At 54.8% G+C, this 42,461-nt stretch carries 50 protein-coding genes, 4 tRNA genes and 1 rRNA gene; 53 read left to right on the plus strand and 2 right to left on the minus strand.

All coding sequences use genetic code 11. The features are described from left to right. The first annotated feature begins 9 nt into the window (after positions 1-9). The 50 genes from rrf to bfr all read left to right on the plus strand — a co-directional run bounded on the left by rrf (position 10) and on the right by bfr (position 35,572). Positions 10-125 (plus strand): 5S ribosomal RNA (rrf, locus tag Q6A51_RS25470). Positions 126-259: 134 nt separating this feature from the next. Further along, complete coding sequence (gene birA, locus Q6A51_RS25475) at positions 260-1,219, plus strand: bifunctional biotin--[acetyl-CoA-carboxylase] ligase/biotin operon repressor BirA (protein ID WP_304576023.1); 960 nt, start codon at positions 260-262, stop codon at positions 1,217-1,219. Continuing rightward, positions 1,209-1,958 carry a pantothenate kinase gene (locus Q6A51_RS25480; RefSeq protein ID WP_304576020.1) on the plus strand — a complete coding sequence of 250 codons (750 nt, stop codon included), beginning with the start codon at positions 1,209-1,211 and terminating at the stop codon, positions 1,956-1,958. Before birA ends, Q6A51_RS25480 begins: the two co-directional genes overlap by 11 nt. A gap of 7 nt (positions 1,959-1,965) precedes the next feature. Further along, positions 1,966-2,394 (plus strand): hypothetical protein, encoded by a 429-nt coding sequence (locus Q6A51_RS25485; protein ID WP_201018609.1) that lies wholly within the window; start codon positions 1,966-1,968, stop codon positions 2,392-2,394. Positions 2,395-2,536: 142 nt separating this feature from the next. Continuing rightward, positions 2,537-2,621: transfer RNA gene (locus Q6A51_RS25490), tRNA-Tyr, on the plus strand. Between the two features lie 24 nt (positions 2,622-2,645). Beyond that, a tRNA-Gly gene (locus Q6A51_RS25495) sits at positions 2,646-2,719 on the plus strand. Between the two features lie 26 nt (positions 2,720-2,745). Then, positions 2,746-2,821, plus strand: a tRNA-Thr gene (locus tag Q6A51_RS25500). A 168-nt stretch (positions 2,822-2,989) separates the two neighbouring features. Further along, a tRNA-Trp gene (locus Q6A51_RS25505) sits at positions 2,990-3,065 on the plus strand. A gap of 46 nt (positions 3,066-3,111) precedes the next feature. Then, positions 3,112-3,480 (plus strand): preprotein translocase subunit SecE, encoded by a 369-nt coding sequence (gene secE, locus Q6A51_RS25510; RefSeq protein ID WP_201007052.1) that lies wholly within the window; start codon positions 3,112-3,114, stop codon positions 3,478-3,480. A 9-nt stretch (positions 3,481-3,489) separates the two neighbouring features. Further along, positions 3,490-4,023 carry a transcription termination/antitermination protein NusG gene (gene nusG, locus Q6A51_RS25515; protein ID WP_025262062.1) on the plus strand — a complete coding sequence of 178 codons (534 nt, stop codon included), beginning with the start codon at positions 3,490-3,492 and terminating at the stop codon, positions 4,021-4,023. 118 nt (positions 4,024-4,141) lie between these two features. Further along, positions 4,142-4,573 (plus strand): 50S ribosomal protein L11, encoded by a 432-nt coding sequence (gene rplK / locus Q6A51_RS25520; RefSeq protein WP_025262061.1) that lies wholly within the window; start codon positions 4,142-4,144, stop codon positions 4,571-4,573. Then, a complete protein-coding gene (rplA, locus tag Q6A51_RS25525; protein ID WP_122318492.1) occupies positions 4,573-5,268 on the plus strand; it encodes a 50S ribosomal protein L1 in 696 nt (231 codons plus the stop codon). The genes rplK and rplA overlap by 1 nt, the downstream gene beginning before the upstream one ends. Positions 5,269-5,461: 193 nt before the next feature. Then, positions 5,462-5,962: a 50S ribosomal protein L10 gene (gene rplJ / locus Q6A51_RS25530; protein WP_122318493.1), complete on the plus strand. Its 501-nt coding sequence runs from the start codon at positions 5,462-5,464 to the stop codon at positions 5,960-5,962. Between the two features lie 78 nt (positions 5,963-6,040). After that, complete coding sequence (gene rplL, locus Q6A51_RS25535) at positions 6,041-6,406, plus strand: 50S ribosomal protein L7/L12 (protein ID WP_201007050.1); 366 nt, start codon at positions 6,041-6,043, stop codon at positions 6,404-6,406. A gap of 220 nt (positions 6,407-6,626) precedes the next feature. Continuing rightward, positions 6,627-10,700 carry a DNA-directed RNA polymerase subunit beta gene (gene rpoB / locus Q6A51_RS25540; protein ID WP_201007048.1) on the plus strand — a complete coding sequence of 1,358 codons (4,074 nt, stop codon included), beginning with the start codon at positions 6,627-6,629 and terminating at the stop codon, positions 10,698-10,700. 64 nt (positions 10,701-10,764) lie between these two features. Continuing rightward, on the plus strand, positions 10,765-14,964 hold the full coding sequence (rpoC, locus tag Q6A51_RS25545) for a DNA-directed RNA polymerase subunit beta' (protein WP_122318495.1): 4,200 nt from the start codon (positions 10,765-10,767) through the stop codon (positions 14,962-14,964). A 197-nt stretch (positions 14,965-15,161) separates the two neighbouring features. Continuing rightward, entirely contained in the window at positions 15,162-15,533 is a 372-nt protein-coding gene (gene rpsL / locus Q6A51_RS25550) for a 30S ribosomal protein S12 (RefSeq protein ID WP_002555494.1), read from the plus strand. Positions 15,534-15,655: 122 nt separating this feature from the next. After that, positions 15,656-16,126 carry a 30S ribosomal protein S7 gene (gene rpsG / locus Q6A51_RS25555; protein ID WP_010490886.1) on the plus strand — a complete coding sequence of 157 codons (471 nt, stop codon included), beginning with the start codon at positions 15,656-15,658 and terminating at the stop codon, positions 16,124-16,126. A gap of 30 nt (positions 16,127-16,156) precedes the next feature. Continuing rightward, positions 16,157-18,259 (plus strand): elongation factor G, encoded by a 2,103-nt coding sequence (fusA, locus tag Q6A51_RS25560; protein WP_201007046.1) that lies wholly within the window; start codon positions 16,157-16,159, stop codon positions 18,257-18,259. Between the two features lie 31 nt (positions 18,260-18,290). Beyond that, the gene (tuf, locus tag Q6A51_RS25565) at positions 18,291-19,484 is read left to right on the plus strand and encodes an elongation factor Tu (RefSeq protein WP_025262054.1); all 1,194 of its coding nucleotides are present in this window, start codon (positions 18,291-18,293) and stop codon (positions 19,482-19,484) included. Positions 19,485-19,624: 140 nt separating this feature from the next. Then, positions 19,625-19,936, plus strand: coding sequence for a 30S ribosomal protein S10 (gene rpsJ / locus Q6A51_RS25570; protein WP_003186070.1), 312 nt, complete (start codon positions 19,625-19,627; stop codon positions 19,934-19,936). An 81-nt stretch (positions 19,937-20,017) separates the two neighbouring features. Next, on the plus strand, positions 20,018-20,653 hold the full coding sequence (rplC, locus tag Q6A51_RS25575) for a 50S ribosomal protein L3 (protein ID WP_025262053.1): 636 nt from the start codon (positions 20,018-20,020) through the stop codon (positions 20,651-20,653). Positions 20,654-20,665: 12 nt separating this feature from the next. After that, the gene (gene rplD / locus Q6A51_RS25580) at positions 20,666-21,268 is read left to right on the plus strand and encodes a 50S ribosomal protein L4 (protein WP_201018610.1); all 603 of its coding nucleotides are present in this window, start codon (positions 20,666-20,668) and stop codon (positions 21,266-21,268) included. After that, complete coding sequence (rplW, locus tag Q6A51_RS25585; RefSeq protein ID WP_002555488.1) at positions 21,265-21,564, plus strand: 50S ribosomal protein L23; 300 nt, start codon at positions 21,265-21,267, stop codon at positions 21,562-21,564. Before rplD ends, rplW begins: the two co-directional genes overlap by 4 nt. Before the next feature lie 14 nt (positions 21,565-21,578). Beyond that, entirely contained in the window at positions 21,579-22,403 is an 825-nt protein-coding gene (gene rplB, locus Q6A51_RS25590) for a 50S ribosomal protein L2 (protein WP_007924198.1), read from the plus strand. A 16-nt stretch (positions 22,404-22,419) separates the two neighbouring features. Beyond that, complete coding sequence (gene rpsS, locus Q6A51_RS25595; protein ID WP_002555486.1) at positions 22,420-22,695, plus strand: 30S ribosomal protein S19; 276 nt, start codon at positions 22,420-22,422, stop codon at positions 22,693-22,695. Between the two features lie 13 nt (positions 22,696-22,708). After that, on the plus strand, positions 22,709-23,041 hold the full coding sequence (gene rplV, locus Q6A51_RS25600) for a 50S ribosomal protein L22 (protein WP_002555485.1): 333 nt from the start codon (positions 22,709-22,711) through the stop codon (positions 23,039-23,041). A 13-nt stretch (positions 23,042-23,054) separates the two neighbouring features. Then, a complete protein-coding gene (rpsC, locus tag Q6A51_RS25605; protein WP_025262051.1) occupies positions 23,055-23,741 on the plus strand; it encodes a 30S ribosomal protein S3 in 687 nt (228 codons plus the stop codon). Between the two features lie 12 nt (positions 23,742-23,753). Next, positions 23,754-24,167 (plus strand): 50S ribosomal protein L16, encoded by a 414-nt coding sequence (rplP, locus tag Q6A51_RS25610; RefSeq protein WP_025262050.1) that lies wholly within the window; start codon positions 23,754-23,756, stop codon positions 24,165-24,167. Further along, on the plus strand, positions 24,167-24,358 hold the full coding sequence (gene rpmC, locus Q6A51_RS25615; RefSeq protein ID WP_002555481.1) for a 50S ribosomal protein L29: 192 nt from the start codon (positions 24,167-24,169) through the stop codon (positions 24,356-24,358). Before rplP ends, rpmC begins: the two co-directional genes overlap by 1 nt. Positions 24,359-24,360: 2 nt before the next feature. Continuing rightward, positions 24,361-24,627 (plus strand): 30S ribosomal protein S17, encoded by a 267-nt coding sequence (gene rpsQ / locus Q6A51_RS25620; protein WP_002555480.1) that lies wholly within the window; start codon positions 24,361-24,363, stop codon positions 24,625-24,627. Positions 24,628-24,650: 23 nt separating this feature from the next. Then, entirely contained in the window at positions 24,651-25,019 is a 369-nt protein-coding gene (gene rplN / locus Q6A51_RS25625) for a 50S ribosomal protein L14 (RefSeq protein ID WP_002555479.1), read from the plus strand. Between the two features lie 11 nt (positions 25,020-25,030). Further along, positions 25,031-25,345 carry a 50S ribosomal protein L24 gene (rplX, locus tag Q6A51_RS25630; protein WP_002555478.1) on the plus strand — a complete coding sequence of 105 codons (315 nt, stop codon included), beginning with the start codon at positions 25,031-25,033 and terminating at the stop codon, positions 25,343-25,345. A gap of 20 nt (positions 25,346-25,365) precedes the next feature. After that, complete coding sequence (gene rplE, locus Q6A51_RS25635; RefSeq protein ID WP_004883677.1) at positions 25,366-25,905, plus strand: 50S ribosomal protein L5; 540 nt, start codon at positions 25,366-25,368, stop codon at positions 25,903-25,905. A 13-nt stretch (positions 25,906-25,918) separates the two neighbouring features. Next, positions 25,919-26,224, plus strand: a complete 306-nt coding sequence (gene rpsN / locus Q6A51_RS25640; protein ID WP_025262049.1) for a 30S ribosomal protein S14 — start codon at positions 25,919-25,921, stop codon at positions 26,222-26,224. Positions 26,225-26,437: 213 nt separating this feature from the next. After that, positions 26,438-26,830, plus strand: a complete 393-nt coding sequence (rpsH, locus tag Q6A51_RS25645; RefSeq protein WP_025262048.1) for a 30S ribosomal protein S8 — start codon at positions 26,438-26,440, stop codon at positions 26,828-26,830. Between the two features lie 12 nt (positions 26,831-26,842). After that, positions 26,843-27,376, plus strand: coding sequence for a 50S ribosomal protein L6 (gene rplF, locus Q6A51_RS25650; RefSeq protein ID WP_201007041.1), 534 nt, complete (start codon positions 26,843-26,845; stop codon positions 27,374-27,376). Between the two features lie 10 nt (positions 27,377-27,386). Then, positions 27,387-27,737 (plus strand): 50S ribosomal protein L18, encoded by a 351-nt coding sequence (gene rplR / locus Q6A51_RS25655; RefSeq protein ID WP_002555473.1) that lies wholly within the window; start codon positions 27,387-27,389, stop codon positions 27,735-27,737. 3 nt (positions 27,738-27,740) lie between these two features. Beyond that, a complete protein-coding gene (gene rpsE, locus Q6A51_RS25660) occupies positions 27,741-28,241 on the plus strand; it encodes a 30S ribosomal protein S5 (RefSeq protein ID WP_024687031.1) in 501 nt (166 codons plus the stop codon). Positions 28,242-28,243: 2 nt separating this feature from the next. Next, entirely contained in the window at positions 28,244-28,420 is a 177-nt protein-coding gene (rpmD, locus tag Q6A51_RS25665; protein WP_009397493.1) for a 50S ribosomal protein L30, read from the plus strand. A gap of 3 nt (positions 28,421-28,423) precedes the next feature. Further along, positions 28,424-28,858, plus strand: a complete 435-nt coding sequence (rplO, locus tag Q6A51_RS25670) for a 50S ribosomal protein L15 (RefSeq protein WP_007924183.1) — start codon at positions 28,424-28,426, stop codon at positions 28,856-28,858. Continuing rightward, the gene (gene secY, locus Q6A51_RS25675; RefSeq protein ID WP_201007039.1) at positions 28,859-30,193 is read left to right on the plus strand and encodes a preprotein translocase subunit SecY; all 1,335 of its coding nucleotides are present in this window, start codon (positions 28,859-28,861) and stop codon (positions 30,191-30,193) included. Between the two features lie 28 nt (positions 30,194-30,221). Beyond that, positions 30,222-30,338, plus strand: coding sequence for a 50S ribosomal protein L36 (gene rpmJ, locus Q6A51_RS25680; RefSeq protein ID WP_002555468.1), 117 nt, complete (start codon positions 30,222-30,224; stop codon positions 30,336-30,338). Between the two features lie 130 nt (positions 30,339-30,468). Continuing rightward, on the plus strand, positions 30,469-30,825 hold the full coding sequence (gene rpsM / locus Q6A51_RS25685; protein WP_004883692.1) for a 30S ribosomal protein S13: 357 nt from the start codon (positions 30,469-30,471) through the stop codon (positions 30,823-30,825). 30 nt (positions 30,826-30,855) lie between these two features. Continuing rightward, on the plus strand, positions 30,856-31,245 hold the full coding sequence (gene rpsK, locus Q6A51_RS25690) for a 30S ribosomal protein S11 (protein ID WP_002555466.1): 390 nt from the start codon (positions 30,856-30,858) through the stop codon (positions 31,243-31,245). 18 nt (positions 31,246-31,263) lie between these two features. Continuing rightward, entirely contained in the window at positions 31,264-31,884 is a 621-nt protein-coding gene (gene rpsD / locus Q6A51_RS25695; RefSeq protein WP_122318502.1) for a 30S ribosomal protein S4, read from the plus strand. A 22-nt stretch (positions 31,885-31,906) separates the two neighbouring features. After that, complete coding sequence (locus Q6A51_RS25700) at positions 31,907-32,908, plus strand: DNA-directed RNA polymerase subunit alpha (protein WP_025262044.1); 1,002 nt, start codon at positions 31,907-31,909, stop codon at positions 32,906-32,908. A gap of 42 nt (positions 32,909-32,950) precedes the next feature. Next, positions 32,951-33,337, plus strand: coding sequence for a 50S ribosomal protein L17 (rplQ, locus tag Q6A51_RS25705; protein WP_025262043.1), 387 nt, complete (start codon positions 32,951-32,953; stop codon positions 33,335-33,337). Positions 33,338-33,503: 166 nt separating this feature from the next. After that, positions 33,504-34,952 (plus strand): catalase, encoded by a 1,449-nt coding sequence (locus tag Q6A51_RS25710; RefSeq protein WP_304576021.1) that lies wholly within the window; start codon positions 33,504-33,506, stop codon positions 34,950-34,952. A gap of 155 nt (positions 34,953-35,107) precedes the next feature. Next, a complete protein-coding gene (gene bfr / locus Q6A51_RS25715) occupies positions 35,108-35,572 on the plus strand; it encodes a bacterioferritin (protein WP_201007036.1) in 465 nt (154 codons plus the stop codon). An 82-nt stretch (positions 35,573-35,654) separates the two neighbouring features. On the opposite strand, the gene uvrA is transcribed toward bfr, so the two are convergent. Next, positions 35,655-38,489: an excinuclease ABC subunit UvrA gene (gene uvrA / locus Q6A51_RS25720; RefSeq protein ID WP_201018612.1), complete on the minus strand. Its 2,835-nt coding sequence runs from the start codon at positions 38,487-38,489 to the stop codon at positions 35,655-35,657. A 140-nt stretch (positions 38,490-38,629) separates the two neighbouring features. Between uvrA and Q6A51_RS25725 the strand changes: the two genes are divergently transcribed. The 3 genes from Q6A51_RS25725 to Q6A51_RS25735 all read left to right on the plus strand — a co-directional run bounded on the left by Q6A51_RS25725 (position 38,630) and on the right by Q6A51_RS25735 (position 41,998). Then, complete coding sequence (locus tag Q6A51_RS25725) at positions 38,630-40,024, plus strand: MFS transporter (protein WP_304576022.1); 1,395 nt, start codon at positions 38,630-38,632, stop codon at positions 40,022-40,024. Positions 40,025-40,033: 9 nt separating this feature from the next. Next, positions 40,034-40,579 carry a single-stranded DNA-binding protein gene (locus Q6A51_RS25730; RefSeq protein WP_201007019.1) on the plus strand — a complete coding sequence of 182 codons (546 nt, stop codon included), beginning with the start codon at positions 40,034-40,036 and terminating at the stop codon, positions 40,577-40,579. 132 nt (positions 40,580-40,711) lie between these two features. Continuing rightward, the gene (locus tag Q6A51_RS25735; RefSeq protein WP_122321389.1) at positions 40,712-41,998 is read left to right on the plus strand and encodes a tyrosine-type recombinase/integrase; all 1,287 of its coding nucleotides are present in this window, start codon (positions 40,712-40,714) and stop codon (positions 41,996-41,998) included. Positions 41,999-42,352: 354 nt separating this feature from the next. Here Q6A51_RS25735 and Q6A51_RS25740 read toward each other — a convergent pair. Next, positions 42,353-42,461, minus strand: a 109-nt coding sequence (locus Q6A51_RS25740; RefSeq protein WP_304574666.1) for an IS3 family transposase, incomplete at its 5' end; no start/stop codon positions are given.

The raw sequence follows: 42,461 nt of genomic DNA on the forward strand, positions 1-42,461 counted from the left end.
ACCGAATTTCTTGACGATCATAGAGCATTGGAACCACCTGATCCCATCCCGAACTCAGTAGTGAAACGATGCATCGCCGATGGTAGTGTGGGGTTTCCCCATGTGAGAGTAGGTCATCGTCAAGATTAAAATTCAGAACCCCCGTCTGCGAAAGCAGGTGGGGGTTTTGTCTTTTATGGATCGAAAAACGCCTTTTCGTTTCTATGCATCCCAGGCTTGCGTGGCTATTATGCGTGCCTCATTGCTAGGCGATATTTACATGATGACCTTGTTAAGGCTTCTTGCTGATGGCGAGTTTCACTCGGGGCAGGTTTTGGGTGATGTGCTCGGAGTCAGCAGAAGCGCCGTCTGGAAGCGGCTTCAACAGCTTGAGGCTGAGTTAGGTGTTGAGGTGCATAAAGTGCGTGGCCGTGGTTACCGGCTCGCCAACCCTATCTCTCTTCTGGACTCGTCTTCCATATCGCAAATGGGGCTTCCTGCTGGCTGGTCTGTTCATGTTGCCGGCTCAATCGACTCTACAAATGCCGAGGCGGTCCGCCTGATTGGTCAGGGAGCGGCTATGCCTATGCTTGTCCTGGCAGAGAGGCAGATAGCTGGAAGAGGACGGCGTGGTCGTAAATGGGTTAGCCCTTTTGGTGAAAACCTGTATTACAGCCTGGCGTTACGTATTGACGGCGGGATGCGCCAGCTTGAAGGTCTTAGCTTGCTTGTCGGGCTTGCTGTCATGCAGGTCTTGCGTGAGTCAGGGGTCAAGGGGGCGGGGCTTAAATGGCCAAATGATGTTCTTGTAGGTAAGCACAAGATCGCCGGTATTCTTCTTGAACTGATCGGAGATCCCGCGGATGTATGCCATGTGGTAATCGGGATCGGGGTCAATGTGAACATGCAGTCCTCTCCTGATGTGGATCAATCCTGGACATCTTTACGTCTGGAGACTGGTGCGCTTTCCGATCGCAACGGCCTGGCTGTCCGTTTAAGCCAGAAGCTTGATGCTTTGCTCGCATTGCACCGCGAGCAGGGATTTTCAGCGTTTCAGGCTGAGTGGGAGCAGGGGCATTTATGGCAGGGGTGCGCTGTTACGCTGCTCTCTGGTGTCGAGGTGGTCGAGGGTGTTGTCTTGGGTGTCGATGTGCTTGGTGCGTTGCGTCTCGATGTAGGAGGCGTGGAGAAAAGCTTTAGTGGTGGTGAGCTCAGCCTGAGGTTGCGTGATGATACTTGAACTCGACTGTGGGAATAGCTTCATCAAATGGCGTGTAATTGATGTGGGAGGTGTTGCGCGATTTGCTGGTGGTGTCGTGGATTCTGATAGCGCGCTGCTGGAGCACTTGCTTCACCTCCCTGGATTGAAACTGAGTGCCTGTCGCCTGGTCAGCGTTCGTAGCGCTGAAGAGACTGAGAAGCTGGTTTCTGCCCTTGTTCAGGGCTTTGCGATTCAGCCTGTCTGTGCTGCTCCCGCGAAGGAGCTGGCAGGTGTTGTGAATGGCTATGACGATTACGAGCGTTTGGGGCTCGATCGCTGGCTTGCCTTCGTCGGGGCTTATCATATTGTCCGAAAGGCGTGCCTGGTCATTGATCTTGGCACTGCTGTTACCTCCGACTTCGTGGATTCAGGCGGCCAGCACCTGGGCGGCTTCATATGTCCGGGTATGCCGTTGATGCGCAACCAGTTGCGCACTCACACGCGACGTATTCGATACGGTGATGCGGCGGCGGAGCGTGCGTTGGTCAGCTTTGTTCCAGGGCGCGCAACCTCTGAGGCGGTGGAGCGGGGCTGCTCCTTGATGTTGCGAGGCTTTGCCCTGACGCAGCTCGATCTGGCGCGGAGCTATTGGGGGGATGATTTTTGTGTCTTCGTAACTGGCGGCGACTCCGGGCTGGTTGAGGATGTGCTTGCTGATGTTCGAGTGGTGCCAGACCTGGTTTTCGTTGGCCTGGCTCTGGCCTGTCCGTTGCGCTGAGGTTTTTATGCGTTGGCTATTCCTTTTGCTGTTGATGCTGAATGCCTTTTACTACATCTGGCATCAGCAGGAGGCTCCCTTGCGTGCCAAGGAGGTTCTTCCTCTGTCGTTGTACCGTGCTCCCCAGCAGGATATTCGATTGCTCAGTGAGTCTGATCTGGGGCATGCCTCTCGTGAGGCAGAAACCAGCTGTCTTTATCTAGGGGGCTTCCCGCGTCAGGAGGAGGCGCGTGCTGTCGAGCAGCGTCTCAATAGCCTGGATATACAGTCGCAGTTTCAGGTCTTGCCGTCGGCTGGTGTAGCTGGCTATTGGCTCAGGATTTCACCGGAGAGCCGACGTCTGGTCGGTGATGCTGTCGTCAATCAGTTGCTCCAGGATTTCCCGCAATTAAAAAACAAAATAATGTCTTGTGAAGGCATTGCAACTGCAGATTAGTTTGCATAGAATGGCGCCCGCTTCGCAGTGAGGTGCAAACCTCGAAAGTGAAGCAGCAGTAGTCAACGCATGTAACCTCAGGTTTTTAATGAGAAAAAGGTTGACAGAAGGGCAGTAAGCATTGAGAATGCTGCCTCGCTTAGGAGGGGTTCCCGAGCGGCCAAAGGGATCAGACTGTAAATCTGACGTCTACGACTTCGAAGGTTCGAATCCTTCCCCCTCCACCATATTTAGCGCGAGCTGCAAGTTGTGCGGGTATAGTTTAGTGGTAGAACCTCAGCCTTCCAAGCTGATGATGCGGGTTCGATTCCCGCTACCCGCTCCATGTTTGCGGTTCTTGCAAAGTGTTTTGCTCTTGTAGCTCAGTTGGTAGAGCACACCCTTGGTAAGGGTGAGGTCAGCGGTTCAAATCCGCTCAAGAGCTCCATTGCTAAAGGCAGATATGAAAATATCTGCCTTTGTTTTAAGTGGCTTCACTCTTGATGTGTTGCGCTTGAAGCTTTCGGTGTTATCGGCAGTATCTGCTGGTGAGGCTGAATGAGGTGTTGAAAAACTCTTGTCGGGTCCGCATAATGGTCGGCCTGATTTTGCTTTTAGGTCAGTAGCTCAATTGGCAGAGCGACGGTCTCCAAAACCGTAGGTTGGGGGTTCGATTCCCTCCTGACCTGCCAGATTCCCTAGATGTAATCTGGCTTTCTTTTCACAGGATCTCCGTAGATGAATCCCAAGGCTGAAGCATCAGACTCTCGCTTTGACTCGCTGAAATGGCTCTTGGTAGTCGCTTTGGTTGTCGTTGGTGTTGTCGGTAATCAGTATTACTCGTCGGCCCCGATTCTGTATCGTGTTCTTGTGCTTCTGGCAATTGCTGCTGTTGCTGCGTTTGTTGCTCTTCAAACCGGAAAAGGCAAGGCCTTCTTTGTTCTTGCAAAGGAAGCGCGCGCAGAGATCCGTAAAGTCGTATGGCCTACTCGCCAAGAGACCACGCAGACCACTTTGATTGTGGTGGCTGTTGTGTTGGTCATGGCGTTGCTGTTGTGGGGGCTTGACTCCCTGCTCGGCTGGCTTGTTTCCTTGATAGTTGGCTAAGGGTGTCCCGTGGCTAAGCGTTGGTACGTAGTGCATGCTTACTCGGGTTACGAGAAGCATGTAATGCGCTCGTTGATCGAGCGTGTGAAGCTGGCAGGCATGGAAGATGGCTTCGGCGAAATTCTGGTTCCCACTGAAGAAGTGGTTGAGATGCGTAATGGCCAGAAACGCAAAAGCGAGCGTAAATTCTTCCCAGGTTATGTGCTTGTCCAGATGGAAATGAATGAGGGTACTTGGCACTTGGTCAAGGACACTCCTCGCGTCATGGGTTTCATCGGCGGTACTGCTGATAAGCCAGCTCCAATCACCGACAAAGAGGCAGAAGCAATTCTGCGTCGCGTTGCTGATGGCAGCGATAAGCCGAAGCCAAAAACACTGTTCGAGCCAGGTGAAGTTGTTCGCGTCACCGACGGCCCGTTTGCTGATTTTAATGGCACGGTCGAAGAAGTTAACTACGAAAAGAGCCGTATCCAAGTGGCGGTGCTCATTTTCGGACGTTCTACTCCGGTAGAACTAGAGTTCAGTCAGGTCGAAAAGGCATAACTGAGCTGGAATCCCATACCCCGCAGCCTAAGGCTGTGGGGTTTTTTCGTCACTGGGATATACGTGTAAGTAGCCGGGGAGCCTTTATTGGCGTTTGAACCCGTAATTGGAGTGCCTCATGGCCAAGAAGATAACCGCATACATCAAGCTGCAAGTGAAAGCCGCTCAGGCTAACCCTAGCCCGCCAGTTGGTCCTGCTCTGGGTCAGCACGGTGTGAACATCATGGAATTCTGTAAAGCATTCAACGCCCGTACTCAGGGTCTTGAGCCAGGCTTGCCGACTCCAGTGATCATCACTGTATACAGCGACCGTAGCTTCACTTTTGAAACAAAAAGTACCCCTGCCTCTGTTCTGCTGAAGAAAGCTGCAGGCTTGACCAGCGGCTCGGCTCGCCCGAACACCGTTAAAGTTGGCACCGTGACTCGTGCTCAACTGGAAGACATCGCTAAAGCAAAAAGCGCTGATCTGACAGCTGCAGACCTGGAAGCGGCCGTGCGTACCATCGCCGGTTCCGCTCGTAGCATGGGCCTTAACGTGGAGGGTGTGTAATGGCTAAGTTGACCAAACGTCAAAAGGCAATCGCTAGCAAGCTGGAAGCTGGCAAGGTCTACAACTTCGTAGACGCTGCTGCTCTGCTGACCGAGCTGTCTACCGTCAAGTTCAGCGAGTCTGTAGACGTTGCTGTTAACCTGGGCGTTGACCCTCGTAAGTCTGACCAGGTTGTTCGTAGCGCAACCGTTCTGCCGCACGGTACCGGTAAAACCGTACGTGTTGCTGTCTTCACCCAAGGCCCGGCTGCTGAAGCTGCTCTGGCTGCTGGTGCTGACCGCGTTGGTATGGACGATCTGGCTGCCGAAATGAAAGCTGGCGACCTGAACTACGACGTAGTTATTGCTTCTCCTGATGCAATGCGCGTTGTTGGTCAATTGGGTCAGGTTCTGGGTCCACGTGGCCTGATGCCTAACCCGAAAGTCGGTACCGTTACTCCTGACGTCGCTAACGCTGTCAAGAACGCCAAGGCTGGTCAGGTTCGTTATCGCACCGACAAAAACGGCATTATCCACACTTCCGTTGGCAAGGTCGGTTTCGACGCAGTCAAGCTGAAGGAAAACGTTGAAGCTCTGATCGCTGATCTCAAGCGCATCAAGCCAGCTTCCTCGAAAGGCATTTATGTCAAGCGCGTTACCCTGAGCACCACCATGGGCCCAGGTCTGGTCATCGACCAGGGTTCTCTGGACGCGTAAGACAGACGTAACACATTTTTGTGTTACTAAAAATTGGGGTCCCTGCCTGGCGGGGGCTATCCAAGACCGTAGGCGACGCAAGTCTTAAACCACAAGCCTACGCAGATGGTGCTCCCGGTTCCTTACCGAATCAGACACCAAAACGACATCCGGCTCCGGCCAGATGAAACGGTAACAAGCAGGAGTTAAACCCGTGGCAATTAAACTCGAAGACAAGAAGGCCATCGTCGCTGAAGTCAACGAGGCTGCCAAAGTCGCTCTGTCTGCTGTCGTGGCTGATGCCCGTGGCGTGACAGTAGGCGCAATGACCGGACTCCGTAAAGAGGCTCGTGAAGCTGGCGTATACGTACGTGTCGTACGTAACACCCTGCTCAAGCGCGCTGTTGAAGGTACTGATTACAGTGTCCTCAATGACGCGTTCACAGGCCCGACCTTGATCGCATTCTCCAACGAGCATCCAGGCGCTGCTGCGCGTTTGTTCAAAGAGTTTGCGAAAGGTCAGGACAAGTTCGAGATCAAGGCAGCTGCGTTCGAGGGCAAGTTCCTCGCAGCTAATCAGATCGACGTACTGGCAACCTTGCCGACCCGTGACGAAGCAATTTCCCAGCTGATGAGCGTGATTCAAGGCGCTACCAGCAAATTGGCTCGTACTCTGGCGGCTGTTCGCGACCAGAAAGAAGCTGCCGCAGCCTAAGGCTGAGCATTTTCTCTCGCGTATTTTTGTTTATTTCGATGGTCGCGTAGGCCGTCCCCCAATTCAGGAATTAGATTCATGTCTATCTCTCAAGACGATATCCTCAACGCAGTAGCCGAGATGTCCGTTCTGCAGGTTGTTGAGCTGATCAAAGCTTTCGAAGAAAAATTCGGCGTAACTGCTGCCGCTGCTTCGGCTGGTCCAGCTGTTGCTGCTGCTGTTGTTGAAGAGCAAACCGAATTCAACGTCATGCTGGTTGAAGCTGGCGAGAAGAAAGTTAACGTAATTAAAGCTGTTCGTGAACTGACCGGTCTGGGCCTGAAAGAAGCCAAGGCAGTCGTTGACGGCGCTCCAGCCCTGGTTCTGGAAGCAGTAGCAAAAGACGCTGCTGACAAAGCCAAAGCTGCTCTGGAAGAAGCAGGCGCCAAAGTCGAGCTGAAATAAGCATCGATTTTGAACGTCCAGCCCACGCGTTAAGCGAAAGGCTGATGGCTGGTGGCTTTTGCCACCGGCCTTTTTCCGTTACAGACGATTGGCTTTGCCAGCGTCCATAACGTGCAAGTACCACCAAGATGGTGGCGCAAACCAAGGGGTTTGCACGATTTTCTGGCTGCTTCCGTCGGGAGGGAGCCAAACAAGCAGGTGACCAAGCTGGGGAACGCTGATGGCTTACTCATATACTGAGAAAAAACGTATCCGCAAGGACTTTAGCAAGTTGCCGGACGTAATGGATGTGCCGTATCTACTGGCCATCCAGCTGGATTCGTATCGCGAATTCCTGCAGGCGGGAGCGACCAAAGATCAGTTCCGCGACGTCGGTCTGCATGCAGCCTTCAAATCCGTTTTCCCGATCATCAGCTACTCCGGCAATGCTGCGCTGGAGTATGTAGGTTATCGCTTGGGCGAACCGGCATTTGATGTCAAAGAGTGCGTGCTGCGCGGTGTGACTTACGCTGTACCTCTGCGAGTCAAGGTCCGTCTGATCATTTTCGACAAAGAGTCGTCGAACAAAGCGATCAAGGACATCAAAGAGCAAGAAGTCTACATGGGTGAAATCCCCCTGATGACTGAGAACGGTACCTTCGTAATCAACGGTACCGAGCGTGTAATCGTGTCCCAGCTTCACCGTTCGCCAGGCGTATTCTTCGACCACGATCGTGGCAAGACGCATAGCTCCGGCAAGCTGCTGTACTCCGCTCGCATCATTCCTTACCGTGGTTCGTGGCTGGACTTCGAGTTCGATCCGAAAGACTGCGTATTCGTCCGTATCGACCGTCGTCGCAAGCTGCCTGCTTCCGTATTGCTGCGCGCCCTTGGTTATACAACCGAGCAAGTGCTTGATGCGTTCTACACCACCAACGTTTTCCATGTTCGCGGTGAAAGCCTGAGCCTGGAGCTGGTGCCTCAGCGCCTGCGTGGTGAAATTGCTGTCCTCGATATCCAGGATGGCAACGGCAAGGTTATTGTCGAGCAAGGTCGCCGTATTACCGCTCGTCACATCAATCAGCTGGAAAAAGCCGGGATCAAAGAGCTGGAAGTGCCACTGGACTACGTCCTGGGCCGCACTACCGCCAAGGTCATCGTGCATCCTGCGACTGGTGAAATCATCGCTGAATGCAACACCGAACTGAACACCGAAATCCTGGCAAAAATCGCCAAGGCCCAGGTTGTCCGGATCGAGACTCTGTACACGAACGACATCGATTGCGGTCCGTTCATCTCCGACACATTGAAGATCGACTCCACCGGCAACCAACTGGAAGCCCTGGTCGAAATCTATCGCATGATGCGTCCTGGTGAGCCACCAACCAAAGATGCCGCTGAAACACTGTTCAACAACCTGTTCTTCAGCCCAGAGCGCTACGATCTGTCTGCTGTAGGTCGCATGAAGTTTAACCGTCGTATCGGTCGCACCGAGATCGAAGGTTCGGGCGTACTGTGCAAAGAAGACATCGTTGCCGTTCTGAAGACTCTCGTCGACATCCGTAACGGTAAAGGCATTGTCGATGACATCGACCACCTCGGTAACCGTCGTGTTCGTTGCGTTGGCGAAATGGCCGAGAACCAGTTCCGTGTCGGTCTGGTCCGCGTAGAGCGTGCTGTCAAAGAACGTCTGTCCATGGCAGAAAGTGAAGGCCTGATGCCTCAGGACCTGATCAACGCCAAGCCTGTCGCAGCGGCAGTCAAGGAGTTCTTCGGTTCCAGCCAGCTTTCCCAGTTCATGGACCAGAACAACCCGCTTTCCGAGATTACCCACAAGCGTCGTGTTTCTGCACTCGGCCCTGGTGGTCTGACTCGTGAGCGCGCCGGCTTTGAAGTTCGTGACGTACACCCGACTCACTATGGTCGCGTATGTCCGATTGAAACACCGGAAGGTCCGAACATCGGCCTGATCAACTCCCTGGCAGCCTATGCCCGTACCAACCAGTATGGTTTCCTTGAGAGCCCGTACCGTGTTGTGAAGGAAGGTCTGGTAACCGACGAAATCGTTTTCCTTTCGGCAATCGAAGAAGCGGACCACGTCATTGCACAGGCTTCGGCCGCAATGAACGACAAGCAGGAACTGATTGACGAGCTGGTAGCCGTTCGTCACCTGAATGAATTCACCGTCAAGGCGCCTGCCGACGTAACCCTGATGGACGTTTCGCCCAAGCAGGTAGTTTCGGTCGCAGCTTCCCTGATTCCGTTCCTCGAGCACGACGACGCCAACCGTGCGTTGATGGGTTCGAACATGCAGCGTCAGGCTGTACCAACCCTGCGTGCCGACAAGCCGCTGGTCGGTACCGGCATGGAGCGCAACGTTGCCCGTGACTCCGGCGTTTGTGTCGTGGCTCGTCGTGGCGGTGTGATCGACTCGGTTGATGCAAGCCGCATCGTTGTGCGTGTTGCCGATGACGAAGTTGAAACGGGCGAGGCGGGTGTAGATATCTACAACCTGACCAAGTACACCCGCTCCAACCAGAACACCTGCATCAACCAGCGTCCGCTGGTGAGCAAGGGTGATCGCGTTCAGCGCAGCGACATCATGGCTGACGGTCCGTCCACCGATATGGGTGAACTGGCTCTGGGTCAGAACATGCGCATCGCGTTCATGGCCTGGAACGGTTTCAACTTCGAGGACTCCATCTGTCTGTCCGAGCGTGTAGTTCAGGAAGATCGTTTCACCACGATCCATATCCAGGAACTGACTTGCGTTGCTCGTGACACCAAGCTTGGCCCAGAGGAAATCACGGCTGACATCCCGAACGTGGGTGAAGCTGCTCTGAACAAGCTGGACGAAGCCGGTATCGTTTATGTCGGTGCTGAAGTAGGCGCTGGCGATATTCTGGTAGGCAAGGTCACCCCTAAAGGTGAAACCCAGCTGACTCCAGAAGAAAAACTGCTGCGCGCCATCTTCGGTGAGAAAGCCAGCGACGTTAAAGACACTTCCCTGCGCGTACCTACCGGTACCAAGGGTACTGTCATCGACGTACAGGTCTTCACCCGTGATGGTGTTGAGCGTGACGCTCGCGCACTGTCCATCGAGAAGTCGCAACTCGACGAGATCCGCAAGGATCTGAACGAAGAGTTCCGTATCGTCGAAGGCGCTACTTTCGAGCGTCTGCGTGCTGCTCTGGTTGGTCGCGTAGTTGAAGGCGGTGCTGGCCTGAAGAAAGGTCAGGAAATCACCGATGAAGTTCTCGACGGTCTTGAGCATGGTCAGTGGTTCAAGCTGCGCATGGCTGAAGATGCTCTGAACGAGCAGCTTGAGAAAGCCCAGGCTTACATCGTTGATCGTCGTCGCCTGCTCGATGACAAGTTTGAAGACAAGAAACGCAAGCTGCAGCAGGGTGATGACCTTGCTCCAGGCGTTCTGAAAATCGTCAAGGTCTACCTGGCAATCCGTCGTCGCATCCAGCCGGGCGACAAGATGGCCGGTCGCCACGGTAACAAGGGTGTGGTCTCCGTGATCATGCCGGTTGAAGATATGCCGCACGATGCCAACGGCACACCTGTGGATATCGTCCTCAACCCGCTGGGCGTACCTTCGCGTATGAACGTTGGTCAGATTCTCGAAACCCACCTGGGCCTTGCGGCCAAAGGTCTGGGCGAGAAGATCAATCGCATGCTCGAAGAACAGCGTAAAGTTGCTGAGTTGCGCAAGTTCCTCAACGAGATCTACAACGAAATCGGCGGTCGCCAGGAAAGTCTGGATGACCTCTCCGACAAGGAAATCCAGGATCTCGCGAAGAACCTTCGCAATGGCGTACCTATGGCTACTCCGGTTTTCGACGGTGCCAAAGAGCGTGAAATCAAGGCAATGCTCAAACTGGCAGACATGCCAGAAAGCGGCCAGATGCAACTGTTTGACGGTCGTACCGGCAACAAGTTTGAGCGCGCTGTAACAGTTGGCTACATGTACATGCTGAAGCTGAACCACTTGGTGGACGACAAGATGCACGCGCGTTCCACTGGTTCTTACAGCCTGGTTACCCAGCAGCCGCTGGGTGGTAAGGCGCAGTTCGGTGGTCAGCGTTTCGGGGAGATGGAAGTGTGGGCGCTGGAAGCATACGGCGCAGCGTACACTCTGCAAGAAATGCTCACAGTGAAGTCGGACGATGTGAACGGTCGTACCAAGATGTACAAAAACATCGTGGACGGCGATCACCGTATGGAGCCGGGCATGCCCGAGTCCTTCAACGTGTTGATCAAAGAAATCCGTTCGCTCGGTATCGATATCGATCTGGAAACCGAATAACACGTGACGCGAATCGGGAGTGGTGCCGTATGGCCCGCTCCCTGCTCCGCCAGGAGGGAAAGCCTTGAAAGACCTACTGAATTTGCTGAAAAACCAGGGTCAAGTCGAAGAGTTTGACGCGATCCGTATCGGGTTGGCGTCGCCTGAGATGATCCGCTCGTGGTCGTTCGGTGAAGTTAAAAAGCCGGAAACCATCAACTACCGTACGTTCAAGCCTGAGCGTGACGGTCTGTTCTGCGCCAAGATCTTTGGCCCGGTCAAGGATTACGAGTGCTTGTGCGGAAAGTACAAGCGCCTGAAGCACCGTGGCGTCATCTGCGAGAAGTGCGGCGTTGAAGTTGCACTGGCAAAAGTTCGTCGTGAGCGTATGGCTCACATCGAGCTGGCTTCGCCGGTTGCCCACATCTGGTTCCTGAAGTCCCTGCCGTCCCGTATCGGCCTGCTGATGGACATGACCCTGCGTGATATCGAGCGCGTTCTCTATTTCGAGAGCTATGTCGTTATCGATCCGGGCATGACTACCCTTGAAAAAGGTCAGTTGCTGAACGACGAGCAGTACTTTGAAGCGCTGGAAGAGTTCGGTGATGATTTCGATGCCCGCATGGGTGCTGAAGCTGTCCGTGAACTGCTGCACGCTATCGATCTGGAGCACGAGATTGGCCGTCTGCGTGAAGAAATTCCGCAAACCAACTCCGAAACCAAAATCAAGAAGCTTTCCAAGCGTCTGAAGCTGATGGAAGCCTTCCAGGGCTCGGGCAACCTGCCTGAGTGGATGGTTCTGACCGTTCTGCCGGTTCTGCCGCCAGATCTGCGTCCATTGGTTCCGCTGGATGGCGGTCGTTTCGCGACTTCCGACCTCAACGATCTGTATCGTCGAGTGATCAACCGTAACAACCGTTTGAAGCGCCTGCTGGATCTGTCTGCTCCGGACATCATCGTGCGCAACGAAAAGCGTATGTTGCAGGAAGCTGTCGATGCGCTGCTCGACAACGGCCGTCGCGGTCGTGCAATCACCGGTTCCAACAAGCGTCCTCTGAAATCCCTGGCTGACATGATCAAGGGTAAGCAGGGTCGTTTCCGTCAGAACTTGCTCGGTAAGCGTGTTGACTACTCTGGTCGTTCGGTAATTACCGTTGGTCCGACCCTGCGTCTGCACCAGTGCGGTCTGCCTAAGAAAATGGCTCTCGAGCTGTTCAAGCCGTTCATTTTCGGCAAGCTGGAAATGCGTGGCCTGGCTACGACCATCAAAGCTGCCAAGAAAATGGTCGAGCGCGAGCTGCCAGAGGTTTGGGACGTTCTCGCTGAAGTGATCCGCGAACACCCGGTCCTGCTCAACCGTGCGCCAACTCTTCACCGTCTGGGTATCCAGGCGTTTGAACCGGTTCTGATCGAAGGTAAGGCTATCCAGCTGCACCCGCTGGTCTGTGCTGCGTACAACGCCGACTTCGACGGCGACCAGATGGCTGTTCACGTACCGCTGACGCTGGAAGCCCAGCTTGAAGCGCGTGCGCTGATGATGTCGACCAACAACATCCTTTCGCCAGCGAACGGTGAGCCAATCATCGTTCCTTCGCAGGACGTTGTATTGGGTCTGTACTACATGACTCGTGAAGCGATCAACGCCAAGGGCGAAGGTCGTGTGTTTGCGGATCTGCAGGAAGTCGACCGCGTATTCCGCGCCGGCGAAGCTGCTCTGCACGCCAAGGTGAAAGTCCGTATCCATGAAACGGTCAACGATCGTGATGGCGGCAGCGTCAAGAACACCCGTATCGTCGACACCACTGTCGGCCGTGCGTTGCTGTTCCAGGTAGTTCCGGCCGGCCTGTCCTATGACGTCGTCAACCAGCCGATGAAGAAAAAGGCGATCTCCAAGCTGATCAACCAGTGCTACCGCGTGGTTGGTCTGAAAGAGACCGTTATTTTCGCTGACCAGCTGATGTATACCGGTTTTGCCTATTCGACCATTTCGGGTGTTTCGATCGGTGTTAACGACTTCGTTATCCCGGATGAAAAAGCTCGCATCATCGATGCTGCTACCGAAGAAGTTAAAGAGATCGAAAGTCAGTACGCCTCGGGCCTGGTAACTCAGGGCGAGAAGTACAACAAGGTGATCGACCTCTGGTCCAAGGCCAACGATGAAGTCTCCAAGGCGATGATGTCGAACCTCTCGAAAGAGAAGGTTGTCGACCGTCACGGTGAGACTGTTGACCAGGAATCGTTCAACTCGATGTACATGATGGCTGACTCCGGTGCCCGGGGTTCTGCTGCCCAGATCCGTCAGCTGGCCGGTATGCGTGGTCTGATGGCCAAGCCGGACGGCTCGATCATCGAGACGCCGATCACTGCGAACTTCCGTGAAGGCTTGAGCGTACTTCAGTACTTCATCTCGACTCACGGTGCTCGTAAAGGTCTTGCGGATACCGCGTTGAAAACCGCGAACTCCGGTTACCTGACTCGTCGTCTGGTAGACGTTGCCCAGGATCTGGTCGTTACCGAAGTTGATTGCGGTACCGAACATGGCCTGCTGATGACTCCGCACATTGAAGGCGGTGACGTTGTTGAGCCTCTGGGTGAGCGCGTTCTGGGTCGAGTTATCGCCCGTGACGTATTCAAGCCGGGTACCGAAGACGTCATCGTTCCTGCCGGTACGCTGGTAGATGAGAAGTGGGTAGAGTTCATCGAGCTGAACAGCATCGACGAAGTTATCGTTCGCTCGCCAATCAGCTGCGAAACCCGCTACGGCATCTGTGCCAAGTGCTACGGTCGTGACCTGGCTCGTGGTCATCAGGTCAACATCGGTGAAGCTGTCGGCGTAATCGCTGCTCAGTCGATCGGTGAGCCTGGTACCCAGCTGACAATGCGTACGTTCCACATCGGTGGTGCTGCAAGCCGGACCTCCGCTGCTGACAGCGTTCAGGTCAAGAACGGCGGTACTGTTCGCCTGCACAACCTGAAACACGTTGAGCGAGTGGATGGTCACCTGGTTGCCGTGTCGCGTTCCGGTGAGCTGGCCATCGCTGATGACTTCGGTCGTGAGCGTGAGCGTTACAAGCTGCCTTACGGTGCTGTGATTTCGGTGAAGGAAGGCGATAAGGTCGACGCTGGTTCGATCGTGGCCAAGTGGGATCCGCACACCCACCCAATCGTTACCGAAATGAAAGGTACCGTGACCTACGTGGGCATGGAAGAAGGCATCACGATCAAGCGTCAGACAGACGAATTGACCGGTATGACCAACATTGAAGTTCTTGATGCCAAGGACCGTCCAGCTGCCGGTAAAGACATTCGTCCTGCCGTGAAGATGGTTGGTCTGGATGGCAAGGATCTGCTGCTGCCAGGTACCGACGTACCGGCTCAGTACTTCCTGCCAGCCAACGCCCTGGTCGGCGTGGCGGACGGTGCGCAGATCGCGATCGGTGATGTTATCGCTCGTATTCCGCAAGAAACTTCCAAGACCCGTGACATCACCGGTGGTCTGCCGCGTGTTGCCGACTTGTTCGAAGCTCGTCGTCCGAAAGAGGCGTCGATCCTTGCTGAAGTCAGCGGTACCATCGCGTTCGGTAAAGAGACCAAGGGCAAGCGTCGCCTGGTCATCACCCCGAACGACGGTAGCGATCCGTACGAAGAGCTGATCCCGAAATGGCGTCACCTGAACGTCTTCGAGGGTGAGCAGGTCAACCGTGGTGAAGTTATTTCCGACGGTCCTAGCGATCCGCACGACATCCTGCGTCTGTTGGGTGTCAGCGCTCTCGCCAAGTACATCGTCAACGAGATCCAGGACGTTTATCGTCTGCAAGGCGTGAAGATCAACGACAAGCACATCGAGACCATTCTGCGTCAGATGCTGCGTAAAGTTGAGATCGCCGAGTCTGGCGATTCCAGTTTCATCAAGGGCGACCAGATGGAGCTGACTCACGTTCTGGTAGAGAACGAGCGTCTGAGCACGGAAGACAAGTTTGTCTCCAAGTTCACTCGTGTATTGCTGGGTATCACCAAAGCTTCCCTGTCCACCGAGTCGTTCATCTCCGCGGCCTCCTTCCAGGAGACAACCCGCGTACTGACCGAAGCGGCAGTGACCGGCAAGCGTGACTACCTGCGCGGCCTGAAGGAAAACGTAGTCGTGGGTCGTCTGATCCCGGCTGGTACCGGTCTGGCGTACCACAGCGAGCGTAAGCGTCGCCGTGATATCGACAAGCCGTTGCGTGTCAGTGCGAGCGAAGTAGAAGCCGCTCTGACTGAAGCGTTGAACTCCAGCGGTAATTAAGAGTAAAGCCTCGGCATTTTCCTCCGGCAGCCACAGTATTCAGCTGTGGTCGCTGGAGGAAGAGGTCGGGGCTTTGTCTTGACTGGGGGCAGGATCCTCTTTAGACTCTTGTACCCCTAAATTTGGCGGGGCTTGCGCCCTGTCATTTGCTTTTCTTGTAAGACAATAGCGTCGCAAGACAACAGTGGAGCTAGTAGATGGCAACTATCAACCAGCTGGTACGTCAGCCGCGTAAGCGTATCGTCGAGAAATCCGACGTGCCTGCGCTGCAGAACTGCCCGCAACGTCGCGGTGTGTGCACTCGTGTGTATACCACCACGCCGAAAAAACCTAACTCGGCATTGCGTAAAGTCTGCCGTGTGCGCCTGACCAACGGTTTCGAGGTTTCCTCGTACATCGGTGGTGAAGGTCACAACCTGCAAGAACACAGCGTGGTACTGATCCGTGGCGGTCGTGTAAAAGACTTACCAGGTGTTCGTTATCACACCGTTCGTGGTTCTTTGGATACTTCCGGCGTTAAAGGTCGTAACCAGGGTCGCTCGAAATACGGTACCAAGAAGCCTAAGTAGTATTAGGCTTCTGTTTGAATTTGCAGATTTCTATTTTTCTGAGTCGATAAGAGTAAGGTCGGACGCATTCCTCTGGGGATGGTGGTTCCGAGCTAACCTGAAGACCGTTTGAGGGCTTATCCATGCCAAGAAGACGCGTAGCAGCCAAGCGCGAAGTGCTTGACGATCCAAAATACGGAAGCCAAATCCTGGCCAAGTTCATGAACCACGTGATGGAAAGCGGCAAGAAAGCCGTTGCCGAGCGTATCGTTTATGGCGCGCTGGACAAGGTTAAAGAACGCAAGAACAGCGACCCCCTGGAAATCTTCGAGAAAGCTCTCGACGCCATCGCTCCGCTGGTCGAAGTGAAGTCGCGCCGTGTAGGCGGTGCTACTTACCAGGTTCCGGTTGAAGTTCGTCCGTCCCGTCGTAATGCATTGGCAATGCGCTGGCTGGTAGACTTCGCGCGCAAGCGTGGCGAAAAGTCTATGGCTCTGCGTTTGGCTGGCGAACTGTTGGACGCCGCTGAAGGTAAAGGTGCTGCAGTTAAGAAGCGTGAAGACGTGCACCGTATGGCTGAAGCTAACAAAGCTTTCTCGCACTACCGCTTCTAATTCCGGCGTCACTAATTTTGCGAGGGCTTTATGGCTCGTACTACTCCGATTAACCGCTACCGTAACATCGGTATCGTTGCTCACGTGGATGCTGGTAAAACCACGACCACCGAGCGCGTCCTTTTTTACACTGGCGTAAACCACAAGATGGGCGAGGTGCATGATGGCGCCGCGACCATGGACTGGATGGTGCAAGAGCAGGAGCGGGGTATTACCATTACTTCCGCTGCAACCACAGCCTTCTGGGCTGGTTCTGCCAAGCAATTCGACAAGTATCGCTTCAACATCATCGATACCCCCGGCCACGTTGACTTCACTATTGAAGTAGAGCGTTCGCTGCGTGTTCTCGACGGTGCTGTCGTGGTTTTCTGCGGTACTTCGGGCGTTGAGCCTCAGTCGGAAACCGTATGGCGTCAAGCCAACAAATACGGCGTTCCGCGTCTTGTTTATGTAAACAAGATGGACCGTGCTGGTGCGAACTTCCTGCGCGTGATCGGTCAGATCAAGCAGCGTCTGGGTCACACTCCAGTGCCAATCCAGTTGGCTATCGGTGCAGAAGACAATTTCCAGGGTCAGATCGATCTGATGACCATGGAAGCTGTTTACTGGGATGATGCTGACAAGGGTATGGCTGCTCGTCGCGAAGCGATCCCTGCTGAGCTGCAGGAATTGGCTGAAGAGTGGCGCAGCAACATGGTTGAAGCTGCTGCTGAAGCCAGCGAAGAGCTGATGAACAAGTACCTCGAGGGCGAAGAGCTTTCCATCGAGGAAATCAAGGGCGCACTGCGTCAGCGTACAATCGCTGGTGAAATCGTTCTTGCTGTTTGCGGTTCTTCCTTCAAGAACAAGGGTGTTCCCCTGGTTCTCGACGCCGTTATCGACTACCTGCCGGCGCCAGTCGACATTCCTGCCATCAAGGGTTCCGATCCGGATGACGAGACTGTTGAGATGGAGCGTCATGCAGACGACAACGAGCCGTTCTCGGCTCTGGCGTTCAAGATCGCTACCGACCCATTCGTGGGTACCTTGACCTTTGCTCGCGTTTACTCGGGCGTGTTGAGCTCCGGCGACGGCGTTATCAACTCGGTAAAAGGCAAGAAAGAGCGCGTGGGTCGTATGGTGCAAATGCACGCAAACACCCGTGAAGAGATCAAGGAAGTACGCGCTGGCGACATCGCGGCCCTGATTGGCATGAAGGACGTCACCACTGGTGATACCCTCTGCTCCGCTGAAAAGCCAATCATCCTGGTTCGCATGGACTTCCCGGAGCCGGTTATTTCGGTTGCCGTTGAGCCAAAAACCAAGGATGACCAGGAAAAAATGGGTATCGCTCTGGGCAAACTTGCTCAGGAAGACCCGTCTTTCCGCGTCAAGACTGATGAAGAGACTGGTCAAACGATCATCTCTGGCATGGGCGAATTGCACCTGGACATCCTGGTTGACCGGATGCGCCGTGAGTTCAACGTCGAAGCCAACATCGGTAAACCACAGGTTTCCTATCGTGAGAAGATCACGAAGGCTTGTGAGATCGAAGGCAAGTTCGTTCGTCAGTCCGGCGGTCGTGGTCAGTTTGGCCATTGCTGGATCCGTTTTGCCCCTGCTGATGAAGGTCAGGAAGGTCTGCAATTCGTGAACGAAGTAGTGGGTGGTGTTGTTCCTAAGGAATACATCCCGGCTATCCAGAAGGGTATCGAAGAGCAGATGAAGAACGGTGTTGTTGCCGGCTATCCGCTGATCGGCCTGAAGGCTACCGTTTTCGATGGTTCTTACCACGACGTCGACTCCAACGAGATGGCGTTCAAGGTGGCGGCCTCCATGGCGACCAAGCAACTGGCTACCAAAGGTGGCGGTGTTGTTCTTGAGCCGATCATGAAGGTTGAAGTTGTAACACCTGAGGACTACATGGGTGACGTGATGGGTGACCTGAACCGTCGTCGTGGTCTGATCCAGGGTATGGAAGATACGGTTTCCGGCAAGGTTATCCGCGCCGAAGTTCCGTTGGGTGAGATGTTCGGTTATGCAACCGACGTCCGCTCCATGTCTCAGGGTCGCGCGAGCTACTCTATGGAATTCTCCAAATACTCCGAAGCTCCGTCGAATGTCGTCGAAGCTATCGTTAAAAAACAAGGCTGATTCAGCCCCTTTAGGCTAGGAGTTCACTGTCGTGGCTAAAGAAAAATTTGAACGTAACAAACCGCACGTCAACGTTGGCACCATCGGTCACGTTGACCACGGTAAAACCACTCTGACCGCTGCTCTGACTCGCGTTTGCTCCGAAGTTTTCGGTTCCGCAAAGGTTGACTTCGACAAGATCGACAGCGCCCCGGAAGAGAAAGCTCGTGGTATCACCATCAACACCGCTCACGTTGAATACGATTCGTCCGTGCGTCACTACGCACACGTTGACTGCCCAGGTCACGCTGACTACGTAAAAAACATGATCACTGGTGCTGCTCAGATGGACGGCGCTATCCTGGTTTGTTCGGCTGCTGATGGTCCGATGCCACAAACTCGTGAGCACATCCTGCTGTCCCGTCAGGTTGGCGTTCCGTACATCGTTGTCTTCCTGAACAAGGCTGACATGGTTGACGACGCTGAGCTGCTGGAACTGGTTGAGATGGAAGTGCGCGATCTGCTGAGCACTTACGACTTCCCGGGCGACGACACTCCGATCATCATCGGTTCGGCTCTGATGGCTCTGAACGGCCAAGACGACAACGAAATGGGTACTTCGGCTGTCAAGAAGCTGGTTGAGACTCTGGACAGCTACATCCCAGAGCCTGAGCGCGCTATCGACAAGCCGTTCCTGATGCCAATCGAAGACGTATTCTCGATCTCCGGTCGCGGTACTGTTGTAACTGGTCGTGTTGAGCGTGGCATCATCAAGATCCAGGAAGAAGTAGAAATCGTAGGTCTGCGCGACACTACCAAAACTACTTGCACTGGCGTTGAGATGTTCCGCAAGCTGCTGGACGAAGGCCGTGCTGGTGAGAACTGCGGCGTTCTGCTGCGTGGCACCAAGCGTGACGACGTTGAGCGTGGCCAGGTTCTGGTCAAGCCAGGCACCGTCAAGCCGCACACTCAGTTCGAAGCTGAAATCTACGTTCTGAGCAAAGAAGAAGGCGGTCGTCACACTCCGTTCTTCAAAGGCTACCGTCCACAGTTCTACTTCCGTACTACCGACGTAACTGGTAGCTGCGAACTGCCGGAAGGCGTTGAGATGGTAATGCCAGGTGATAACGTGAAAGTTTCCGTTACCCTGATCAAGCCAATCGCAATGGAAGACGGTCTGCGTTTCGCTATCCGTGAAGGCGGTCGTACCGTCGGCGCTGGCGTCGTAGCCAAAATCATCGCTTAAGCGTTGATTCAAGAAAAAGCCTCCGCTTGCGGGGGCTTTTTTATTGGGTTGACACTCTGTTAGCTCGTCTATAGAATTGCGCCTCCTTTTAACGGGCGTATTGCGCTCGGTGGGAACAGCAATCTGGAGTCTGAAATCCAATGCAAAATCAGCAAATCCGTATCAGGTTGAAGGCTTTTGACCATCGCCTGATCGACCAATCAACCCAGGAAATCGTGGAAACCGCGAAACGTACTGGTGCTCAGGTGCGTGGTCCAATTCCACTGCCGACCCGTAAAGAGCGGTTCACCGTTCTGGTTTCCCCGCACGTCAACAAAGACGCGCGCGACCAGTACGAGATCCGCACTCATAAGCGCGTTCTGGACATCGTCCAGCCAACGGATAAAACCGTTGATGCTCTTATGAAGCTTGATCTTGCGGCCGGTGTGGAAGTGCAGATCAGCCTCGGCTAAGACTCGGGTCTTAGTCGTGTAACGCTCTGAAATGGGCGGCCATAGCGGGTGAAAGCCCCGTACACTCATGAGGTTTACAACATGACTATTGGTGTAGTCGGTCGTAAATGCGGTATGACCCGTATTTTCACCGAAGAAGGTGTCTCCATTCCGGTCACGGTCATTGAGATCGAGCCGAATCGCGTCACTCAGTTCAAAACCGAAGAAACCGATGGCTATCGTGCAGTGCAAGTCACTGTCGGCGAGCGTCGCGCTTCGCGTGTTACAGCTGCTCAAGCTGGCCACTTCGCCAAGGCGAATGTAGCTGCTGGTCGCACTGTTCTTGAGTTCCGTCTTGAAGAAGGCGAATACAAGGCTGGCGATCTGATCAACGCTGAAATCTTCGCTGCTGGTCAACTGGTTGATGTAACCGGTCAGTCCAAAGGTAAGGGTTTCCAGGGTACGATCAAGCGCTGGAATTTCCGTGGCCAGGATAACACCCACGGTAACTCCGTATCCCACCGCGTCCCAGGCTCTATCGGCCAGTGCCAGACTCCTGGTCGTGTATTCAAGGGCAAAAAAATGTCCGGTCATATGGGCGCTGAGCGCGTGACCGTGCAGTCCCTCGAAGTAGTGCGCGTGGACGCTGAACGCAATCTGTTGTTGGTCAAGGGCGCTGTTCCTGGCGCTACTGGCGGCAATCTGGTTGTACGTCCAGCAGCCAAGGCTCGCGGTTAAGGGGAAGCTGACATGCAATTAAATGTAAATGACGCTCAAGCAATCGAAGTTTCCGAACTGACATTTGGCGGCGAATTCAACGAGACACTGGTGCACCAGGCAGTCGTAGCCTACATGGCTGGCGGTCGTCAGGGCAGCAAGCAGCAAAAGACCCGTTCCGACGTTTCCGGTGGCGGCAAGCGCCCATGGCGTCAGAAGGGTACTGGTCGCGCTCGTGCCGGTACTATCCGTAGCCCAATCTGGCGTGGCGGCGGTACCACTTTCGCAGCACGTCCTCAGGACCACAGCCAGAAACTCAACAAGAAGATGTATCGCGCTGCTCTGCGTTCCATCCTTGGCGAGCTGGTTCGTACTGAACGTCTGGTCGTGGTTCAGGACTTCGCTGTTGAAGCACCGAAAACCAAAGATCTGCTGAACAAGCTGAATGGCATGGGTCTGACTGATGTTCTGATCGTGTCTGACGCTGTTGACCAGAATCTGTACCTGGCTGCTCGTAACCTGCCTCACGTCGACGTACGTGATGTTCAAGGTTCCGATCCAGTTAGTCTGATCGCATACGACAAAGTGTTGATCACTGTGTCGGCCGTGAAGAAATTCGAGGAGCTGCTGGGATGAACCAGGAACGCGTATTTAAAGTTCTACTTGGCCCGCACGTTTCCGAGAAGGCCACGGTTCTGGCTGACAAGAAAGGCCAGTTCGTTTTCAAGGTTGCTACTGATGCAACCAAGCTGGAAATCAAGAAGGCCGTCGAAAGCCTGTTCAGCGTGAAAGTAGAGCGTGTTACTACCCTGAATGTTCTGGGTAAGAGCAAGCGCACTGCTCGCGGTCTGGGCAAGCGTAATGACTGGAAGAAGGCAGTTATCTCCCTTCAGCCAGGCCAAGATCTCGATTTCAGCAGCAGTGCTGAGTAAGGAAGGGGTGCATCATGGCAATCGTTAAATGCAAACCGACTTCCCCTGGCCGCCGTTTTGTGGTCAAGGTGGTCAATCAGGAGCTGCATAAAGGCGCTCCTCACGCACCGCTGCTCGAGAAAAAATCGAAGTCTGGTGGTCGTAACAACAATGGCCGTATCACTACACGTCACGTGGGTGGTGGTCATAAGCAGCACTATCGTTTGGTTGACTTCCGTCGCAACGACAAAGATGGCATCGCTGCCACTGTCGAGCGTATCGAATACGATCCAAACCGTACTGCTCACATCGCTCTGCTGCTGTACGCAGATGGCGAGCGCCGCTACATCATCGCCCCTAAAGGCGTGAGTGCTGGCGACCAGCTGATTGCTGGTGCTTTGGCTCCAATCAAGCCGGGCAACGCTCTTCAATTGCGCAACATTCCAGTTGGTAGCACCGTACACGGCATCGAACTGAAGCCAGGTAAAGGCGCACAGATCGCTCGTTCCGCTGGTGCTTCTGCACAGCTGATCGCTCGTGAAGGCGTGTACGTTACCCTGCGTCTTCGCTCCGGTGAAATGCGCAAAGTACTGGCTGAGTGCCGTGCAACGCTTGGCGAAGTCTCGAACTCCGAGCACAGCCTGCGTTCCCTGGGTAAAGCTGGTGCCAAACGCTGGCGTGGCGTTCGCCCAACCGTTCGTGGTGTTGCCATGAACCCGGTTGACCACCCACATGGTGGTGGTGAAGGTCGTACCTCTGGTGGTCGTCATCCGGTATCGCCGTGGGGCTTCCCGACTAAGGGCGCGAAGACTCGTGGTAATAAGCGTACCGACAAAATGATCGTCCGTCGTCGCAAGTAAATAGAGGGATACGACAGTGCCACGTTCTCTGAAAAAAGGTCCTTTTATTGATCTTCACCTACTGAAGAAGATCGAAGTGGCGGCGGAAAAGAACGATCGCAAACCAGTGAAAACCTGGTCGCGTCGTTCGATGATCCTGCCACAAATGGTCGGTCTGACCATTGCTGTGCATAACGGTCGTCAGCATGTTCCAGTTCTCGTGAACGAAGACATGGTCGGCCATAAACTGGGCGAGTTTGCCGGTACCCGCACTTATCGTGGGCACGTGGCAGACAAGAAAGCCAAGCGTTAAGGGGTAAGGAACGATGGAAGTAGCCGCTAAGTTGTCGGGCGCTCGAATCTCCGCCCAGAAAGCCCGCTTGGTCGCCGACCAGATCCGCGGGAAGAAGGTGGGCGAAGCGCTCAACCTGTTGGCTTTCAGCAGTAAGAAAGCCGCCGAGATCCTGAAGAAAGTGCTGGAGTCGGCTGTAGCCAACGCCGAGCATAACGAAGGCGCAGACGTTGATGACCTGAAGGTCTCCACCGTTTTCGTCAACGAAGGGCGTTCGCTGAAGCGCATCATGCCACGTGCCAAAGGCCGTGCTGATCGCATCGTCAAGCGGTCTTGCCATATCACTGTCAAGGTCGCTGACAAGTAACGGAGTCGAAGAGATGGGTCAGAAAGTACATCCCATTGGCATTCGCCTGGGAATCGTCAAGGAGCACACCTCCGTCTGGTACGCAGACGGTCGCACTTACGCAGACTACCTGCTGGCAGATCTGCAGGTGCGTGAGTACCTCCAAGACAAACTAAAAAGCGCGTCCGTAAGCCGTATCGATATCCATCGTCCGGCTCAGACAGCACGCATCACCATCCACACCGCTCGTCCAGGTATCGTTATCGGGAAGAAAGGTGAAGATGTTGAGAAACTGCGTCAGGACCTGACCAAGCAAATGGGTGTGCCTGTGCACATCAATATCGAAGAGATCCGCAAGCCGGAGCTCGACGGTATGCTGGTTGCGCAGAGCGTAGCTCAGCAGCTGGAGCGCCGCGTAATGTTCCGTCGCGCTATGAAGCGCGCTGTACAGAACGCCATGCGCATTGGTGCCAAAGGCATCAAAATCCAAGTGAGCGGTCGTCTCGGCGGTGCTGAAATCGCACGTACTGAATGGTATCGCGAAGGTCGTGTGCCACTGCACACCCTGCGTGCCGACATCGACTATGCCAACTACGAAGCTCACACCACTTATGGTGTGATCGGTGTAAAGGTTTGGATCTTCAAAGGCGAAGTAATTGGTGGTCGCCAAGAAGAACTGAAACCACAAGCACCAGCGCCTCGTAAAAAAGCTGCTAAGTAAGGGGTACGCCAAATGTTGCAACCAAAGCGTACGAAGTTCCGCAAGCAAATGACTGGCCACAACCGTGGTCTGGCATTGCGCGGTAGCAAAGTCAGCTTCGGCGAGTTCGCGCTGAAGTCTGTTGCTCGTGGTCGTCTCACCGCTCGTCAGATCGAGTCAGCGCGTCGTGCACTGACACGTCACGTTAAACGTGGCGGCAAGATCTGGATCCGTGTATTCCCGGACAAGCCTATTTCCAAAAAGCCCCTCGAAGTTCGTATGGGTAAAGGTAAGGGTAACGTCGAGTACTGGGTTGCCCAGATTCAGCCAGGCAAAGTCCTGTATGAAATCGAGGGTGTTACTGAAGAGCTGGCGCGTGAGGCTTTCGCCCTGGCTGCTGCAAAGCTGCCGCTCGCCACCTCCTTTGTTAAGCGGACGGTGATGTGATGAAAGCGAATGAACTTCGTGAAAAATCAGCACAGCAGCTGAACGAGCAACTGCTCGGCCTGCTGCGCGACCAGTTCAATCTGCGTATGCAGAAAGCAACTGGCCAGTTGGGGCAGTCTCACCTGCTCTCGCAAGTTAAGCGTGACATCGCTCGCGTGAAGACTGTGCTCAACCAGCAGGCAGGTAAGTAATCATGGCTGAAGCCGAAAAAACCGTCCGTACGCTGACTGGCCGTGTTGTCAGCGACAAGATGGACAAGACCATCACCGTTCTGATTGAGCGTCGCGTCAAGCACCCAATCTACGGTAAATACGTTAAGCGTTCGACTAAGCTGCACGCGCACGACGAAACCAATCAGTGCCATATCGGCGACAAGGTCACTATTCGTGAAACTCGTCCGGTAGCCAAGACCAAGTCTTGGGCGTTGGTTGATATCCTCGAACGCGCTGTGGAAGTCTAAGGACTAGGGGTCGGAGAAATTATATGATTCAGACTCAATCCATGCTCGATGTGGCCGATAACAGCGGCGCTCGCCGCGTTATGTGCATCAAGGTGCTGGGTGGCTCCCATCGTCGTTACGCTGGTATCGGTGACATCATCAAAGTGACCGTCAAGGAAGCAATTCCGCGCGGTAAGGTGAAAAAAGGCCAAGTGATGACTGCTGTTGTAGTCCGCACTCGCCACGGTGTTCGTCGTGCAGACGGCTCCATCATCCGCTTCGATGGCAACGCTGCTGTTCTGTTGAACAACAAGCAAGAGCCGATCGGTACCCGTATCTTTGGGCCAGTGACCCGTGAACTTCGTACTGAGAAGTTCATGAAGATCGTCTCGCTCGCCCCAGAAGTACTGTAAGGAGATCCGACATGCAAAAGATTCGTCGTGACGACGAGATCATCGTGATCGCCGGCAAAGACAAAGGTAAGCGCGGTAAGGTGCTCAAGGTTCTCGCTGATGACCGTCTGGTCGTTGGTGGGATCAACCTGGTGAAGCGTCATACCAAGCCAAACCCGATGTCGGGCGTACAGGGCGGTATCGTCGAGAAAGAAGCGCCACTGCACGCTTCCAACGTCGCCATTTTCAACGGCGCAACCAACAAGGCTGACCGCGTTGGTTTCAAAGTTGAAGACGGCAAGAAAATTCGTGTCTTCAAGTCGACCCAAAAAGCGGTTGATGCTTGAACACTGCTAGGTAGAAGACCATGGCACGACTAAAAGAGATTTACCGGAAGGAAATCGCTCCGAAGCTTAAGGAAGAACTTAAGCTGGCGAACGTGATGGAAGTTCCGCGCGTTACCAAAATCACCCTGAACATGGGTCTGGGCGAAGCGATCGGCGACAAGAAAGTCATCGAGCACGCTGTTGCTGACCTGGAAAAGATCACCGGTCAAAAAGTTGTTGTGACTTACGCTCGGAAATCCATCGCTGGCTTTAAAGTCCGTGAAGGTTGGCCGATCGGCGTCAAAGTAACTCTGCGCCGCGATCGTATGTACGAGTTCCTGGATCGTCTGCTGTCGATCTCCCTGCCTCGGGTTCGCGACTTCCGCGGCCTGAATGCCAAGTCCTTCGATGGTCGTGGTAACTACAGCATGGGCGTTAAAGAGCAGATCATCTTCCCGGAAATCGACTACGACAAGATCGATGCTCTCCGCGGTCTGGACATTACCCTGACCACCACTGCCAAGAACGATGACGAAGGCCGCGCACTGCTGCGTGCTTTCAAATTCCCGTTCCGCAACTGATTGGAGTAGGAAAATGGCCAAGAAGAGCATGAAAAACCGTGAGCTGAAGCGTCAGCTCACTGTTGCCAAGTTCGCCGTAAAGCGTGCAGCGCTCAAAGCAATCATCGTTGATCTGAACGCAAGTCCAGAAGCGCGTTGGGAAGCTACCGTAGCTCTGCAGAAGCAACCACGTGACGCAAGCGCTTCGCGCATGCGTAACCGTTGCCGCATCACCGGTCGTCCACACGGCGTCTATCGCAAGTTCGGCCTTGGCCGTAACAAGCTGCGTGAAGCAGCAATGCGTGGCGACGTTCCAGGTCTGGTTAAAGCCAGCTGGTAAGACGTACCTCTCGCTACCTGTCGTCGGTTTCGCAAGAAATCGACGTCAGGTAAGCCGGGAAATCAAATCAAGCCCCTTTTGGGGCTTGATTCGTTTCTGGTGTAGGTCTAGAATTGCCGGCTCGCCTGAGCCCGTGTTTTTACTTGCCCGGAAAATCTCGGCGACAAGCTGTAGCCGCAAGGCTAATTATTTTGTATTAGGAGCGTCTAGCCCATGAGTATGCAGGACCCGTTAGCGGACATGCTAACTCGTATCCGTAATGCCCAGATGGCTGAAAAGCCCGTCGTGAGCATGCCATCTTCCACGTTGAAGGTTGCTGTAGCCAAAGTCCTGAAAGACGAAGGTTACATTGCGGGTTATCAGATCAGCAGCGAAATCAAACCGTTGCTGTCCATCGAGCTGAAGTACTTCGAAGGCCGTCCAGTCATCGAAGAAGTGAAGCGCGTCAGCCGCCCAGGCTTGCGTCAGTACAAGTCCTCCGATGATCTGCCAAAAGTTCGTGGCGGTCTCGGTGTGTCTATCGTCTCCACCAACAAAGGTGTGATGACGGATCGTGCTGCGCGCGCTGCCGGTGTCGGTGGCGAAGTGCTTTGCACTGTGTTCTAAGGGGGGATAAGCATGTCACGCGTAGCTAAGAACCCCGTTAAGTTGCCATCCGGCGTCGAGATCAAGCTCGTCGGCCAGCAGCTTTCGGTGAAGGGTGCCAAGGGTACTCTGGAACTGAACGTCCATTCGTCCGTTGAAATTGTTGAAGAAGCTGGTGAGCTGCGTTTCTCTGCTCGCAACGGCGATCAACAGACTCGCGCAATGGCAGGCACAACTCGTGCACTGGTTAACAACATGGTCCAGGGCGTAAGCCAAGGCTTCGAGCGTAAGCTCCAGCTGGTCGGTGTTGGTTACAAAGCGCAAGCAAAAGGCTCGGTCCTGAACCTGGCACTTGGCTTCTCGCACCCGGTGGATTACGAATTGCCAAATGGCATTACCGCTGAGACCCCCAACCAGACCGATATCCTGATTCGTGGTATCGACAAGCAGTTGGTTGGTCAAGTGGCCGCTGAGATCCGCGACTTCCGCCGTCCTGAGCCGTACAAAGGCAAAGGTGTGCGTTACGCAGACGAAGTCGTCCGCCGTAAAGAAGCCAAGAAGAAGTAGGGCATAGCAAATGACCGTCAAAAAAGTTACCCGACTGCGTCGCGCTCGCAAAGCACGCCTGAAAATGCACGAACTAGAAGTCGTGCGTCTCTGCGTGCACCGCTCTTCGCAGCACATTTATGCCCAGGTCATTTCGGCCGACGGCAGCAAAGTCCTGGCAAGCGCCTCGACTTTGGACAAAGAACTGCGTGATGGCGCCACTGGCAACATCGACGCGGCCACTAAGGTTGGCAAGCTGGTCGCCGAGCGTGCAAAAGCCGCTGGCGTATCGCAAGTGGCTTTCGACCGTTCTGGCTTCAAGTACCACGGCCGTGTCAAAGCGCTGGCTGATGCTGCTCGTGAAGGCGGGCTGGAGTTCTAAGTTATGGCAAATAACGACCAAAAACGCGACGAAGGCTACATCGAGAAGCTGGTTCAAGTTAACCGCGTGGCCAAAACCGTAAAAGGCGGCCGTATCTTCACTTTCACTGCGTTGACCGTAGTGGGTGATGGTAAAGGGCGTGTTGGCTTCGGCCGTGGCAAGTCACGTGAAGTGCCTGCTGCAATCCAGAAAGCGATGGAAGCTGCTCGCCGCAACATGATCCAAGTTGATCTGAACGGCACCACTCTGCAGTACGCAATGAAGTCTGCTCATGGCGCTTCCAAGGTGTACATGCAGCCTGCTTCTGAAGGTACCGGTATCATCGCTGGCGGCGCTATGCGCGCAGTGCTGGAAGTTGCTGGTGTCCAGAACGTATTGGCCAAGTGCTACGGCTCTACTAACCCTGTAAACGTGGTTCACGCCACTTTCAAGGGTCTGAAGGGCATGCAGTCTCCTGAGTCCATTGCTGCCAAGCGTGGCAAGCGTGTTGAGGAGATCATCTGATCATGGCTACCGTTAAAGTAACGCTGATCAAAAGCACCGCCGGCCGTCTCCCTAACCACAAACTGTGCGTTAAGGGTCTGGGTCTGCGTCGCATCGGTCACACTGTAGAAGTCCAGGATACTCCCGAAAATCGCGGGATGATCAACAAGGCTTACTACATGCTGCGAGTCGAGGGTTAATCGATGAAACTCAATGATCTGAGTCCAGCGCCGGGTTCCCGTCGCGAAAAGCATCGTCCGGGCCGTGGTATCGGTAGCGGTTTGGGTAAGACTGGTGGCCGTGGTCACAAAGGTCAGACCTCCCGCTCCGGTGGCACTATTGCTCCGGGCTTTGAAGGCGGCCAACAGCCGCTGCATCGTCGTCTGCCAAAATTCGGTTTCGTTTCCCTGAAAGCCATGGACCGCGCAGAAGTGCGTCTGTCCGAGCTGGCCAAAGTGGAAGGCGACATCGTAACTGTGCAGTCCCTGAAGGATGCCAACGTGATTAACCAGAACGTACAGCGCGTGAAAATCATGCTGTCCGGCGAAGTTACTCGCGCTGTCACCATCAAAGGTATCGCAGCCACCAAAGGTGCGCGTGCGGCTATCGAAGCAGCTGGCGGCAAGTTCGAGGAATAAATGGCTAAGCAAGGTGCTCTCTCTGCGCTCGGCAAAGGCGGTATGTCTGAACTCTGGGCTCGTCTGCGTTTTCTGTTCCTGGCGATTATCGTCTACCGAATAGGCGCACACATCCCGGTTCCAGGTATCAACCCGGAGCGACTCGCGGACCTGTTTCGACAGAATGAGGGGACCATTCTTAGCTTGTTCAACATGTTTTCCGGCGGTGCGCTGGAGCGGATGAGCATCTTTGCACTGGGGATCATGCCGTACATTTCGGCATCGATCATCATGCAACTGATGACCGCCGTCAGCCCACAGCTGGAGCAGTTGAAGAAGGAAGGTGAAGCTGGCCGTCGCAAGATCAGCCAGTACACCCGCTACGGCACCGTCGTCCTGGCCCTGGTTCAAGCTACCGGCATGTCCGTTGGCCTGGCTGGTCAGGGCGTTGCTTTCTCTGCAGACATCGGCTTCCACTTCGTAGCTGTCACCACCTTTGTGGCTGGTGCAATGTTCATGATGTGGCTGGGCGAGCAGATTACCGAGCGCGGTGTTGGTAACGGTATCTCGATGTTGATTTTCGCAGGTATCGTCGCCGGTCTTCCGAGAGCGATTGGGCAGTCTTTCGAGTCTGCACGTCAGGGTGATATCAATATCTTCGCCTTGGTCGCCATCGGTTTGCTGGCAGTAGCGATCATCGGTTTCGTGGTGTTCATTGAGCGTGGTCAGCGTCGTATTGCTGTTCACTACGCCAAGCGTCAGCAAGGCCGCAAGGTCTTCGCAGCGCAGACCAGCCACTTGCCGCTGAAAGTGAACATGGCCGGTGTTATTCCTGCCATTTTCGCGAGCAGCATCTTGCTGTTCCCGGCTTCGTTGGGGTCCTGGTTCGGTCAGTCTGAAGGTATGGGCTGGTTGCAGGACATCTCGCAGTCGATCGCTCCTGGTCAGCCGTTGAATATTCTGCTGTTTAGTGCAGGGATTATTTTCTTCTGCTTCTTCTATACGGCGTTGATGTTCAATCCGAAAGACGTAGCGGAAAACCTGAAGAAGTCCGGTGCCTTTATTCCGGGCATCCGTCCAGGTGAGCAGTCTGCGCGCTACATTGATGGCGTACTGACTCGCTTGACCATGTTCGGTGCTCTTTATATGACGGCCGTGTGTCTGCTTCCCCAGTTTCTGGTGGTTGCGGCAAACGTACCGTTCTACCTTGGCGGGACCTCGTTGCTGATCGTGGTCGTGGTTGTGATGGACTTTATGTCGCAAGTACAATCTCACCTCGTTTCGCACCAGTATGAATCCCTGATGAAGAAAGCCAACCTGAAGGGTTACGGCAGCGGCGGCGGAATGCTGCGCTGAGGTACCCATAAGGTTCGAGGAGTTGGTGATGAAAGTTCGTGCATCGGTGAAAAAGCTGTGCCGTAACTGCAAGATTATTCGCCGCGAAGGTGTTGTTCGAGTAATTTGCAGCGCGGAACCACGTCATAAACAGCGCCAAGGCTGATTGTGATTTGTGCTTAAGCCCAGCAGCTAGTGCGCTGCTGGGTTGATTATTTGTTACTACAGCGATATTATCTCGCGCCCTATTTCTTGGCTTCCGGGGCGTAGGTAGCTGTCAATTGGAGTCCCACTGAATGGCCCGTATTGCAGGCGTTAACATTCCAGATAACAAGCATACTGTTATCTCGCTGACCTACATCTATGGTGTTGGTCGCACTACTGCACAGAAAATTTGTGCAACCACTGGGGTTAACCCAGCGGCAAAGATCAAAGATCTGAGCGACGAGCAGATTGAACAGCTGCGTGGCGAAGTGGCGAAGTTCACCACTGAAGGTGACCTGCGTCGCGAAATCAACATGAAAATCAAGCGCTTGATGGACTTGGGCTGCTACCGCGGTCTGCGTCATCGTCGTGGTCTTCCAGTACGCGGTCAGCGTACCAAGACCAACGCGCGTACTCGCAAAGGTCCGCGTAAGCCGATCCGCAAGTAATCGCTCCAGCGTATCGACAGGAATTTAGTCATGGCAAAACCTGCTGCTCGTCCTCGTAAAAAAGTTAAAAAGACAGTGGTTGATGGCATCGCCCACATCCACGCGTCGTTTAACAACACAATCGTCACCATTACCGATCGTCAAGGTAACGCTCTTTCCTGGGCTACCTCCGGCGGTTCGGGTTTCCGTGGTTCCCGCAAGTCCACCCCGTTCGCTGCTCAAGTAGCTGCCGAGCGTGCTGGTCAAGCTGCGCTGGAGTACGGTCTGAAGAACCTCGACGTCAATGTCAAGGGTCCAGGCCCAGGTCGTGAATCCGCTGTCCGTGCATTGAACGGCTGTGGCTATAAGATCGCCAGCATCACCGACGTGACGCCAATCCCGCACAACGGGTGCCGTCCGCCGAAGAAGCGCCGCGTGTAATCCAGGAGACTGTAAGAAATGGCTCGTTACATTGGTCCAAAATGCAAACTTGCTCGTCGTGAAGGCACCGATCTCTTTCTGAAGAGCGGCGTTCGCGCTATCGAATCCAAGTGCAACATCGAAGCAGCTCCAGGCATCCACGGTCAACGCCGCGGTCGTCAGTCCGATTACGGTACCCAGCTGCGTGAAAAGCAAAAAGTCCGTCGTATCTACGGCGTTCTCGAGCGTCAGTTCAGCGGCTACTACAAAGAAGCTGCCGGCAAGAAAGGCGCAACAGGCGAAAACCTGCTGCAATTGCTCGAATGCCGTCTGGACAACGTTGTATATCGTATGGGCTTCGGCTCGACTCGTGCCGAATCCCGTCAACTGGTTTCGCACAAGTCGATCAGCGTCAACGGCAAAACCGTTAACGTTCCTTCTTACCAGGTTCGTGCTGGTGACGTAGTCGCTATTCGCGAGAAGGCCAAGAACCAACTGCGTATTGTCCAGGCTCTCGATCTGTGTGCCCAACGTGGCCGCGTAGAATGGGTAGAAGTAGACACTGAAAAGAAATCGGGCGTTTTCAAAAGCGTTCCAGCTCGCAGTGATCTATCCGCCGACATCAACGAAAGCCTGATTGTCGAGCTCTACTCCAAGTAAGGGCTAGAAAATAGGTGCATCCATGCAGATTTCGGTAAATGAGTTCCTGACACCCCGCCATATTGATGTGCAGGTTGTCAGTCCAACCCGCGCCAAGATTACTCTCGAGCCTCTCGAGCGTGGTTTTGGCCATACCCTGGGCAACGCGCTTCGCCGCATTCTGTTGTCCTCCATGCCCGGCTGTGCAGTAGTCGAGGCCGAGATTGACGGTGTACTCCATGAGTACAGCGCTATCGAAGGTGTACAGGAAGACGTAATTGAAATCCTGTTGAACCTTAAAGGTCTGGCTATCAAGCTGCACGGTCGAGACGAAGTTACGCTGACCTTGTCGAAGAAGGGTTCGGGGGTGGTTACCGCTGCCGATATTCAGCTGGATCATGATGTCGAGATCGTTAATCCCGATCACGTAATCGCTAACCTGGCGTCTAACGGCGCCTTGAACATGAAGCTCGTAGTAGCTCGTGGTCGTGGTTATGAACCGGCAGACTCGCGTCAGAGCGATGAAGATGAAAGCCGCAGCATTGGTCGTCTGCAGCTTGACTCTTCGTTCAGCCCAGTACGTCGCATCGCCTACGAGGTGCAAAACGCCCGTGTCGAGCAGCGTACCAACCTGGACAAGCTGGTTATTGATATGGAAACCAACGGTACTCTGGATCCTGAAGAGGCTATCCGTCGTGCTGCAACCATTCTGCAACAGCAGTTGGCTGCGTTCGTCGACCTCAAAGGTGACAGCGAACCAGTGGTAATCGAACAGGAAGATGAGATCGATCCGATCCTCCTCCGTCCGGTTGACGATTTGGAACTGACCGTGCGTTCGGCCAACTGCCTTAAGGCGGAGAACATTTACTACATCGGCGACCTGATTCAGCGTACCGAAGTAGAACTGTTGAAGACTCCGAACCTGGGCAAGAAGTCCCTGACTGAGATCAAGGATGTCCTGGCTTCTCGTGGTCTTTCCCTCGGCATGCGCCTCGACAACTGGCCGCCTGCAAGTCTTAAGAAGGACGACAAGGCGACTGCCTGATCGTCGTAATCACCGAACGTTGTGTTTGGTAAGGAATGAACCATGCGTCATCGTAAAAGTGGACGTCACCTGAGCCGTACCAGCTCTCACCGCAAGGCCATGTTCCAGAACATGGCGGTGTCGCTGTTCGAGCACGAGCTGATCAAAACTACACTGCCAAAAGCCAAGGAACTGCGCCGCGTTGCCGAGCCGCTGATCACCCTGGCCAAGGTAGACAGCGTTGCTAACCGTCGTTTGGCTTTCGACCGTACTCGTTCGAAAGAAATCGTTGGTAAGCTGTTCAACGATCTGGGCAAGCGCTATGCAACCCGTCAGGGCGGCTATCTGCGTATCCTCAAGTGCGGTTTCCGCGCTGGCGACAACGCGCCAATGGCGTACGTCGAGCTGGTTGATCGTCCTGTCGGTGGTGTTGTAGAAGCTGCTGAATAAGACGTCAGTCTGAACAAAGAACCGGGCCTTGTGCCCGGTTTTTTGTTTTTTGAAATTCGTAAAAACTATCAGCTCGTATAATTTAATAAATTTGAGAGTGTTTCAGTTCTGACCAATAATCCTCCTCAGACCATTAGCCAGCCCTATAAGACTGAGGAAGAATCGAATGAGCCAGACTAAAACGCTTACGACTGCGAGCGGTGCGCCCGTAGCGGATAACCAGAACTCCCGTTCGGCCGGCGCACGCGGTCCATTGCTGCTCGACGATTTCCATCTGATCGAGAAACTTGCCCATTTCAACCGTGAGAACATCCCGGAGCGTCGCGTACACGCCAAGGGTTCGGGTGCTCACGGCACTTTCACGGTCACCCGCGATATCACCCAATACTCCAGCGCCAAGCTCTTTGAGTCGGTCGGCAAGCAGACGCCTATATTCCTGCGCTTCTCCACCGTAGGCGGCGAGCGTGGTTCGGCTGATACCGAACGTGACCCACGTGGTTTCGCCGTGAAGTTCTACACCGAAGAAGGTAACTGGGACATCGTGGGTAACAACACACCAGTGTTCTTCATCCGCGACCCGCTGAAATTCCCGGATTTCATCCACACCCAAAAACGTCTGCCGCAGAGCAACCTGAAAAGCGCACAAGCGATGTGGGACTTCTGGTCGTACTCCCCCGAGGCTCTGCACCAGATCACCATCCTGTTTTCGGACCGGGGTATTCCTGATGGCTACCGCCACATGCACGGCTTCGGCAGTCACACCTACAGCCTGATCAGCGCTGCGGGTGAACGTCACTGGGTCAAATGGCACTACAAGTCCAAACAGGGCATCAAAAACCTGACACCTGCGGATGCGGCTCGTCTGGCAGGTACTGACCCGGACTACGCACAGCGCGACCTGTTTACTGCCATCGAGCGTGGTGAGTTCCCGAAATGGCAGGTGTGCATCCAGTTGATGACCGAAGCCCAGGCCGCCAATCATCACGAGAACCCGTTCGATGTGACCAAGACCTGGTCGCAGAAAGAGTTTCCTCTGATCGAAGTGGGTGAGCTGGAACTCAACCGTAACCCGCTCAACTACTTCGCCGAAGTCGAGCAGGCCGCTTTTGGTCCGAGCAATATGGTGCCAGGCGTTGGTCTTTCGCCTGACCGTATGCTCCAGGGGCGAGTGTTCGCCTACGCCGATGCTCACCGCTACCGTGTAGGAACCAATCACCAGCACTTGGCGATCAATGCTGCGAAAAGCCCGGTAAACAGCTATCAGCGTGACGGAGCAATGGCATTTGGCAGCAATGGTGGTGCAGCTCCGAACTATGAGCCAAACAGCTACGCGGACGCGCCAAAACAGGCTCCTCGTTATGCCGAACCGGCTCTGGCCTTGAGTGGCGCTGCCGATCGTCACGATCATCGTGAAGACACCGACTATTACAGCCAGGCTGGCAAGTTGTTCAACCTGATGGATGCCGATCAGAAGGCGCTGTTGATCAACAATATTGCCGGTGCGATGCAAGGGGTTTCCAGCGATGTGGTGCAGCGTCAGTTGCAGTACTTCTTCAAAGCTGACCCTGCTTATGGCGAAGGTATTGCCAAAGCTTTGGGCGTCCAGTTGGGCTAAGTCGAAGTGAGAAACAGAACCGCCCTCATTTGGGCGGTTTTTCGCTTCTGATAACCCTTTTTTCGCCGCTTTTTATCGGATTATTGCGTTTTTGGAAGTGACCTGACAGTCAGCTTGGTTCAAACTATGGCCTTTCAGCAGGGAGATCTGGTGCGATGCAAGGCCATCCAGAAGTAATCGATTATCTGAACACGTTGCTCACTGGCGAACTGGCTGCTCGTGACCAATATTTCATCCATTCGCGTATGTACGAAGATTGGGGTTTCGCCAAGCTCTACGAACGCATCAATCATGAAATGGAAGAAGAAGCGCAACACGCCGATGCGCTGATCCGCCGTATCCTGATGCTCGAAGGCACGCCGCGCATGCGCCCGGATGATCTGGATATCGGTACCACGGTGCCTGAAATGCTCGCCAGCGACCTGCGTCTTGAATACAAGGTGCGCGCTGCGCTGTGTAAAGGCATCGAGCTGTGCGAACTGCACAAGGATTACATCAGTCGCGACATCCTGCGCCTGCAACTGGCTGACACTGAAGAAGATCACACCTACTGGCTGGAGCAGCAGACCGGTCTGATCAAAGCTATCGGCCTGGAAAACTACCTGCAATCGCAGTTCTGATTTCCCCCCGTATAGCAAAAAGCCCCTGCACACTGACGTGGCAGGGGCTTTTTCATTTTGCGTTTCTAGACAATCGACTGACTCAAGCACGGTCCCTGATCAGCAGAGGCTTGAGATAGTGTCCGGTATAGGACTGCTCCATCTCTGCCACTTCTTCCGGCGTGCCGGTGGCGATAATCTGTCCGCCTCTTGAACCACCTTCCGGCCCGAGATCCACCAGCCAGTCGGCGGTCTTGATGACGTCCAGGTTGTGCTCAATCACTACCACTGTGTTGCCGTGATCGCGCAGGCGATGCAAGACATCAAGCAATTGCTGAATATCGGCAAAGTGCAGACCGGTGGTAGGTTCGTCGAGGATATACAGCGTCTTGCCGGTATCACGCTTGGAGAGTTCACGAGACAGTTTGACCCGTTGTGCCTCACCGCCTGACAAGGTTGTCGCCGACTGCCCCAGCTTGATGTAGGAAAGCCCCACATCCATCAGCGTTTGCAGCTTGCGCGCCAGGGCCGGAACGGCATCGAAGAACACACGGGCCTCTTCAATGGTCATTTCCAGCACCTCATGGATGCTCTTGCCCTTGTACTTGATCTCCAGCGTTTCGCGGTTGTAGCGCTTGCTCTTGCACACGTCGCAAGGGACATAAATGTCCGGCAGGAAGTGCATCTCGACCTTGATCAGGCCGTCACCCTGGCAAGCCTCGCAGCGCCCGCCCTTGACGTTGAACGAGAAGCGCCCAGGACCATAACCGCGAGACCGCGATTCCGGCACACCAGCAAACAGCTCACGAATAGGCGTGAACAGTCCGGTGTAGGTCGCCGGGTTCGAGCGAGGTGTACGGCCGATCGGGCTCTGGTCGATGTCCACGACCTTGTCCAGATGCTGCAAGCCATTGATGCTGTCGTGGGTTGCGGCTTCCAGAGTTGTTGCGCCGTTGAGCGCTGTGGCGCTGAGCGGGAACAGAGTGTTGTTGATCAGTGTCGACTTGCCTGAGCCGGAAACACCGGTCACGCAGGTCAGCAAACCAATCGGGATATCCAGGTTCACATTGCGCAGGTTGTTGCCGCGCGCGCCCTTGAGCGTAAGCGACAGCTTCTTGTTACGTGGCGTGCGCTTGGCCGGTACTTCAATCTTGACCCGGCCTGACAGGTACTTGCCTGTCAACGAGTCAGGATGGCTCATCACCTCGTCAGGTGTACCTTCAGCGACAATATTGCCGCCGTGTACGCCAGCGCCCGGGCCGATGTCCACGACATAGTCAGCAAGGCGAATAGCATCTTCATCATGCTCGACCACGATCACGGTATTGCCGATATCGCGCAGGTGCTTGAGTGTGCCCAGCAAGCGGTCGTTATCGCGTTGATGCAGACCAATCGACGGCTCGTCGAGGATGTACATCACCCCCACCAGGCCAGCACCGATCTGGCTCGCCAGGCGAATACGCTGCGCTTCACCACCCGACAGGGTATCGGCGCTGCGATCCAGCGTCAGGTAATCCAGGCCGACGTTGACCAGGAACTGCAAGCGCTCGCGGATCTCCTTGAGAATCTTGTCGGCGATTTCGCCACGGCGTCCGGTCAGCTTCAGGCCACTGAAATAGTCGGTGGCATCGCCAATCGGCAGGTTGGTGACCGCTGGCAGGGTTTTCTCGCCGACCCAGACGTGACGAGCCTCGCGACGCAAACGAGTGCCACGGCAATCCGGGCAAGGCTGAGTGCCGAGGAACTTGGCCAGCTCTTCACGGACGGTTGCCGACTCGGTTTCCCGGTAGCGTCGCTCAAGGTTCGGCACGATGCCTTCAAATGGATGCGCACGTTTGACGATATCGCCGCGATCATTCAGATAACGGAAGTCGACATTCTGTGTGCCGCTACCGTTAAGCAGGATTTTCTGCGTTTCGGGAGCCAGCTCCTTGAACGGCACTTCCAGGCTGAAGTCGTAGTGCTTGGACAGCGAGCCCAGCATCTGGAAGTAATAGACGTTACGCCTGTCCCATCCGCGTATCGCTCCCTCTGCCAGCGTCAGCTCGGCATTGACCAGTCGCTTCACATCGAAGTACTGCTTCACGCCCAGCCCGTCACAGGTCGGGCACGCACCGGCCGGGTTGTTGAAGGAGAACAACTTGGGTTCCAGCTCGCTGATGGCATGGCCGCAGATCGGGCAGGCAAAGCGCGCAGAGAAGATGATTTCTTCGCCTGGCTCATCATCCATCGGCGCGACCAGCGCGATGCCGTCGGCCAGCTTCAATGCGGTCTCGAACGACTCGGCCAGGCGCTGCTGCAAGTCCGGGCGAACCTTGAAACGGTCTACCACCACGTCGATGGAGTGCTTTTTCTGTTTGTCCAGCTTGGGCAGTTCGTCGAGTTCAAACAGCTTGCCGTTGACGCGAGCCCGGACGAAGCCCTGAGCGCGCAGTTCCTCGAATACCGAAAGATGCTCGCCCTTGCGCTCGCGAATGACCGGTGCCAGCAGCATCAATTTGCTGCCTTCGGGCTGCGCCAGAACCAGATCGACCATCTGGCTGACGGTCTGGGCTTCCAGCGGAATATCGTGATCCGGGCAGCGTGGTTGACCGACCCGCGCGTACAGCAGACGCAGGTAGTCGTAAATCTCGGTAATGGTGCCGACGGTCGAACGCGGGTTATGGGAGGTGGATTTCTGCTCGATGGAAATCGCAGGCGACAGGCCTTCGATAGTATCGACGTCCGGTTTTTCCATCATCGAAAGAAATTGACGGGCGTAGGCAGAAAGAGACTCGACATAACGTCGCTGGCCTTCGGCATACAACGTATCGAACGCCAGCGATGACTTGCCGGAACCGGACAACCCGGTAATAACGATCAGTTTGTCGCGCGGAAGGGTCAGGTCAATGTTTTTCAGGTTGTGGGTTCGTGCCCCACGTATCAGGATCTTGTCCACTGCGGCCTCGCTTGGCGGGCATAAACATCGGAGTATACGGCTGCATGCCATTACGCGGCAAAGCGTCGCGTATCTCTCGTGTATGTGCTGTACCTCGATGGGACTGGTAGAATCGCCGCCGGTTCACACGAGGTTTTTCCATGCACGATCCCTACAGCGAACGGATGAGTAGCGGCGAGACACGCGCAGCAGGCGGTCTGGCCCTGGTGTTCGCTTTCCGAATGCTTGGCATGTTCATGGTTCTGCCGGTCCTGGCAACATACGGTATGGACCTGGCGGGCGCGAGTCCGGCCCTGATTGGTCTGGCCATCGGGGCCTATGGACTGACGCAGGCCGTGTTGCAGATTCCGTTCGGCTTCATCTCCGACCGGATCGGGCGACGTCCCGTGATTTATCTGGGGCTGATCGTCTTTGCACTTGGCAGCCTGGTGGCCGCCAATGCCGACACGATCTGGGGCGTTATTCTCGGGCGCGTCCTGCAAGGTGCCGGCGCGATATCCGCGGCCGTCATGGCCTTGCTGTCAGACCTGACCCGCGAGCAGCACCGCACCAAGGCCATGGCCATGATCGGCATGACCATCGGTCTGTCGTTCGCCATCGCCATGGTGGTGGGGCCTTTGCTGACGGGGGCTTTTGGCCTGTCAGGACTGTTTCTGGCTACGGGTGGCATGGCGCTGCTGGGAATACTGATCGTGGCGTTCGTCGTCCCGAAAGCCAATGGTCCGTTATTGCACCGTGAGTCGGGCGTCGCTAAACAGGCATTGGGAGCGACCCTGCGTCATCCGGATCTGCTGCGTCTGGATTTGGGTATCTTCGTGTTGCACGCGATGCTGATGTCCAGTTTCGTCGCATTACCGCTGGCGCTGGTGGAAAAGGCCGGTTTGCCCAAGGAGCAGCACTGGTGGGTCTACCTCACGGCACTGTTGATCTCCTTCTTTGCGATGATCCCGTTCATCATCTACGGAGAAAAAAAGCGTCAGATGAAGCGCGTGTTGCTCGGCGCCGTCACAGTTCTGATGCTCTCTGAGCTATCCTTCTGGGCATTCGGCGACACGCTGCGGGCGCTGGTGATCGGGACAGTGGTATTCTTTACCGCGTTCAACCTGCTGGAAGCGTCCTTGCCGTCCCTGATCAGCAAAGTATCGCCGGCGGGCGGAAAAGGCACGGCGATGGGAGTTTATTCAACCAGCCAGTTCCTTGGTTCGGCTGCAGGTGGGATACTCGGCGGCTGGTTGTTCCAGCATGGTGGCCTCGACGTGGTTTTCCTGGGAGGCGCTGGCATGGCCGCCATCTGGCTTGCCTTTGCAGTAACCATGCGTGAACCGCCGTACGTGACGAGCCTGCGCCTGCCGTTGTCGGCCGAGGCCCAGCGTGAAGCAGGCCTGGCAGAGCGTTTAATGTCCGTAGCAGGCGTGACGGATGCAGTGGTGGTGGCTGAAGAGGCCGCCATCTATATCAAACTCGATACAAAATTATTGGATCGTGCGACTCTGGAAAAGCTGGTCAACCCGGCCCCTGAAGCGTGCGAAGCCTAGGAGAACGTTATGGCCCGTGGGGTTAACAAAGTCATATTGGTCGGTACATGCGGCCAGGATCCCGAAGTTCGCTACTTGCCTAACGGTAACGCCGTGACCAACCTGAGTCTGGCAACCAGCGAACAATGGACTGACAAGCAGACCGGTCAGAAAGTCGAAAAGACCGAATGGCACCGTGTTTCGATGTTCGGCAAGGTCGCCGAAATCGCTGGCGAATACCTGCGCAAGGGTTCCCAGGTCTACATCGAAGGCAAGCTGCAGACCCGTGAGTGGGAAAAAGACGGCATCAAGCGCTACACCACCGAAATCGTCGTCGACATGCAAGGCACCATGCAACTGCTGGGCGGCCGTCCACAAGGCGATGCCCAACAAGGTCAAGGCGGTGGCAACTACGGCAACTCCGCGCCACGCCCACAGCAGTCGCGCCCGCAATCGGCTCCGCCACAGCAGTCGTATTCGCAACAGCCACAACGCGAATCCCGCCCGGCTCCGCAACAGCAAGCGCCACAGCCGGCTGCTGATTTCGACAGCTTTGATGATGATATTCCGTTCTGAAGTGTAGCTTTTTCAGAACCGTAAGCATTAGAAGCGAAGCCATTGATTTGGCTTCGCTTTTTTATTGTTTACAGATTTTTGCGGAGTAAGAGCTACATTTGTTAAGCGTTTACCTCTCGAGGTTGTAAACAAATGACTCTGAACCCGTATGCGGTAAAGATGATTGTCTTGAGCTCGGGGGAGCGCTTGCCCGTGCTGATCGCACTTGCCTCCGGTGCCCCCTTATTCGAACCCTCTGTTTACGTCCTCAGCGAGATTCGGGCGACCAACAGAGCGAGCAATACGATTGACCAGGTTTTGAGGTCAATCATGGTGTTGCAGCTGTTCCTCGACTCGAGTCGGATTGATATTGAGCAGCGGATCCGAGATGGCGGTGTTTTTCGTGTAAGCGAGCTTGATGAGCTTGTCCGGCACTGCAGGCGGCCTGTCGCTGATCAACTGAATTGCGATTCAATTTCCCCTTCCCATCAATCCGCTCGTAGAAGCGCCGCTGAAAGTGTGCGCCTTTTTCAACGAAAACTTGCACCAATAGAGGTGGCGGGCCATACCGCAGCTAACCGTATTCGGGTCATCCGGGACTATCTTGAATGGCTCGTGAGATACCACATGGCTCGGCATCAACCGGGTGCAACTGAGGCAGAGCGGCTTTGGAATGAGTGGACGTCTTGCAAGGATGCGTTGAACGCGCGACTGCCGCGCCACAAAGGTCGGAATACTATTGGGCAGCGGGAAGGGCTTAAGCCAGAGTTGGCGGAGAAACTCCTCAATGTGACGTCGCCAACATCACCTGAGAATCCCTGGAAGGGGGAGAACACACGCATTCGAAACGCTCTCCTAGTGCGCTGGTTTTACGAGCTTGGCCTACGGCGTGGCGAAGTTTTGAACGTGACGATTCCCGACATTAACTTTCAGTCGGAGGAGCTCACGGTTGTCAGGCGAGCAGACGATCCGCAAGACCCCCGAAAGGATCAGCCACTGGTAAAGACGCGTGACCGAAAGATCCCATTATCCCCAAGCCTTTGCAAGCTGACCCACGAATACATAGCCATCACACGCCGAGCCACTGAAGGTGCAAGGCGGCACCCATACCTATTCATCGCCATGTGCACCGGGGCGCCTCTGTCGCTCAGTGCTGTGAATGCTATTTTCGCCGAGCTTCGGAATACCTTCATTGGCGAGTTCGATGCTGTAACTCCGCATGTTCTGCGCCACACATGGAACGACCGCTTCTCGGACATTATGGACAATGCGAAAGTCTCTGAAGCCGAAGAAGAGCGCATGCGATCGTTCTTGATGGGGTGGGCACCGACCTCGAAGACTTCTGTCAATTACACCCGTCGGCACGTCCGACTGAAAGCTCAGCAAGTGTCTTTGGCGATGCAAGCGAAGCAAGTAGACGGTATGTCGAGTGATGACTGAAAAACGAGCAATTACCCGTCAGTCGTTGGGCGATCTGACTCTGCCGCCTACTGTGAGGGCGCTCAGCGGAGCGGTGTTCGATCCGAGCGCCAAACGATGGGCGTTCCATGATGGCCTTCATTCAATCAGTGTGAATTTCGAAAGACTGAGAGGATGTGCGACTGATGAGTTAATCGCGGCAACGAAGTTTCCCTTGCTTTGGTATGCCGAAAACACGGAAGCGACGACTGTCGTCTCACAGTTTGACCTTATGAGGCGATTACTCGAATCGATATCGGATGCACAAGGAAAGCCAGTCAGCGTCATTGATGCGCCGCTGCTCGCTAACTTTCGAGCTGAATCGCCCCGGATTCTCTAGACACCTTGCAAGCTCATTGTGTAACGTTTTTCAAACTCTACCGGTGAGAGCTGATTGTTGAAACCATGGCGGCGTTTTGCGTTGTAGAACATCTCGATGTAATCA

The organism is Pseudomonas serbiensis (genome assembly GCF_030580745.1).
Taxonomy (GTDB): Bacteria; Pseudomonadota; Gammaproteobacteria; order Pseudomonadales; family Pseudomonadaceae; genus Aquipseudomonas; species Aquipseudomonas serbiensis.

Coding starts and splice junctions, on each gene's coding strand:
- Q6A51_RS25725 (WP_304576022.1), top strand. CDS start 38,630: ATGCACGATCCCTACAGCGAACGGATGAGTAGCGGCGAGACACGCGCA.
- rpsM (WP_004883692.1), top strand. CDS start 30,469: ATGGCCCGTATTGCAGGCGTTAACATTCCAGATAACAAGCATACTGTT.
- Q6A51_RS25730 (WP_201007019.1), top strand. CDS start 40,034: ATGGCCCGTGGGGTTAACAAAGTCATATTGGTCGGTACATGCGGCCAG.
- rplX (WP_002555478.1), top strand. CDS start 25,031: ATGCAAAAGATTCGTCGTGACGACGAGATCATCGTGATCGCCGGCAAA.
- rplL (WP_201007050.1), top strand. CDS start 6,041: ATGTCTATCTCTCAAGACGATATCCTCAACGCAGTAGCCGAGATGTCC.
- rpmJ (WP_002555468.1), top strand. CDS start 30,222: ATGAAAGTTCGTGCATCGGTGAAAAAGCTGTGCCGTAACTGCAAGATT.
- rplV (WP_002555485.1), top strand. CDS start 22,709: ATGGAAGTAGCCGCTAAGTTGTCGGGCGCTCGAATCTCCGCCCAGAAA.
- rpsN (WP_025262049.1), top strand. CDS start 25,919: ATGGCCAAGAAGAGCATGAAAAACCGTGAGCTGAAGCGTCAGCTCACT.
- rplQ (WP_025262043.1), top strand. CDS start 32,951: ATGCGTCATCGTAAAAGTGGACGTCACCTGAGCCGTACCAGCTCTCAC.
- rpsD (WP_122318502.1), top strand. CDS start 31,264: ATGGCTCGTTACATTGGTCCAAAATGCAAACTTGCTCGTCGTGAAGGC.
- rpsQ (WP_002555480.1), top strand. CDS start 24,361: ATGGCTGAAGCCGAAAAAACCGTCCGTACGCTGACTGGCCGTGTTGTC.
- rplD (WP_201018610.1), top strand. CDS start 20,666: ATGCAATTAAATGTAAATGACGCTCAAGCAATCGAAGTTTCCGAACTG.
- rpsC (WP_025262051.1), top strand. CDS start 23,055: ATGGGTCAGAAAGTACATCCCATTGGCATTCGCCTGGGAATCGTCAAG.
- rplR (WP_002555473.1), top strand. CDS start 27,387: ATGACCGTCAAAAAAGTTACCCGACTGCGTCGCGCTCGCAAAGCACGC.
- rpmD (WP_009397493.1), top strand. CDS start 28,244: ATGGCTACCGTTAAAGTAACGCTGATCAAAAGCACCGCCGGCCGTCTC.
- rpmC (WP_002555481.1), top strand. CDS start 24,167: ATGAAAGCGAATGAACTTCGTGAAAAATCAGCACAGCAGCTGAACGAG.
- rplW (WP_002555488.1), top strand. CDS start 21,265: ATGAACCAGGAACGCGTATTTAAAGTTCTACTTGGCCCGCACGTTTCC.
- rpsK (WP_002555466.1), top strand. CDS start 30,856: ATGGCAAAACCTGCTGCTCGTCCTCGTAAAAAAGTTAAAAAGACAGTG.
- rpsH (WP_025262048.1), top strand. CDS start 26,438: ATGAGTATGCAGGACCCGTTAGCGGACATGCTAACTCGTATCCGTAAT.
- secY (WP_201007039.1), top strand. CDS start 28,859: ATGGCTAAGCAAGGTGCTCTCTCTGCGCTCGGCAAAGGCGGTATGTCT.
- Q6A51_RS25485 (WP_201018609.1), top strand. CDS start 1,966: ATGCGTTGGCTATTCCTTTTGCTGTTGATGCTGAATGCCTTTTACTAC.
- rplK (WP_025262061.1), top strand. CDS start 4,142: ATGGCCAAGAAGATAACCGCATACATCAAGCTGCAAGTGAAAGCCGCT.
- rplO (WP_007924183.1), top strand. CDS start 28,424: ATGAAACTCAATGATCTGAGTCCAGCGCCGGGTTCCCGTCGCGAAAAG.
- rplN (WP_002555479.1), top strand. CDS start 24,651: ATGATTCAGACTCAATCCATGCTCGATGTGGCCGATAACAGCGGCGCT.
- secE (WP_201007052.1), top strand. CDS start 3,112: ATGAATCCCAAGGCTGAAGCATCAGACTCTCGCTTTGACTCGCTGAAA.
- rplP (WP_025262050.1), top strand. CDS start 23,754: ATGTTGCAACCAAAGCGTACGAAGTTCCGCAAGCAAATGACTGGCCAC.
- rplC (WP_025262053.1), top strand. CDS start 20,018: ATGACTATTGGTGTAGTCGGTCGTAAATGCGGTATGACCCGTATTTTC.
- bfr (WP_201007036.1), top strand. CDS start 35,108: ATGCAAGGCCATCCAGAAGTAATCGATTATCTGAACACGTTGCTCACT.
- rpsG (WP_010490886.1), top strand. CDS start 15,656: ATGCCAAGAAGACGCGTAGCAGCCAAGCGCGAAGTGCTTGACGATCCA.
- Q6A51_RS25710 (WP_304576021.1), top strand. CDS start 33,504: ATGAGCCAGACTAAAACGCTTACGACTGCGAGCGGTGCGCCCGTAGCG.
- rplB (WP_007924198.1), top strand. CDS start 21,579: ATGGCAATCGTTAAATGCAAACCGACTTCCCCTGGCCGCCGTTTTGTG.
- rplA (WP_122318492.1), top strand. CDS start 4,573: ATGGCTAAGTTGACCAAACGTCAAAAGGCAATCGCTAGCAAGCTGGAA.
- rpsL (WP_002555494.1), top strand. CDS start 15,162: ATGGCAACTATCAACCAGCTGGTACGTCAGCCGCGTAAGCGTATCGTC.
- rpsJ (WP_003186070.1), top strand. CDS start 19,625: ATGCAAAATCAGCAAATCCGTATCAGGTTGAAGGCTTTTGACCATCGC.
- Q6A51_RS25700 (WP_025262044.1), top strand. CDS start 31,907: ATGCAGATTTCGGTAAATGAGTTCCTGACACCCCGCCATATTGATGTG.
- Q6A51_RS25480 (WP_304576020.1), top strand. CDS start 1,209: ATGATACTTGAACTCGACTGTGGGAATAGCTTCATCAAATGGCGTGTA.
- rplE (WP_004883677.1), top strand. CDS start 25,366: ATGGCACGACTAAAAGAGATTTACCGGAAGGAAATCGCTCCGAAGCTT.
- birA (WP_304576023.1), top strand. CDS start 260: ATGATGACCTTGTTAAGGCTTCTTGCTGATGGCGAGTTTCACTCGGGG.
- rplF (WP_201007041.1), top strand. CDS start 26,843: ATGTCACGCGTAGCTAAGAACCCCGTTAAGTTGCCATCCGGCGTCGAG.
- Q6A51_RS25735 (WP_122321389.1), top strand. CDS start 40,712: ATGACTCTGAACCCGTATGCGGTAAAGATGATTGTCTTGAGCTCGGGG.
- rpoB (WP_201007048.1), top strand. CDS start 6,627: ATGGCTTACTCATATACTGAGAAAAAACGTATCCGCAAGGACTTTAGC.
- fusA (WP_201007046.1), top strand. CDS start 16,157: ATGGCTCGTACTACTCCGATTAACCGCTACCGTAACATCGGTATCGTT.
- rpsE (WP_024687031.1), top strand. CDS start 27,741: ATGGCAAATAACGACCAAAAACGCGACGAAGGCTACATCGAGAAGCTG.